The organism is Mucilaginibacter flavidus (assembly GCF_024055575.1).
Taxonomy (GTDB): Bacteria; Bacteroidota; Bacteroidia; order Sphingobacteriales; family Sphingobacteriaceae; genus Mucilaginibacter; species Mucilaginibacter flavidus.
In genome coordinates this window covers 57,672-115,342 of record NZ_JAMXOE010000018.1, presented here as the reverse complement: position 1 = coordinate 115,342, position 57,671 = coordinate 57,672, and the positions used below count along the sequence as shown (strand labels likewise).

At 42.9% G+C, this 57,671-nt stretch carries 49 protein-coding genes (2 of these 49 cut by a window edge); 18 read left to right on the top strand and 31 right to left on the bottom strand.

The genetic code is table 11. The features are described 5' to 3' along the window. Window positions 1–682, top strand: partial view of a sensor histidine kinase gene (locus NAF19_RS22290; protein WP_252792556.1) — the 3' portion only. Its footprint begins 521 nt before the window's first position; 682 of the gene's 1,203 nt are visible here — the last part of the coding sequence; its start codon lies off the left edge, out of view; the stop codon is at window positions 680–682. A 15-nt stretch (window positions 683–697) separates the two neighbouring features. On the opposite strand, the gene NAF19_RS22285 is transcribed toward NAF19_RS22290, so the two are convergent. The 6 genes from NAF19_RS22285 to NAF19_RS30850 all read right to left on the bottom strand — a co-directional run bounded on the left by NAF19_RS22285 (window position 698) and on the right by NAF19_RS30850 (window position 6,016). Next, window positions 698–1,147, bottom strand: a complete 450-nt coding sequence (locus NAF19_RS22285; protein ID WP_252792555.1) for a cold-shock protein — start codon at window positions 1,145–1,147, stop codon at window positions 698–700. A gap of 5 nt (window positions 1,148–1,152) precedes the next feature. Next, complete coding sequence (locus NAF19_RS22280) at window positions 1,153–1,344, bottom strand: cold-shock protein (protein ID WP_252792554.1); 192 nt, start codon at window positions 1,342–1,344, stop codon at window positions 1,153–1,155. Between the two features lie 198 nt (window positions 1,345–1,542). After that, window positions 1,543–1,863 (bottom strand): peptidylprolyl isomerase, encoded by a 321-nt coding sequence (locus tag NAF19_RS22275; protein WP_252792553.1) that lies wholly within the window; start codon window positions 1,861–1,863, stop codon window positions 1,543–1,545. Window positions 1,864–1,917: 54 nt separating this feature from the next. Further along, complete coding sequence (locus NAF19_RS22270) at window positions 1,918–4,539, bottom strand: GH116 family glycosyl hydrolase (RefSeq protein WP_252792552.1); 2,622 nt, start codon at window positions 4,537–4,539, stop codon at window positions 1,918–1,920. A gap of 98 nt (window positions 4,540–4,637) precedes the next feature. Continuing rightward, window positions 4,638–5,093 (bottom strand): DsrE family protein, encoded by a 456-nt coding sequence (locus NAF19_RS22265; protein WP_252792551.1) that lies wholly within the window; start codon window positions 5,091–5,093, stop codon window positions 4,638–4,640. 2 nt (window positions 5,094–5,095) lie between these two features. After that, the gene (locus tag NAF19_RS30850; RefSeq protein WP_252792550.1) at window positions 5,096–6,016 is read right to left on the bottom strand and encodes a c-type cytochrome; all 921 of its coding nucleotides are present in this window, start codon (window positions 6,014–6,016) and stop codon (window positions 5,096–5,098) included. 417 nt (window positions 6,017–6,433) lie between these two features. Between NAF19_RS30850 and NAF19_RS22255 the strand changes: the two genes are divergently transcribed. From NAF19_RS22255 to NAF19_RS22240, 4 genes are all read left to right on the top strand, one after another. After that, complete coding sequence (locus tag NAF19_RS22255) at window positions 6,434–9,535, top strand: SusC/RagA family TonB-linked outer membrane protein (RefSeq protein ID WP_252792549.1); 3,102 nt, start codon at window positions 6,434–6,436, stop codon at window positions 9,533–9,535. A gap of 37 nt (window positions 9,536–9,572) precedes the next feature. Continuing rightward, on the top strand, window positions 9,573–11,150 hold the full coding sequence (locus NAF19_RS22250; protein WP_252792548.1) for a SusD/RagB family nutrient-binding outer membrane lipoprotein: 1,578 nt from the start codon (window positions 9,573–9,575) through the stop codon (window positions 11,148–11,150). A gap of 340 nt (window positions 11,151–11,490) precedes the next feature. Then, window positions 11,491–12,234, top strand: coding sequence for an outer membrane beta-barrel protein (locus tag NAF19_RS22245; protein ID WP_252792547.1), 744 nt, complete (start codon window positions 11,491–11,493; stop codon window positions 12,232–12,234). Window positions 12,235–12,473: 239 nt separating this feature from the next. Further along, complete coding sequence (locus tag NAF19_RS22240) at window positions 12,474–13,274, top strand: hypothetical protein (RefSeq protein WP_252792546.1); 801 nt, start codon at window positions 12,474–12,476, stop codon at window positions 13,272–13,274. A 94-nt stretch (window positions 13,275–13,368) separates the two neighbouring features. Here the strand turns inward: NAF19_RS22240 and NAF19_RS22235 are convergent, their stop codons facing one another. From NAF19_RS22235 to NAF19_RS22200, 8 genes are all read right to left on the bottom strand, one after another. Beyond that, window positions 13,369–13,962, bottom strand: coding sequence for a TMEM175 family protein (locus NAF19_RS22235; RefSeq protein ID WP_252792545.1), 594 nt, complete (start codon window positions 13,960–13,962; stop codon window positions 13,369–13,371). 85 nt (window positions 13,963–14,047) lie between these two features. Beyond that, window positions 14,048–16,216, bottom strand: coding sequence for an outer membrane protein assembly factor BamB family protein (locus NAF19_RS22230; protein ID WP_252792544.1), 2,169 nt, complete (start codon window positions 16,214–16,216; stop codon window positions 14,048–14,050). 220 nt (window positions 16,217–16,436) lie between these two features. Beyond that, window positions 16,437–17,393 (bottom strand): hypothetical protein, encoded by a 957-nt coding sequence (locus NAF19_RS22225; protein WP_252792543.1) that lies wholly within the window; start codon window positions 17,391–17,393, stop codon window positions 16,437–16,439. A 77-nt stretch (window positions 17,394–17,470) separates the two neighbouring features. Beyond that, a complete protein-coding gene (locus NAF19_RS22220; RefSeq protein WP_252792542.1) occupies window positions 17,471–18,736 on the bottom strand; it encodes an O-antigen ligase family protein in 1,266 nt (421 codons plus the stop codon). Continuing rightward, on the bottom strand, window positions 18,720–19,841 hold the full coding sequence (locus NAF19_RS22215; RefSeq protein ID WP_252792541.1) for a DUF1972 domain-containing protein: 1,122 nt from the start codon (window positions 19,839–19,841) through the stop codon (window positions 18,720–18,722). Before NAF19_RS22215 ends, NAF19_RS22220 begins: the two co-directional genes overlap by 17 nt. Then, a complete protein-coding gene (locus NAF19_RS22210; RefSeq protein ID WP_252792540.1) occupies window positions 19,838–20,914 on the bottom strand; it encodes a glycosyltransferase family 4 protein in 1,077 nt (358 codons plus the stop codon). Before NAF19_RS22210 ends, NAF19_RS22215 begins: the two co-directional genes overlap by 4 nt. 10 nt (window positions 20,915–20,924) lie before the next feature. Next, window positions 20,925–21,887, bottom strand: a complete 963-nt coding sequence (locus NAF19_RS22205) for a glycosyltransferase family 2 protein (protein WP_252792539.1) — start codon at window positions 21,885–21,887, stop codon at window positions 20,925–20,927. Beyond that, on the bottom strand, window positions 21,874–23,523 hold the full coding sequence (locus tag NAF19_RS22200) for a hypothetical protein (RefSeq protein ID WP_252792538.1): 1,650 nt from the start codon (window positions 23,521–23,523) through the stop codon (window positions 21,874–21,876). The genes NAF19_RS22205 and NAF19_RS22200 overlap by 14 nt, the downstream gene beginning before the upstream one ends. A gap of 511 nt (window positions 23,524–24,034) precedes the next feature. On the opposite strand from NAF19_RS22200, the gene NAF19_RS22195 reads away from it, so the two are divergent. Continuing rightward, window positions 24,035–25,459 (top strand): oligosaccharide flippase family protein, encoded by a 1,425-nt coding sequence (locus NAF19_RS22195; RefSeq protein ID WP_252792537.1) that lies wholly within the window; start codon window positions 24,035–24,037, stop codon window positions 25,457–25,459. Continuing rightward, window positions 25,456–26,670, top strand: coding sequence for a glycosyltransferase family 4 protein (locus NAF19_RS22190; RefSeq protein WP_252792536.1), 1,215 nt, complete (start codon window positions 25,456–25,458; stop codon window positions 26,668–26,670). Before NAF19_RS22195 ends, NAF19_RS22190 begins: the two co-directional genes overlap by 4 nt. An 8-nt stretch (window positions 26,671–26,678) precedes the next feature. On the opposite strand, the gene NAF19_RS22185 is transcribed toward NAF19_RS22190, so the two are convergent. After that, window positions 26,679–27,473, bottom strand: coding sequence for a glycosyltransferase family 2 protein (locus NAF19_RS22185; protein WP_252792535.1), 795 nt, complete (start codon window positions 27,471–27,473; stop codon window positions 26,679–26,681). A 304-nt stretch (window positions 27,474–27,777) separates the two neighbouring features. Between NAF19_RS22185 and NAF19_RS22180 the strand changes: the two genes are divergently transcribed. From NAF19_RS22180 to NAF19_RS22160, 5 genes are all read left to right on the top strand, one after another. Then, window positions 27,778–28,419, top strand: a complete 642-nt coding sequence (locus tag NAF19_RS22180; RefSeq protein WP_252792534.1) for an RNA polymerase sigma factor — start codon at window positions 27,778–27,780, stop codon at window positions 28,417–28,419. After that, window positions 28,416–29,792 carry a porin family protein gene (locus NAF19_RS22175; protein ID WP_252792533.1) on the top strand — a complete coding sequence of 459 codons (1,377 nt, stop codon included), beginning with the start codon at window positions 28,416–28,418 and terminating at the stop codon, window positions 29,790–29,792. The genes NAF19_RS22180 and NAF19_RS22175 overlap by 4 nt, the downstream gene beginning before the upstream one ends. Window positions 29,793–29,797: 5 nt before the next feature. Next, window positions 29,798–30,340: a YceI family protein gene (locus tag NAF19_RS22170; protein ID WP_252792532.1), complete on the top strand. Its 543-nt coding sequence runs from the start codon at window positions 29,798–29,800 to the stop codon at window positions 30,338–30,340. Window positions 30,341–30,365: 25 nt separating this feature from the next. Next, window positions 30,366–31,313, top strand: a complete 948-nt coding sequence (locus NAF19_RS22165) for a DUF5777 family beta-barrel protein (RefSeq protein WP_252792531.1) — start codon at window positions 30,366–30,368, stop codon at window positions 31,311–31,313. Window positions 31,314–31,395: 82 nt separating this feature from the next. Next, window positions 31,396–32,055 (top strand): hypothetical protein, encoded by a 660-nt coding sequence (locus tag NAF19_RS22160; RefSeq protein ID WP_252792530.1) that lies wholly within the window; start codon window positions 31,396–31,398, stop codon window positions 32,053–32,055. 32 nt (window positions 32,056–32,087) lie between these two features. Here the strand turns inward: NAF19_RS22160 and NAF19_RS22155 are convergent, their stop codons facing one another. Genes NAF19_RS22155 through NAF19_RS22135 form a run of 5 tightly spaced genes read right to left on the bottom strand, consistent with a single transcriptional unit; the run spans window position 32,088 to window position 37,690 of the window. Continuing rightward, entirely contained in the window at window positions 32,088–32,912 is an 825-nt protein-coding gene (locus NAF19_RS22155) for a class I SAM-dependent methyltransferase (protein ID WP_252792529.1), read from the bottom strand. Continuing rightward, window positions 32,909–34,369: a B12-binding domain-containing radical SAM protein gene (locus NAF19_RS22150; protein WP_252792528.1), complete on the bottom strand. Its 1,461-nt coding sequence runs from the start codon at window positions 34,367–34,369 to the stop codon at window positions 32,909–32,911. Before NAF19_RS22150 ends, NAF19_RS22155 begins: the two co-directional genes overlap by 4 nt. Window positions 34,370–34,379: 10 nt before the next feature. Beyond that, the gene (locus NAF19_RS22145; protein ID WP_252792527.1) at window positions 34,380–35,426 is read right to left on the bottom strand and encodes a radical SAM protein; all 1,047 of its coding nucleotides are present in this window, start codon (window positions 35,424–35,426) and stop codon (window positions 34,380–34,382) included. A 5-nt stretch (window positions 35,427–35,431) separates the two neighbouring features. Then, window positions 35,432–36,175 carry a class I SAM-dependent methyltransferase gene (locus NAF19_RS22140; RefSeq protein ID WP_252792526.1) on the bottom strand — a complete coding sequence of 248 codons (744 nt, stop codon included), beginning with the start codon at window positions 36,173–36,175 and terminating at the stop codon, window positions 35,432–35,434. 12 nt (window positions 36,176–36,187) lie between these two features. After that, entirely contained in the window at window positions 36,188–37,690 is a 1,503-nt protein-coding gene (locus NAF19_RS22135) for a B12-binding domain-containing radical SAM protein (protein WP_252792525.1), read from the bottom strand. A gap of 338 nt (window positions 37,691–38,028) precedes the next feature. On the opposite strand from NAF19_RS22135, the gene NAF19_RS22130 reads away from it, so the two are divergent. From NAF19_RS22130 to NAF19_RS22105, 6 genes are read left to right on the top strand one after another with little or no spacing between them, the layout of a single operon-like run. Continuing rightward, complete coding sequence (locus NAF19_RS22130) at window positions 38,029–38,769, top strand: class I SAM-dependent methyltransferase (RefSeq protein ID WP_252792524.1); 741 nt, start codon at window positions 38,029–38,031, stop codon at window positions 38,767–38,769. Further along, complete coding sequence (locus tag NAF19_RS22125) at window positions 38,769–39,938, top strand: amidohydrolase family protein (protein WP_252792523.1); 1,170 nt, start codon at window positions 38,769–38,771, stop codon at window positions 39,936–39,938. The genes NAF19_RS22130 and NAF19_RS22125 overlap by 1 nt, the downstream gene beginning before the upstream one ends. Continuing rightward, a complete protein-coding gene (locus NAF19_RS22120) occupies window positions 39,935–40,942 on the top strand; it encodes a polysaccharide deacetylase family protein (RefSeq protein ID WP_252792522.1) in 1,008 nt (335 codons plus the stop codon). The genes NAF19_RS22125 and NAF19_RS22120 overlap by 4 nt, the downstream gene beginning before the upstream one ends. Beyond that, on the top strand, window positions 40,935–41,885 hold the full coding sequence (locus tag NAF19_RS22115) for a GNAT family N-acetyltransferase (RefSeq protein ID WP_252792521.1): 951 nt from the start codon (window positions 40,935–40,937) through the stop codon (window positions 41,883–41,885). The genes NAF19_RS22120 and NAF19_RS22115 overlap by 8 nt, the downstream gene beginning before the upstream one ends. A gap of 2 nt (window positions 41,886–41,887) precedes the next feature. Then, the gene (locus NAF19_RS22110) at window positions 41,888–42,802 is read left to right on the top strand and encodes a hypothetical protein (RefSeq protein ID WP_252792520.1); all 915 of its coding nucleotides are present in this window, start codon (window positions 41,888–41,890) and stop codon (window positions 42,800–42,802) included. A gap of 11 nt (window positions 42,803–42,813) precedes the next feature. Further along, window positions 42,814–43,911 carry a glycosyltransferase family 4 protein gene (locus tag NAF19_RS22105; protein ID WP_252792519.1) on the top strand — a complete coding sequence of 366 codons (1,098 nt, stop codon included), beginning with the start codon at window positions 42,814–42,816 and terminating at the stop codon, window positions 43,909–43,911. A gap of 65 nt (window positions 43,912–43,976) precedes the next feature. Here the strand turns inward: NAF19_RS22105 and NAF19_RS22100 are convergent, their stop codons facing one another. From NAF19_RS22100 to NAF19_RS22050, 11 genes are all read right to left on the bottom strand, one after another. Continuing rightward, a complete protein-coding gene (locus NAF19_RS22100; protein ID WP_252792518.1) occupies window positions 43,977–45,035 on the bottom strand; it encodes a glycosyltransferase family 4 protein in 1,059 nt (352 codons plus the stop codon). Then, window positions 45,025–46,695 (bottom strand): ATP-binding cassette domain-containing protein, encoded by a 1,671-nt coding sequence (locus tag NAF19_RS22095; protein ID WP_252792517.1) that lies wholly within the window; start codon window positions 46,693–46,695, stop codon window positions 45,025–45,027. The genes NAF19_RS22100 and NAF19_RS22095 overlap by 11 nt, the downstream gene beginning before the upstream one ends. Window positions 46,696–46,900: 205 nt before the next feature. Further along, window positions 46,901–47,674, bottom strand: coding sequence for an aquaporin Z (gene aqpZ / locus NAF19_RS22090; RefSeq protein ID WP_252792516.1), 774 nt, complete (start codon window positions 47,672–47,674; stop codon window positions 46,901–46,903). Window positions 47,675–47,757: 83 nt separating this feature from the next. Further along, window positions 47,758–49,056: a sensor histidine kinase gene (locus NAF19_RS22085; RefSeq protein ID WP_252792515.1), complete on the bottom strand. Its 1,299-nt coding sequence runs from the start codon at window positions 49,054–49,056 to the stop codon at window positions 47,758–47,760. Beyond that, complete coding sequence (locus NAF19_RS22080; protein ID WP_252792514.1) at window positions 49,040–50,413, bottom strand: sigma-54-dependent transcriptional regulator; 1,374 nt, start codon at window positions 50,411–50,413, stop codon at window positions 49,040–49,042. Before NAF19_RS22080 ends, NAF19_RS22085 begins: the two co-directional genes overlap by 17 nt. A 122-nt stretch (window positions 50,414–50,535) precedes the next feature. After that, on the bottom strand, window positions 50,536–51,732 hold the full coding sequence (locus NAF19_RS22075) for an ABC transporter permease (protein ID WP_252792513.1): 1,197 nt from the start codon (window positions 51,730–51,732) through the stop codon (window positions 50,536–50,538). 30 nt (window positions 51,733–51,762) lie between these two features. Then, the gene (locus NAF19_RS22070) at window positions 51,763–52,992 is read right to left on the bottom strand and encodes an ABC transporter permease (protein ID WP_252792512.1); all 1,230 of its coding nucleotides are present in this window, start codon (window positions 52,990–52,992) and stop codon (window positions 51,763–51,765) included. Window positions 52,993–53,016: 24 nt separating this feature from the next. Continuing rightward, on the bottom strand, window positions 53,017–53,685 hold the full coding sequence (locus NAF19_RS22065; RefSeq protein ID WP_252792511.1) for an ABC transporter ATP-binding protein: 669 nt from the start codon (window positions 53,683–53,685) through the stop codon (window positions 53,017–53,019). A 135-nt stretch (window positions 53,686–53,820) separates the two neighbouring features. After that, complete coding sequence (locus tag NAF19_RS22060; protein WP_252792510.1) at window positions 53,821–55,278, bottom strand: TolC family protein; 1,458 nt, start codon at window positions 55,276–55,278, stop codon at window positions 53,821–53,823. Between the two features lie 91 nt (window positions 55,279–55,369). Continuing rightward, a complete protein-coding gene (locus NAF19_RS22055; RefSeq protein WP_252792509.1) occupies window positions 55,370–56,614 on the bottom strand; it encodes an efflux RND transporter periplasmic adaptor subunit in 1,245 nt (414 codons plus the stop codon). Between the two features lie 310 nt (window positions 56,615–56,924). Then, window positions 56,925–57,671 carry the 3' portion of a phytoene desaturase family protein gene (locus tag NAF19_RS22050; RefSeq protein WP_370362910.1) on the bottom strand. It continues 681 nt past the right edge of the window, so only the last 747 of its 1,428 coding nucleotides appear in the window; the start codon falls outside the window, past its right edge; its stop codon occupies window positions 56,925–56,927.

Sequence of the window (57,671 nt, the reverse complement as noted above, 5' to 3'; positions counted from 1 at the left end):
TCTACTGAACTCGAACGTGCTGATACAAAAGTTTGCGTCAATGGCCGCGCACGACATCAAAAACCCGTTGAGCAGTATTTTACTAACATCGCAGGCGCTTAAAATAAGGCAGGAAAAACTGGGCGACGAAGGCTGCCAGCGTTTAGTTGATCTGAATATAACATCAACAAAAAATTTGCTTGAGTTAGTTGAAGAGATGCTTGCCTATTCAAAAAGCCCATCGTTATTGCTGGCCAAAAAGCAAAATTTCGAGCTCAACAGTTTAATAAATAAGGTAATCAGCTTACTGGCTGTACCCGAAAACGTGGGCATAATTTTACCAAGCCAAAGTCATAAGCTATATTTTTCGATAATTGCGCTGGAGCAGATATTAATAAATCTGCTGAGCAACGCCATACGTTACACCAATAAGGAGAAAAGTTATATAAAAATACGCTTCGAGCAGGATGATGATTTTTACCGGCTTGAAGTAGAGGACAACGGGGTAGGCATCGCTGAACAATACCACGAAAAGATATTTAGCAATAATTTCACCCTTAAAATTACCGATAGGTATAATAAAAAAGGCTCGGGTATAGGCCTTTCAACCGTTAAGGACTTACTGAATGTGCTGAATGGCAATATTTATGTAAAATCCGTTCCGGGTGAAGGGGCTACTTTTTTTATAGCGATAAAGAAATAAGCAGGCTAACCTTGCTTATTTCTTTTTTACGTTGATAGCAGATAACCCCTTCTGTCCTTGTTCGGTCTCAAAAGTAACCAGGTTATTTTCCTTTAAAGGCTCTGTTAAAGCGTTGATATGCACAAAGATGCTTTCCTCTGTTTGCAAGTCGCGAATAAAACCATAGCCTTTTGCTTCGTTAAAAAAGCTGACCACCCCGTTTCGCACTGTATCATGTGGAATATCCTCCCGCCTAGCGGTACCGATTTGAATATCTTCCGAATTGATCTTTATTTTCCTGGAGGGATCAGGCGGAGTTGACGTAATATTCCCATTCTCGTCAATATAGGCCATCATATCTTCAAGGGTTTGGCCTTTTCCGGAATTCGCTTTCCTTTCTTCGGCTTTTTCCTTTTTTTCTTTGGCTTTCTTCAGACGGGCTTTTTCTTTTTCCTTTTTACTGAATGTTTCTGTCGATCTTCCCAATACGCTTAAGCTATTTTAACATTAACTGCACCCGGTCCTTTTTTGCCTTCTTCTATCTCGAAAGTAACCTCATCACCCTCACGGATCTGGCCACTTAAAGCTGTTACGTGTACAAATAAGTCTTTGCCACCGTTGCTTGGTGTAATAAAGCCGAATCCTTTTGATTCATTAAAAAATTTCACTGTTCCTGTTGCCATGATTTGTTTGATAAGTGCGCAAGGTACGTTTAATTATCCAATGACGCCCAGGTTTCTATAAAGATAGGCCACATAAATAGGTTTAGCTATCGAATCTGGCACTGAGCTTATCAGCAAATCCGACTAAATAGCCGCCAAGTGCGGTATAAACGAAATAGCAATGATGTAACGGTCGTTACAAATTAATAGCTAATTAATTTAGCAGCAGCAATTCGGTCCGCATATTTCTGCTTTTTTTTCGGGTCTTCCCCCCTTTATTTCTTCGGCAGTTGCCGGGCGTATAGCATCAACAACCAAATCAATCTGAAACTCATCGTCCGAACCGTTGTTTTTGAAAGCAAAGCGCTTTGCATCCCCTGCCTGCAGTCCTTCCACGCCTGCCTCCAGCGACGGCAATATATTCCCGGAACCGTGCAAATATTCAACCGGTGGCTGGTTCATAATATCTTCAATTACATCGCCCGCAGCATTTTTCATTACGAAACGAAGCGATACAACCTTCCCTGCTTCAACTTTCATGGGTTAATTTATAAAAATGGCCAAATGACTTTTAATTATTCTTGTTTCTTTTTATTAAACCTGTTTACCCAATACCAAAGTTTTCCCAATATCAATTTTGCCATAAACAACCTTTACGACTGGTTTACCCTGGTGCAGGCTCACCGTTCCAAAACCTGTTTCGGTTGAAAGGAAACTTGTAAAATCGCCAATCTTCGAATCAATATGCAGCGTTTTGTCAACTGCATCGTACCTCACACCTGTTAATGCCTGCAAGTATCCATAGCTCGACAAGGCGCGTGCATACCAGCTGCCACATTCATACTCGTTAAATGGATTGCGGATTTTGCCATCGTAGCGATCCCGCGCAGCGCGTACTACTTCCAATCCTTCTTTTACATTACCCATCAACATTAAGTGCGATGCTACCTGGTGCTCAATACCGGTCCATACCTCGTCGCTGTAAACAAATGGAAGCGAGAGTTTACCGCCTTTGGGCCAGGTGCAAAGCAGCAGGCCGCCTTCGTCACCTAATGCATATGTAGGGCGTTGTGGATTGGCATGTTCGCTCAGATTTTCCTTTAAATTGTATTTGTGTACGGCCAGCAGGTGGCTTTTAATTTTCTTAGGGTCAATGGTTTCAGGCACACCGCACATGCGCCCTATCCAGGCGCCAAGTATGCCATCGGACAAACAACCTTTGCCGTATTGGTATTTTGGCCCCTCCTTTTCCATCAACGCCTGTGCCTCCTTTGAATATTCGCCTCCAAAGGATTTTGCCGTTGCCGGATTTTTGGCATTCAAATCTTTATATTTTATTTCCTGTATAAAGTATTCGCCGTCATATAGCTCTGTTTCCAGCAGGTTCTTTGCTTTTTTGGCAAGGTCCTCGTACCTGGTAACATCCAGATTCAGGTGTTTGCCCATAGCGGTTATGGCATTTAGCGCCCCGCAATAAAAGCTGGTGTGCATCCCATCGCCGCCCCAAAACTCAATATCGTAGGTATTGTGGTGCGGTTCTTCAATGGCCCCGCGATGCCGCGGATCCCATGTAGCAATGCAATAGTCCATGCTGGTTTTTACCATCGGATACATCTTTTTCAGCCATACATTGTCACCGTAAATGCGCCACTCGCGGTAGACTTTCATAATACCTCCCAATTGTCCGTCCGCAGCAGCATGAAAATCGTGCTTCGTAGGCTGTATCGGCAAATTAGCCCTGAAGGTTTGGTGCCCGCTGACATCCTGGCTTTCGCAAAATTCGGTATGCCTTAAACTACGTTCAAGTGCAGGAAACAAATGCGGTATAGCCTGTGCATAATTCCATACGTGCGTACACGAGCCATGGCAGCAGCCATTATCATCGGCACAGCCTTCATAACTCCAAAGCCTTCCATCATACTGCCGCATAACGGTGGGTGACTTCAGTATCGAAAGGTTGGCTGCTACTGCTTCCAGCACTTCGGCCGGCAGTGTTGATGAAAAGAAAGCATCTTTAAATAATGTAGATTTCTTCCTTAGGTCGATATAGTTTTTACCCCAATAATCGGCCACTTCTTCAATTGTTGCAAAGCGGCTGCTGTACCAGGGTTTATAAAATTTACCGTTAAAATCTTTGTCATATTTATCTAAACCGATATCACCCGGCGAATTACAGCATCCGCTGGCCGGGTCGCAGTTTTCTTTGCGGGTACCCATTTCGCCGAACGTAAGCTCCGAATCGGGAGTGTACCAGGCCATCATAACCTTTATGACCTTTTCTTTCCCCGGCATCAGTTTAAAAGGAACATACAGCGTTGCGCCGGGTGCGTCGCTTTCAACTGGCGGGTTTGCTTTTACGTTACCGCTTTTCACTTCGTTCCAGGCCATGGTAACCGGGTCCCACCAGCCACCGCGGAACCAGCAATGGTCAATAACAGCATTATCTTCGTCGGTAAATATGGCAAAGTCCGAACGCATTGATTTTTCCTTTGTGCCAAGCTGGGTCATGACGAACCCGTTTTTTATGGCCGTTATCTTGTCCCGGCCATTATAGAAACCTAAAAAGTTTTTGGTATTGAACGAAAAAACTGCATCGGCCTCGCTTTTACCCGTATTGGTAAATTTATATTCCATAGCACCAACCGGCAGGCTTGAGTTATCATCATCGGTGGGAATAAATGGGCTCCAGCCGGTAACCTGCACTTTTAATGGCAGGTCGTTGTCGGCAATATCAAGGTATGCAAACGGAAACCTTGCTTTCAAGCTTGCATCATGAAAATGCGGCAGGCCTGTTGTTGAGCCACCGAGACCATTTGCGGCGTCACGTAACCCGAATTTTTTCCAGTCGGGTACAGGGCCTTCAAGCAGTTTAGCCCCATTTTTAACACCCTTAATGCAAATTGCCGCAAACATGCCCGGTTCGTTAAAAATCTCGGGTTTGTTTTTTACCGACATATGCGAAATTGCACCGCTGCCTTCCATGCAAAACATACCAGCGCCAAGTCCGCCAATAGGGAAAGCCACTCGGTTAAGGTGCTGCCCGGTATACTCGCTGTTATATTTTCGTTTGCCCGGCGATGGTGCCGGCGACACCGTTTTATCGGCGTCAACTGATTTAGCCTCAGCAAAACTTAACGAGCCAACCGGCAACAATGCTGCCGCGCTGCCTACGCCAATATTTTTCAGAAAAACCCTGCGATCGGATTTGCTTTTCATAAGCGGTAATCAAAAAGGTGTTAAACAGGACAATTGGTTGTATAGTCAAATCTAATAAAATTTGAAGCAGATAAAATAGCATAGTCCCTAAAAAGAGACTATGGATGCACCTCTGCCCAACCCTCATATTGCCTTAAAATAATCTCACCATTGGCGCTGGGTACGTATGATATAAAATCAAACAAATCATTTTTATCAATCTTTCGCTCGCGTACAGTATTGCTGCATTCGGCCAGTACTACGCCCTTGGCCTGCAAATCTTTTAATGCCTGTTCATAACTACCCGATTTCATGTAAACGGCCACGCCATCGCCAAAAACAATCAGTTCAATGTGTAGCTTGCCCTTCAGACGCGGGTCTTCAAGTGCATTGTTCATATTGCGGATAATGCCATGTATTTTTTTGTCGTCGCCTGAGTTTAAAACATACAATGCGTCGTAATGATCCAATTTAGGTTGCGCACCGGTAAAGCTGGCCGGGTCGGTTTGTGCCGTAGCTTGTTTTGAGCAGATTAATAATACAAATGCAGTTGCCAATAAAAGGTAGTTCTTCATAATTATGATTTTTTTGATGGGTGTGTTTTTTGCCACGCGGCAATTGGTTTAAACGGCCCGAACTTATGCTGTTTTTCACTAAAACTATCGGCATATGGGCCAAAGGGAAGATCGATAGGTTTTTTATCAATGGCCGGCCAGTCTTTGCTATTATCAAAATGCGGGCGTGGCTGCGAGTTAATAAAGGCCGCAACGTTCCATGCATCTTCATTGCTTAATTGAGGTTTTTTGTACGTTGCCCCAAATGGCATGTTATTTTTTACAAAACCGGCAAGGTTGCCGATCCTGTACATTCCTGCGCCATCGTTATAACTATGTGCTCCCCACAGCGGCGGATAGGTGTACGATTTCTTATCGACGGCAAACAGCCCCTCACCATTACTGCCGTGGCAGCTTTTACATTTGGCAACAAAAACAAGGCGCCCTTTAGCTGTATCGGCAGCAGTGGATAAATATGGAAGTTTTTCAGTAGCGTTGCCCAATAGCTTTGCCCCCCGTTTCACTTTATTGCCAATCCATTTCATATAGGCCATCATTGCCTGTATTTCTTTCTTGGTAGTGTCGGGGCTTTTACCGCCAAGGCTGCGTTTAAAACATTCAACAAACCTGTCGTCGGCAATATCAACTTTGCCCGATCGTGGGTTCATTTTAGGGTAAGTGGCTATAAAACTGGCAAAATTATTCCCAAACAAGTGGCTGCCGCCATCTAAATGACAGTTTTGGCAATTCATGCCGTTTGTTAATTGCGCGACGCTGCCTTTTGGGCCGAGGTAATTTGCGGTATGTGCAATAAGTTCCCGGCCGTACCTGATCATTTCACCGGCTTTGCCCGCTGGAATAGTAACTGTATCCGGGGCCTTCCAGGCATGGGTAGGAACAGTAACAGCAGTATTTTTTGATGGTGGCTGCTTTTCATTTTTCACATCCCCGGTACAGCCCGTAATAAAAATAACAATAAGTAAAGCATACAAAGACATTATCCGGCGGGATACACAATTGCCCATGGGCACCAATGTTGTTATTGTCTTATTTTTTTTTCGGGATAACATATCAGGTAACTGGCAGGGTTACTGGTATTAAATAAACGTTTATGAAGATAGCTATAAAAGCACATACCACCTTGCATTTTTTATCCTTATTTTATTTGCGCACAGCTAAAAACCAGGTAACAAATATGGTACAAAAAATATCTGTGCGCTCGTTTTTTGATATCATTTTAACATTATCTTTACTAACCCTATCAATTATGCGGTATACTCCCAGTTGCTACGCATTAAATTACAGGAAATTGTTCTTATTTAAGTGCACAAAATTTACCTTTTACCTTCAAAATTCAGTCTATGAGAAAAAACATTTACTTTCAAAAAACAGCTTCTATCTCCAGAATTATTGTTTTACTAACAATTATTAACCTGGTATTTAACGGCGTCGCATTAGGCCAAAACACGGTAACCGTTACAGGCAAAGTTACCGATGCGCAAACAAACGAAACCCTGCCCGGCGTTACTGTAAATATTAAAAGCGGCAATAAGGCCGCGTTCACCGACGCTAACGGTGTGTACACTATTACAGTTGACCCGGCAGCCACACTGGTATTTGTTTATATTGGTTACAAAACAGTGGAATTGCCCGTTGCAGGCAAAACAGTGCTAAATGTTAAGCTGGATGCCACAAGCGAACAACTAAAAGATGTAGTTGTTACCGCTTTAAACATTAAAAAGCAGACCAGGGCACTGGGCTACTCTGTTACCGAAATTAAAGGATCATCGTTTACCGAAGCCCGCGAAACAAACTTTGTGAACAGCCTTGAGGGCCGTGTTGCGGGCGTAAACGTTAGCAACGTGGCAACCGGGCCCGGAGGTTCGGCAAATGTGGTTATACGCGGTATATCTGATATTACTGGCTCAAACCAGCCATTATATGTAATAGATGGTATCCCGATGCAAAACAGCAATTACCGGCAAACCGATGTTGGCGGCGGCTACGGCGGCGCAGATGGTGGCGACGGCACTATCAATATTAACCCAGATGACATCGAAACTGTAACTGTTTTAAAAGGGGCAGCAGCATCAGCTATGTATGGTTACCGCGGCAGCCGTGGTGTTATATTAATCACCACCAAATCCGGCAAAAATGCCAAGGGTATCGGCGTCGAAATCAATTCGAATTACGTTATTCAGAGTGTAATTGATAATACCGACTGGCAGAAAGTTTACGGTCAGGGCTCGGCAGGCAATAAACCAACAAGCGGCAATGATGCATTTGAACTCGGATTGTCAAGCTGGGGGGCAAAGCTCGATGGCTCACAAGTTTTTCAGTTTGATGGCGTTGAGAGGCCATATTCGGCAGTTAGCGGCAACATGAAACGCTTTTACAAAAATGGCGGCGCGGCTACCAACACGGTAGCGCTAAGTAAAGCCTTAGGCGACGACGGGAGCCTTCGTTTTTCGGCAAGCGACCTGCACAACAACAGTATTATACCTAATGCAGGCTATCAGCAGCAATCATTTTCGCTATCGACCAATTACAAGTTCGACAAGCACCTCTCGTTGCAGTTAAAAGCGCAATATATTAATGCGTTTACGCATAACAGGCCCAGCGTGTCTGACGCAGCCGGCAGCCTGAACTTTGCCCCTATGTTTTTACCGGCCAACGTAAACATTACCTCGCTGGCCCCCGGCTATAAAGCAGATGGATCAGAAAACCAGTTTTTGGATGATGCTTATACAACTAACCCTTATTTTGTGGCTAATAAATTCATAAACAATACGCGGCGAAACCGTTTTATAGGGTCGGCAGATGCTAAATATACTTTTGACAACGGCTTTTACCTGCAGTTCCGTGCTGGCGAAGACTATTTTGCCGACCGCAACACCATAGTTACGCCTAATGGCACGGCCTATCAAAGCGATGGCGCGATGACTGAAGAAAACATCAAATCGACAGAGTTGAACATCGATGCAATTATGGGCAAGGAATTTAAAGTAACAAAGGATTTTAACGTCAGCGTATTATTGGGTGCCAACTCGCGCAAACAGGTTGTTGACCAGTTGGATGCTACAGGTAACACCTTTGAAACCCCTTACCTTTACACCGTAGGCAACCTGGCCAGCCCAACCGAATATCAGGCTAACCCGGTAGTTGTAAATAAATCTATTTACGGAACCGCCGATCTTTCGTACAAAAACTACCTGTACCTAACCGTTACCGGTCGTAACGACTGGTATTCCACCCTGGCGCCAGGTAAAACAAATTACCTGTATCCATCGGTAAGTGGTTCGTTCGTGTTTTCCGAACTGTTGCATTTGGATTGGATGGATCTTGGAAAACTAAGGTTAGGCTACGCCAATGTAGGCGGCGAGGCTGATCAGCCTTATCAAACCTTACTCGGCTATAATAATATTGGTAACCTGAGCGGACACGCCATAGGCAATATTGCTAATGGCGGCACTGTGCCTAATGCCGCACTAAGGCCATCATCAGCCCGGGAGCTTGAAGTTGGTACCGAGATAACCATGTTTAAGAACCGTTTACATTTTGACCTAGCCGTTTATGATAAGAAAGTAAGCGATGAAGTTATACCGGCCGTTACATCTAAAACATCGGGGTACGATGCTGTTTTGTTGAACTCAGGTACTATACAAAACAAGGGTATAGAGTTTCTGGTATCGGGCTCGCCTGTAAAAACACAAAATTTTACGTGGACGGAAACGCTCAACATCACCTACAATCAAAACAAGGTATTGTCGCTTTCAACCGGCTCAACAAATTACCCGCTCGGTTACTCACGTGCAGGCGAGGATGAAGGCAATGGTATTGCTTACATGTCGCAGGTGTTGGGTAAATCGGCGTACCAGATTTTTGCTTTAGACCCTGCACGCGATGCCAGCGGCAAACCAATTATCGACCCAACAACCGGTGCACCCAACCCAGCCTTTGCTACCTATAAAGTTTTAGGTTCGGGTATAAGCCCGCTTACAACCGGTATTACCAGCGATTTCAAGTACAAGCGTATTAACCTTTCGGTATTGATCGACGGTAAATTTGGTGGTAAAATATTTTCGGGAACCAATTATTATGCCTACACCTATGGTTTAACCAAAGAAACCCTGGTTGGCCGCGATTTGCGTTATGGCACCGAGCAATTATACCCTCAGGATTATTATGCGGCCATGAGCAACAATGGCTCGATGTTTTTATATAACGATAGTTTTATCAAATTGAGGCAGATCGTACTGGGTTACACTTTCCCTGCAAGCATGTTTAATAATAAAATACAGGGAATTTCACTCAGCGTTGTGGCGCGCAACGTGCTTACTATTATGAAGCACACGCCTAATATCGACCCTGAATCGAATTATTCAAACGGCCCGCAAGGTATTGAACAGGCCGAAGTGCCTTATACCCGCACGCTCGGTTTCAACCTAAACGTGAAATTTTAAGATGATGACTATTGAAAAACATAATAAACCGCTTAACATGAAAATTCAATATAAATCCATACTTGCAGTCGCCGTTATATTGATGGCCTTTGCATCGTGCAAAAAGGACTTGATAAAAACCAATACCGACCCAAATTCGGTGTCGGTTAATGTGTTCGACCCTAACAATATTTTAACTGCTACCCAGCTTTACTATACCGGCAGTACCGATAACGCTATCGAGGTTGAAGAAACCGAAATACAAGGTGCAGGATGTATGATTCAACATTGGGCGTCAACATCTGCCTACTTTTTCGGCGATAAATATACCGGCGCGCCAACAAGCGGCGGCTGGGGTTCTTTTTTCGATCATACTTACACATCTACCATAAAAAATGCTGTCGACTTGTATACCAATACCAAAGGCAAGCCCCAGTACAAAAACCTGCACCAGATTGCCCGGATAATGAAGGCAATGGCGTTTGAGCGTATAACCGATGTTTATGGTGATGTGCCTTACTTCCAGGCAGGGCAAGCCTATACCAAAGGCATTTATTTTCCGAAATATGACAAGCAAAAGGATATCTATACAGATTTATTGAAAGAAGTAGAACAGGCAACTGATAGCCTCGACGCTACCGCGGACAAACCTACCGGCGACTTATTCTATTCACAAGCAGGCGACCAAATTGGCGCGTGGAAAAAATTCGGCAGCACATTATTATTGAGGATAGCTATGCGGCTAACCAAGGTTGATCCAAATACAGCAAAAGCCTATGTAACTAAACTGGCCGGCAAAACTATGCAAAGCAACGATGATATCGCAATAGTTGCACACGGCACTAACGACCCGCTTACCATTAACCGCATTTACCGTGGTATCGGCGAAGATGGCGCCATCCAGCTGTCAGGGCAAATAAGCAATACATTTATTAGCTTTTTAAAGGATAATAACGATCCAAGGCTGCCTGTACTCGCTTACACCTACCCGCCTGACTTTGCCCCGGGCGGCGACCCTTCAGGCGGTTCAGCTGATCCTGCGGACCAGCACGGATTGTACAATGGTTATGATAATGGCGCCACTGCCCATGGCATCGCTAATTCTCCGGATTGGCTGGGCGCCGTGAATTTGTACTCGCGCCCCAGCCCCATTATATTCAACGCAACCGCACCAACGTTGATTTTAACTTATGCTGAATCAGAGTTTTTGCTGGCTGATGCAGCCTCGCGCTGGGGAATCGGCGATGCACAAGAACACTACAACAATGGCGTACTTGCGGCCATGACACAATATGCTGTTTTTGGCGCTGCCGGCGTTGTTGCCGACGCTGACGCACAGCAGTATTTAGCAGACAATCCATATGATCCTACCGATGGCCTTAATATGATAAATACGCAATATTGGGCCTGCACATTTTTTGACGAGTACGAGGCCTGGGCAAATTACCGCCGAACCGGTTTCCCGGCTTTAATTCCGGTATCCTTTACCGGCAGCCAGTCGCCGGGGGCTATTCCGCGCAGGATGTACTATTCGTCGGTTGATAAGCAGGTAAATACCACAAACTATAATGCAGCAGTAGCGGGCATGCCCGGCGGGGATAAAGTAACCAGCCGGATGTGGTGGGACGTGCAATAAATTAAATTTAAGCTGCCTAAACTACCATATAAACAGCCGTCTTTTTAACGCAAAAGACGGCTGTTTTTACATTTCGGGGTAATTTTTGAAGGCTAAATATTGAAGTAATTAAACAAATTGTGCCGCAAATGATTTATTAGCCTTATTTTAGCGCCTTAATTGAGCCGGCGTGTTGGCGCATATTGTTAATGCCATAAGCAGCTTTATTACAGCTAAAATTTAACATTTTTTAAGATTTAATATGGATACTATTGCATTCCTTTACACGTTTGCATAACCGATGGAATTGCACTGGTAAAAATATTGACAAAACACAGGTAAAACGCCCTTACACCATAAAATGAAAAAAACGCTTACATTAATTTCAATTATTACTCTTATTTCTTTTTACGCTAAAGCACAAGACTCAGAACCTAAAGAATACGTTAAAAGCTATCTGGCCCTCATTGGCGGTGTTTCAACTCCTATGGGCGACTTTAAAAATACAACTTACGAAAATTTCAAGTCTGGGTTTGCCAAAAGAGGCATTGTTATGGGCTTCGAAGGCGGAGTTTACGTTTATAAAAACTTTGGTATAGGCGCACAATTAACTTTCCAGGATCAGGGCGAACTAACAATACCCGATGTACAAGTACTTGCCAACGGTTACAATAAAATATTAAAGGTAAACTCTACCCTGGTACAGTCGGTTGGTCGTTACCATAGCATTAACTTTATGGGCGGGCCGCAATATTCCTTCACTTACGGTAAATTCATCCTTGATTTGCGTGCAGATGCGGGCTTAATTAAAGTGACCTCAACACCCGTGTACACCATTTTCGTATCAAACAAAAACAACACTTCCACTACTATCACTCAAAACGATTCAAAAGGAAGTGCATTTGCCTATGGCGGTAACGCAGGCCTGCGTTGGGAGTTTGCTGAAGGATGGGATATTGGTGTGCGTTTTAATTACGTAAAATCCGACGGGATAAAAATCAGTACTACAGGCGATATTTCAGCATTGAACGGAACCGGAAGATTAGTAACAAAACAGCCAATTACTGAATTGCAAAGCACTTTTGGTATTGGTCTGCATTTCTAAGCGACATTAGTCAACTACTTAAAATACTAAAGCAGCTATGAAGATAGTTGCTTTTTTTATGCCGCTAAACCATTCTATTACGCCGTTACTATCAAATTTTTGTAGCATTTAACAAAAATGGATAACAAAATTTTTGTTTCTGTTTTTTTTCCGATAGATTTAACCTGCCCTGAATTAGATTAAATGATTGAAAAAATTGGCAGCGATAGCATTGCCCGGGCTGCAACCCTGATTATTATATGCTGAATTTAAACCTTCAACAAAAACTTTATTATACGCTTCGTTTTGCATCTGCCATGTGTTTTATTGGTCATGGGGCATTCGGCATTATTACTAAACCTATTTGGTGTAATTATTTCGCAGTAGCTGGTATAGGAAAAGTAGCGGCCTATCATTTAATGCCTTGGGTAGGCTCTTTTGATATTTTCTGCGGTATACTTATGTTGGTTTACCCACTAAGAATTGTCCCAATCTGGCTTGTTATTTGGGGCACTGCTACTGCGCTAATGCGCCCAATGTCGGGTGAGCCGTTTGCTGAGTTTATCGAACGTGCAGGCAACTTTGGGGCGCCACTTGCATTATTAATACTATCGGGTGGCGTGCGTTTAAATATCAAAAGCTGGTTCACTGTAGTTAATCCCGTTGAGCAACCGGATGCCAAAATGCTGACAAATGTTGTAACCTGCTTAAAACTGGTAGTGTTCCTGTTGCTTGCCGGCCACGGCTGGCTTAACCTTATCGAAAAGAAGGGTTTAATGGGGCAATATATTTCACTTGGCTTTAACAATCCGGCAACCACCGCACATATTATTGGTGCCTTAGAGCTGGCTGCGGCAATAACCGTTCTTATCAAGCCAGTACGTTCAGTCATCCTCGTTTTTTTTGTGTGGAAAGTCATCAGCGAACTATTTTATCCGCATTACGAAATATTTGAATGGATTGAACGCGGCGGCAGCTACGGATGCATACTGGCATTGTGGCTTACATTGGATAAAGCTGAAGTAAGGCAAATTGCAAATGGCAATTTGCAAATGGGATGATTATTGGGTCATTAAGTCTTTGGCAGATCAGGTAAAAGATTTGGGGTTAAGCATATGCATTTACCCCCTATCGTTTCAATTACTCAATGATTTCTTAATCACAAGACGGCTCTTCCCCTACTATCTTCTTTTCAATTCTTTTGTCGGGAATAAACCAAATACAGGCCACAACTATATATAGGGCGAAACTTATTTTAGGGTTAGTAAAAGAAATGGCAATTGCCGCTGCGTAAATGGCTGTTGACACCTTGCCTTTATAGTCTCTGCCCATTGCCCGGGCCAGTAAGGAATCTTTTCCAAGGTGCCGTACCAGCGTAAACATAAGAATAGTATACGCTATAGCATTCATTATCAAAACAATACCATAACAGGTAACAGGCCACCGTGCAAAATAGTTCTCGCCCATCCAGGCGGTAACAAAAGGGATTAGCGAGAGCCAGAAAAGTAAATGCATATTGGCCCAGAGTATTGCACCATTTACCGATTGCACGGCCTGCAGCATGTGGTGATGGTTATTCCAGTAGATGCCAACGTATATGAAGCTCAGTACATAGCTAAAAAATACCGGCACCAATTCACGGAGTTCATGGATGTCGGCCCCTTTTGGTATTTTAAGCTCCAACACCATTATGGTGATAATGATGGCAATCACCCCGTCACTAAATGCCTCTAAACGTCCTTTTTCCATTTGGCTAAATCAAAATAGTGCAACAAAATAGGAATTTAAGCGCAAAGCAGGAAGACCAAAGCTAAAAAAGCATATTGAGGATATATCAGTCCGGTAAGGCAAAACAAACGTAGCTATCGCCCGATTTGCTGCCGATTTTGCCACCGCCACATGCAATAACCACATATTGCTTACCATCAATTGCATAGGTCGCCGGTGTAGCATAACCCGCAGCCGGCAATTTTGCCTCCCACAGCTGTTTGCCTGTTTTTTTATCGAACGCCCGTATCTTTTCGTCCTTTGTTGCAGCAACAAATACAAGGCCGCCTTTGGTTACCAGCGGGCCGCCGTATAACTCTGTCCCTGTAATCGGAATGCCTTTTTTAGTCAGCTCAGGGTACTCGCCCAATGGTACCTTCCATAATAATTTGCCGGACGTAAGATCTACCGCATCCAAAGTCCCCCACGGCGGCTTAATACCAGGGTAGCCATCTTTATCCAGGAAACGGTTGTAGCCATTCATTACGTAAGGGATGGCGCTTGCGGCGCTTTTAGTAACCGGCTCTTTGGGCGGTTGCCTGTTAGCCGGCTCTTTTTCGGGCAGCTTTAACACAAACGCCAACAGCGCCTTTTTTGCGTCAGCGGGGATTTGTTTAAATGACGGCATCATATTGCGGCCATTAGCTATAAGCTTGCTTACCTGGTCTTCGGTGTACTTCTTGCCGATATTTACCAACGATGGGTACGATGTGCCGTTACCCTTTAGTTGGGGGCCATGGCACGATATGCAATAGTTGTTATAAACAGTATGACCAATTCCATTTAACGAATGGTCGTAAGTATTTTTAGGTACGTCAATCATTACCTGCGCCCAGGGCATTTCGCTATTGCTGATATACATTATTTTGGATTCAGGATCAACTGCCGCACCACCCCATTCGCCGCCGCCGTCAAAGCCCGGGAAAATCCAGTCACCGTCCTTACTAGGCGGAGTAAACATGGTATTATATTTTACTTTTTTATATTGGGCCAGCATAGCCGCATGTGTTTCGGGGCTGATATCAGAAACGTCTTCGGGGCCAAAATGCTGCCTGGCAAATGGATGTGGCAATGTTGGGATAGGTTGAGTTGGCCAAACATGCTCGCCCGGCGGGGCATTTTGCGGCACAGGCTTTTCCTCAATCGGGAAAATTGGTTTCCCGTTTGTCCTGTCGAACATGAAAATATAGCCATGCTTGCTTATTTGCGCAACAGCCTCAATTGTTTTGCCATCGTGCTTAATGGTAACAAGGTTGGGGTTTGCTGCAAAGTCGCGGTCCCATAAATCATGATGCACAGCCTGGAAATGCCAAATGTATTTCCCGGTCGCTGCGTCCAAAGCTAAAAGAGAATTGGCATAAAGGTTTGATCCTTTGCGGTTACCTCCATAGAAATCGCCACCAATTGAACCAGTTGGAATGTATACAATACCTCGCTTTTCGTCGAGCGACATACCGGCCCAATTATTTGCGCCACCCAATCGCTGCCAGGCATTTTTATCGGGCCATGTTTCATAGCCTTTTTCGCCCGGCTGCGGGATGGTATGGAAAATCCAGCGCAGCTTGCCCGTCATTACGTCATAAGCGCGTACGTGGCCGGGAGCGGCATCTTCCGACTCAGCAACCCTGGTACCTACAATTAGAATATCTTTATAAATAACACCCGGCGTGGTGCCCGATACAAACGATTTGGTCTCTTTACCCAAATCCTTTGTTAAATCTATGTATCCGCCTTTGCCAAAACCCTTTACAGGCTGGCCGCGTTCGGCATCTATTGCATAAGTTTTTGAACCTACACTGTAAAATATCCGTTTGTTATCGCCTTTGTCATCGCTCCAGTAAATTACACCGCGGCAAACTTTATAATAAGCCAGCGGATCATCTTTTTTTGAGGTGTCCTGGCTTGCCGGGTCGAATATCCATTTTTTCACCCCGGTGGCCGCGTCCAAAGCAAACAGTTTTAGTTTGGGGCTGGTAGCATACAATATACCGTCAACCATTATGGGGTTGCATTGATTTTGGCTGCGGTTGGCACTATCCATATCGCCCGAACTAAATTGCCAGGCAATTTTTAACCTGGCTACGTTGTCAACCGTAATTTGCTCGTTGGCCGAATACCTGTTGCCCTCCTTTGAACCGGCATAGGTGCGCCACTCTGTATTGTCTGATGAATGTTTTTTACAGGATGTAACGATGCCTAACGCAAGCAGAAAAAAAAATAGTACGGGAATTTTCATGTCGTAAAGTAGGCTTTATTTGGAGTTAATAAAGCTAATGAGATTCTGTTAAAAACAAAATAAGGTTTCTCTTCAGAAAATCATTAAAGGGTATAACGACGCGGTGCTTCTCATTTAATCGAGAATTGGTCTTCAGGTAAAGATTCATATATCAAAAGATTGACCGAATTCGGGCTACTCATCTGGTCGGAGACTTGAAGCGTCCCGGCGACTGCCGAAATCAATTCACCAAACTTTCCTCGTAGCTCCGCAATACCCTCGATACTCTTGCATAGTGCCTCAACAGCAATTTGCTCTGAAAATTCTTAGGGTCGGGTTTGGCGAAGTGCTTGCCTGTTTCCATGCCCATTATTATGCCGTGGTTGTTTACCTTTTTTTGCTCGGTCTTCTTTAACCACCTGTTACCGGTAATCCGCATCAGCATATCGTCAATTTTATTACCGGCTGGGTTGTCAAATAACAGTTCGACCAAATTTTTAAAAAAGCCTGTTCTAACCGGCTTGGCGCAAGCGATACGCATATTTTTGTTTGGAAGGTAATTTCTTGTCCACGCATTTGATGCAAAAAAGCTATCAAATATAGTGTCGCCCTGCAGCGGGATGAGTGTGGCTATTTCAATTGCGGTATAAATATTCTTTTCGGCAATTTCCAGTTGCTGCTCATCTATGTAATAATTCATACAAAACAGGTGCTCTTTATTAACCAAAAAGGTGAGCTTCTTAAAGCAATGCATTATAGTACGGGCTATCCACAACTTATTTTTGGCGGTGATGATAAACAGATCGATATCGGAATTGTCATCAGCGAAATTTTTGGACAGTGAACCGGATATAGCTATGCCGCGCACATAAGGGAAGCGGATGAGCAGGTTTCCCACTTTCCCGGCAACTTTTATTAGCTCCGCAGCCTTTTGGTTACCCTCATTACGGCGTACTACCAGGTACTGGTCGTTTTTTAATGTGTAGAATTTATCAAACCGGTGGATTATCCCGGCTTCGAGCAGCGAACGCAGGGCATCATCAAATACATCAAAATCGTGCTTATTCTTTAAGAACAAGTAAATCTCGGCCCTTGATAACGGATAATCAAACAGGTCGAAATAAGCCAGGGTTTCTAATATATTCTCTTTAATCACCGACAAGCTTTTACTAATTAAGGGATATGAAGGGTTTTGCATTTACTAGTTATATTAAAAATAGCTTACATAATAATGACGGTATAATTGTTTGTTAGGTTGCCCATGTTATTAACTATTTATGTTGTTTTTTCCGGTTTGATGGCCGTTGATACATCCGCGGTCGAAAAAATGAAAAACGAGTAGAAAAAAGCGTAATAAAATATACCCTTATCCACATCCAGCAAATTTTCCGAAAAAGATACGCAGGTGATTATCAGCATAAAAACAAATAAAAGCAGATCCTTTTGATGAAAGGAAACATTGAACCCAAACGCCAGTGCACCGAGATAAACTAACAACCCGATAACACCCGACTTTAGCAGGAAACTGAGGTATTGGTTATGGGCATTAAGGTTGTGTAAAAAAGAATTGTACAGCCGATTGGTGAAAAAGTTATCATGTAATAAACCCAGCTCGGTACCTGTGCCGTAACCGGCCACAGGCTTTTTCTCTATGAGCTTAACAATTACGTTCCAGCGCGCCAGCCGTGAATCCAATGACTCGCCCGGTTTTGCCGGCGATAGGTCTGTAGCCAACTCGGTTACATAACGCGCACGGAATGCGACCGATGATAAAATGCCGGCAGCCAGTAATACTGATAATGATGCAGCCATCATTATGTACCTGCGCCGTTTAACACCCTGTAATAAAAAATAAGGCACTGCAAAATTTACGGCTAAAAACAAGGCAATAAATACCGATTTTGAACTTAACTGAACCATTCCGCACGTAAGTATAACTGCGCAGGTCAAATACAACAGTCTTTTGTAAAAAACCTTTTCTTGTAGTAGTAGCAACAATAGGAAAACCAGCGCCAACCCTATCTGCATTGAAAAGAAAGTGGCATGCATACCGATTGGCTCCGAAAAATTATGATTGGCAAAATAGCCCGAAAACAACATGGAGTAAGGCAGTTTAAAATGCCTGATGGTAACCAATGCATCAATATAAAGGTAAAGCAAAGTCGCAGTGCAAACCAGCGCAAAAAACAGCAGCAGCTTTTCGCGGTACTTTTTCAGGTCGAAAGGATTAAGGCTAAATAATATGGGGATAACGAAGATTACCGCCCGTCGGCCAATCTCATCAAGCGCACCTTTCATATTGGCGCTGTATACGGCCGCTAACAGGGTAATTATAAAAACCGATTGTAGCGCCAGCATCCTTAAGTTAAAAACAGGCTTAATATTTTTTTTGCTGAGATGGATAAGGGTGTGGATGCAGTAGCTTATTAAAATTAGGTGACTGTAAAACTTGTCGAACGGCAGTGAGGCCATCAACAAAATGAGGTGGTAGTAGCTTATTTTGTTGGTAAGGGTGTCGTTTACCTTAAACAATCCGCTCATGTTTTTTACTTTGATAACATTCTATAATGTACTGCTCATATTGGTCAATTATCTTTTCCCAGTTAAACTGGTATTTAATTTTGTGCAGGTTATTACTAACCATCGTTTGTTCAATTTCCTTGCGTTGCACGGTTTCTACCAGGTTACGAACTTCTTTGGAATTAGAAAAGTAAAATGCATCGGTATGCAGCACTGATTTGTTAAAGGGGTTGTTGTGCGCAGCAATCAAAGCCTCGCTGGCCATGGCCTCTAGCAGCGAAGGGTTGGTGCCGCCAACACTGTGCCCGTGAAAATACAGGTAGGAGTTATTTTGCAGTGCACGCACCTTTGCTGTATCAAATATGGAACCTTTAAACTCAATGCGCTCGTCGTTTTTAAACTTATGGGTGATGAATTTGCCAAACTTGTTGCCCGTATCACCAAGCACTTTAAACTTGCGGTGCGAGCTGCTGTTGTTAAAGCCTTCCAGTATGGTCTCAATATTATTTTCGGGCTCCATGCGCGCCATCAGCAAAAAATAATCTTCTTTTAAGGCGTCGGTGCTGTCCACCTGCTCACGTTCCTCTTCCGAGAATAAATCTGCACCGTACGGGATATATTTGCTATTGACGTTGTATTTGTCGCCGAGGTATTGTTTGATAACCAGCGAGTCGGATATGTAAAACTCGCTGTACTTAACCGCCAGTTTTTCGGCATACTTTAAAAATTTCTGAACTTTTGGTGAGTATTTCGAACGCTTCCATTCCAGCCCGTCCATATTGGTGATGATGGTGCTGTTTGGCGGATAAAGCTTGCCCCAAACCGAACTGCTGGTGTAGCCCATTATCAGTATGGCATCAAACTGTCCTTTACGGGCATCGAGCATACAGTTTAAATCGTAAATAAATTGCCCGGCGGTGCCAACGAGGTATTCCGGGTCGTAGCAATGTTTTATATTCACACCATTCCAGTTATCTTTTTGATAAGGATGATTGTGCGAATTATACACCGTAACTTCATGTCCGCGTTTTACCAGCCCTTCAGAAACATATTCGGATATATGTTCAAAGCCGCCGTAGTAATTCGGAACGCCCCTTGTACCTAATATTGCTATTCGTAATTTCATGCTATAGCTACTAATTGATAAGCTTTAAGTGTTTGTTGTGCCGCCTGTTGCCAGGTATAGTTGTTCAGTATCCTGTTTAATAAATCTTCATTAAACGGCATAACGCTAGCCTCTTCCACCGCCTCAAGTATACTCTCCGGACTGGCCGGGTCGCAGTAGACCGCATCGACGCCAAAATAGTCGCGTGTGTCGCCTTTATTAGTTATTACTATATTACAATGCATTACGGTTCCCTCGATAGAACTTAAACCTGTAGTTTCGAACCAGCTGGGTAAAATGTGCACCTTAGCCCGCTGAAAATATTCCAGCAGTTCATGCTGCGGCAAGCGGTCGGCAAAGCTGATGTTGTCAGCCGCAATGTCCCGGCACTGTTGGTAATATTCCTGCTGGTTAGGTGCGGGCGCGCCAATAATTACCAGCTTAAAACGCGTATTGTTTAATGCTTTTATCAGGTTAAGCTGGTTCTTACGCCCCTCAATCCTCGCTACACAAATCACCAGGGTCCCGTCCTTTTCCATCGCGGTGTTAAAGGGAAACTTCTCAGGATTAATACCATTGGTAATTATCATATGCTTTACCTTGCAGGGATAGGTTTCCTGTACCCGCCTAAACTCCGATTCGGAATTGGGCAAAATGATATTGGCTTTATTCAATATCTCGATAATACTTTTGCGCTGGCCTTTCCACAGGTAATCGATACTCGAAAGGTAGTCCTTCCCCAAAATCCAACGGGCAACGGTTTTTAAATATTCCACCCCATCGGCAGGCAGGCGGGTGAATATGGCTCCTAAGCCACTACGGTTGTATTTATAATAATCGCCGTAGGTGCATAATATCGTCGATATTACAAATGGTTTTTTAGCCATTTTGCTGTGATACAAGATGTCAGCCGGGCGTATCAGGTTAAAAAAATGCAACAAATCATATTGTTCGTAGAATATCATTTCGTTCGAGAGCAAAATATCAACCCCAACCCCCAATGCGGTAAGTTGCCGGGCTGTTTGCACAACCTGGACAGTGTCCCCGCCGGGAACGGTGTATAGCGTCGATCTTGCTATGAATGCTACTCTCATCTTGTCATTGTTAAAACTTGCCTTGGCTAATGTTATGCAGCCAGGTAATAAACCGCTCCGGGAAATAGCTAATTGTATAAATCAGGTAGTTATCCAGGCGCAGCGGGTGTAGGCTAATGGCCCTCACCATGTTCATACGTGCTTTTTCAGGCTGGTAATTATTCAGCAGGAATTTTTTACCGCATAAGGCATAGTAAGCCCCCTGCTTTATTTTTGGCGAATATTGTTTGCCGCCAATCTGGTAGAGCTCGTTCCCTTCAGCTTCTGTAATATTTTTGCTTTTTAAAGTGGAGTACTTAATAGCACGGAATTTACGTGTGCGCCACTTTTCGTCGATAGTTATTGATTCGGGATTCAGTCGTACCTTTATCAATGGCTGCGACAGGTTGCAGGCCTTCTCGTTTCTAAGGATATTCACCCATAAAAAATGATCCTCGTAGGTATAAGCATGCTCGTTATAGCCACCATTGTTAACCACAGCTTCCTTTTTGTAAAATACACTTGAGTGGATAAACGGGCAGATGGTATACTTCAACTGCTGGATTTCTTCGTTTAAATGTCCTTCGGGATGATGGGTGAAAATAAAATGGCCATCGGCATCAATATAATCAACCGCCGAGCCGATAATAGTATATTCAGGGTAGGCAGTGATAAACTCATACTGAACCTTCAATCGAGTTGGCAGGCAGACGTCGTCCGCATCAAACCGGGCTATGTAAGGTGCACGTGCATTTTCCAAACCCCAATTGAGTGCTGCAGAAACTCCTTTGTTTTCCTGGCTAATGAGCACTATGCGAGGGTCGCTAAATGAACGGATGATTTTTTCTGTGTCATCTGTAGAGCCATCGTTAATTATTAACAGTTCAAAATCAGTAAACGACTGTTCCAGCACCGATGAAATTGACTCACCAATGTACTTGCCGGCGTTGTAGGCCGGCATTAAAACAGTAACCTTTGGATTATTGATGTCCATAACTTGTCAGCGTTTTGTTATCGGCTTCCTTGATATTTAAAAACAGGAGCAACTCGAAAAACACAATTACCGACAGTTGCTCGAACCAGTAATCAGTAAAAAAAATCAGCAGTAAAAGCAGCAGTGCGGGCAGGCCATAAGTAAATGCTTTGGCATGCCGGGCGAAAAACCACACATAAAATATCGCGAAAGCCAATAACCCAAGTAAACCGTATTCGGATAATAGCTGGTCATAAACAGAATTTGGGCTGTTGGTTAACGAATGTAAACTGGCACGGCGACCAAAAAAGTTGAGATAAACGTCAAGATGGTTAGTCAAAAAATCAGTATTGATATAAGCATGATTTTGCGGATAGCCACCCGCAAAGCCAAAACCGGTGGCCCTGAAAGCCAGCTTCGATGAAAAATTACCCATCCCGGCACCGGCTACTATTTTCGCTGGATGTTGTTGAAAGAAAGCTGCTGTTTGGAAAAAAGTGATAACCTTACCGGGGCGACCCGGTTTAAAAGTTTTTTGTGCCGATAACGGCAAGCTGGCCGCATGCGCGTCGATAAAATTTAACAGCACGTGTTGTACAGGGGTTGTATCGACGATGGATTGATAAGGCAGCGAATTAATATCTGCCGTATCAATAAATATCCTGCCCTGCTCTGTTTTTGGCAGTGCAGTAATGGTAGTTGGTTTTACCAGCGCCTGTTTTTTCCGGTGCGACCGCCAGATACTGTCAAGGTAATTTTGGGCGATTCTTTTCCTGGTTTCTTCCAGCGTTGGGACGTTGGTGCAGGTTACCGCTGCAACTGTTTTACTATCGCCGCCAACAGGGATTTTTATCGCCTCGTCAATTGTTTTAACTACGTATTTATCGTTTTGTGGTGAAATGCGACCAATAAAAACCACCATCAGCACCAGGCAAACCACGATAATGCTTTTTTGGTCGCGTGTGGTCCGGAAAATAAATAACAGCGAAAACAGCAGTATCAGCGACATATTCAGGAAATTGCTGCAGGTAAACAGCAGCACAACCATGCAAACGAGCACCATTGGATTATTTCTTCTTATCAAAAAGTAAAGAACCCCGAGCGCATTTAAGGCTGCATTGGTTGTGGATGTGTCAAAAGTGATTCCCTTTATGTAGTCACCCGTTCCGATAAAATATTTCTGGTATTCGCCCTGATAACGGTATGGGTTAAGTGCGCCAGTTTCCCAAACAATGGCGGCAAAATTAAAAAAGCAAACAATGGCGTTAAGAACGAAGAAAACCAGTATAGTTCGGTGTATGGTTTCGGTTTCACTATTTTCAACCGCCAGTTTAACCTGGTGTATGGCTAGCAGGCAAAGTAGCCAAAAGCCCATGCCTGTGATGAAAACGAGCAGGTAATCAGGATTTGTGTACCCTTTGTTTATCACCAGGCTGATAAGTGGGATGAGCATTATCAGTGGGTAAAACAGCGGGAGTCTTGAATTTTTAAAGCTAAAGCCGAACTTGAAATCGAAGCGAAGCAGGTAAATGATAACTATTGCTGCAATTTTAATCCCCGTTTTTACATCCAAAAAAAGCAGCAAAAACAACAGCAACTTCCAGTCGATACGGTTTATGGACTTTTTTAAATTAAACACAGCAATAGGGTTTAACATCAATACTTAATTAATCGCGTTTAAAAGGAGTTAATAGTTTCAATAGAAATTACGTATCGAATCCAAAAAGGGTTGCCTGTGTAGCCCACAAAAAAGGCACTCTCACCGGTCTTGTTTCCGCGGGCTCTTTTGCAGATACCCCTCGCTGGATAAACCTATCCATCCCAGTATTGCAGTATGGTTTTATGTTCACTGTTCACAGTGGAACATATGGAACAGGGTGGAACGGCGAAACAACGGCCCGGGACACCAAAAAGCCTGTTTCTGCCTTAATAACGCACTTTTAACCTTGTCTGTTACGTCGAAAAACACGAAAAGTACTGACAAATTAGTGTCAGTACTTTTCGTAAAAACTGCTTATCTCCTGCGTAACTCATGCGAGAACTTAACTCTATTTTTTGGCTAAATTTGCATAGGCAGGCAGCCAAAAGTGCGAATCCCCCGTAGTGCACTATGTACAACAAACTGAAAGATTATATTAATTTTGATGCTGCGCCATAAATAATCAATATTGACAAAACACAGGTTACTAACTAAAATATTCTCATCGGGCTTGCAGGCAATTTCTGTACAGGTGCTGGGGGCATTTTTCTTTTATTTTATCTCAGTTTACCTGTCGAAATATGATTTTGGCGTTATCAGCTGGACTAACGCCGTCTCTATATTGATAACTACGGTTCTTGGCTTTGGGCTGGAGCAGGTAGTAGTGCGGCGAGTCGCGGCTTCCCGGCAATCAGATTGGGCAGCAACCGCTTTTTTTATCCATTCCATAACCGGGTTTTTAATAACGTTTTTATTCCTGTTACTGCTTAACAACATAATGGGCACAAAAGCAGGCTTGTATAAACAATTACCCTGGTTCTTTTTAGCGCAAGGGCTTATTTTTATTGGTGTGCCCTTAAAGCAATTTTTAAATGCCAAAGAAAAATTTACGCCTTACGGAGTTATCAGCATAATCAGTAATATTGGTAAAATAGCCGCTGCCTGGCTGCTGTTAAAGCAGGGTATTCTTTATATAAACACCGTTTTGGCGATTTTAATTTGCGCAGGGGTGTTTGAACTTGTCGGCTTACTTGTTTACCTGCTTGCGAAAACAAGCTTTGATCTAAAATTCCGATTCAAGGCGTATATAAAACTTATTAGGGAATCGTCGGCACAATACATATCAGTTATATTTGATATCAGCCTGTCGCGAATGGATTGGATTCTGCTTGGGATCATGACAAGCACCAGCATTTTAGCCGACTATAGCTTTGCTTACCGGGCTTATGAGCTTTCCCGGTTACCGATGTTGATCATTGCCCCGATAATTTTACCGCGCTTTGCGAGGTTATTAAGCGGAAACGGCAATATTAATATTGAATACCAAAAGTATATTACAGCATTCAATGTTGTGGAGTTGTTTTTCGCAGCTTTAATCCCGTTAATACTAAATATTTTATGGGTGCCTGTTATTTCTTTAATAACTCATGGCAAATATGGTAGTTCAAACTCGCTGCAGTTTTTAATATTGTCGGGTTGTATCCCCTTGCAATTTTTCATCAACCTGCTGTGGTCGATAAGCTTTGCCGCGAAAAAGTACAAATCTGTATCAATCGTAACGATAGTGTGCGCAGTCACAAATGTTTGCCTGAACCTGATTTTGATACCAAGGTTTGGTGGTTTAGGGGCGGCCACCGCATTCTTAGGTACCACGTTACTGCAGGCATTGCTGTATTACAGGCTGGTGAACCGCCAAATCACACTGATATCTATCTGGCCGATTTTGATTTTTACCGCTGAAGCTGTCGGAGTTTACTTCGCAAGTATCCAGCTAAAAATCAATTTCTTACTCCAGGGATTATTTGCTGTTTTTTTGTACATGTTAATCACAATACTGACCAGGCAAATAACACGCGTGCACATCAATAACTTTAAAAATTTACTCAATAAATGAATATCCTATACCTGTGCGATGAATACCCCCCCGGCAGGCATGGCGGTATCGGTACATCTGTAAGGTTGCTGGCCCAGCAAATGGCAAAACACGGGAATAAAGTGGTAGTTGCCGGTTTATATGGCCCGGGTTATGGCGGCGCCGATGAATTCGATGACGAGGGTGTTAAAGTTTTTCGTTTTCGCAGGGGGTATAATTTTGATTTTTTAGGCGACGAAACGTCGTTGCTATCACGGATTGGTATGCGCTTGCTAAACGAATCTGGTCTGATGGAACGGGATATCAAAAAAAGCCTGGCTATCTATCAAATTAGGCTGGAAGAAATCATTGCAGAATACAATATCGATATTGTTGAGATGCCCGACTACAACGATTACGTACGGTTTTGTAAAAGCGTAGTTCCGTTCCCAAAATTGTCGGTTCCGGTGATGGTAAAAATGCACGGTACTATCACCTACTTTAAAAACGAAGCGAAGCAAGCCGTTCCCGCCAACGTCCTCCAAATGGAGCAGGTTATTTTAAACCGGGCGACAGGTATATCGTCGGCAAGTAAATACACGGCTGATAAAAGCGCACTATACCTATCTTATAATAAACATATTACTGTGCTATACAATGGAATAGATACAAACATCCCGGCGAAAAACATCATCAAAAAGGCGAAGCAGGTAATATTTACCGGAACTTTGTTAGAGAAAAAAGGAATATACCAACTGGCTAAAGCGTGGAATATTGTAAATAAATCCTGTCCTGATGCGCAGTTGTTCATACTGGGCAAAGGCCCGCTGCAAAAGGTCAGGGCTTACTTAAATGCTGCGGCTGAATCTTCGGTGATTTTTAAAGGCCATGTTGCGACCAATGAATTATATTCGTTTTTACAGGAATCTGCAATAAGTGTATTTCCATCGTATGCCGAGGCATTTGCGCTGGCGCCGCTAGAGGCGATGGCCTGTGGCACTGCTGTAATAAATTCAAACCGCACATCGGGCCCGGAATTGCTGGGGGATGAAACCACCGGGCTGCTTATCGATCCTGATAATGTAGAGCAAATAGCATCGTCAATAATTTACCTTTTAAATAACCCCGATGTTTGCACAAGCTTGGCAAAAAATGGATACGAAAGGGTTAAGGAACGATTCGAAATAAGTAAGATTGCACAGGAAAATCTGGCTTTCTACCAGAAAGTGTTAGACGGTATCGCCCCAATATAAGCAGGGTATTAATACTCAACCACCAACCTGTCCTTCGCAGGTTGCCGTTCGCCATTGGTTTCCATCTGGCTTAAAAAATGATATTTGCGGCGAGTATTTTTAACAGTGATTTTGGCTATTTCCCAGCCTTCACGGCCATCCAAAAAGCCCAGGCAAAAAATATAATTTTTGATAAAACCAAAAATTGGGGATATATACAATTTAATTACGCTGGCCTTTTTACCAGCCCGGAAATATTTTTTTGCACTTAGCTTTGCGTAGTAACTGCCTTTATTATCAAACTCCTGCACGTTTTGCACCGAATAATGGTGAATAGCACCTTCTATTTTTTTCTTTTGGAAATGCGATGGTATCACCAGCGTTTCATGAACCATCGTTTCCGACCATTTTACCCAATTGCGGTTAAACAGGCGAATATGATGGTCGCGCCCCCAGCTGCCAAAACGGATAGGTTTGCCCCCAAAGTACGAGCGGAATTTAATATCGTAAATAACCCGGGTGTCGCTTAAATCGATGTTATGAATGGCTTTAATCAGTTCATAGTCAGGTATCTCATCAGCATCTACGCTTAGTATCCATCCATATTTAGCTTCTTCAATGCCTTTGTTTTTGTTGGCACCGTAACCATCCCAGTTCTTTTTGTGAGCCTTGCAGTTGTGCCCCTCAACAATACTTGAAGCGCCGTCATCATCTCCGTTGTATACAACTATAACATCATCGGTTAGTTTCCTGGCCTGTTCTATACAGCCATTAATAATGTCAGCAGCATTTTTTGTAATCATAACAACAGAAACCGGAACCATTTATTTAAATTTAGATGCCTTTAACGGCGGTGTTTGTTAATTATATCGGTAATCCGGGCTAAATGGTTGCCTTTGATATAAATTTTAAGCAAATAAATTTCGCCTGGAAATTTAAAACTTCTGGCAGGGATTATTAAATAAATATAGAAACGGTATTATAATATACGTTTTTAATTATTTGATTATCAATTAATTATACACGTTCCGCAATTTTTTAAAAGCCGGAAGGCAACCTTTTTTTAACAATCAACGTGATAACGTTTAGAACAATGGGAACTACATTAGCTAACAGGATTTAACCCATATGGGAGAAGAAGAGTTACATCAACTGATCGCGGGCTGCATAAAACAGGACAGGAAATGCCAGAAAATGCTTTATAAAGCCTTCTACGGTTTTTCGATGGGGATTTGCCTGCGCTATGCCGGGAACCGCGATGAAGCGGCGGAGGTGATGAACCAGGGTTTTTTTAAGGTGTTTACCCATATCCAAAGCTTTGACACCAGCAGGCCGTTCAAGGCGTGGCTGGGTAAGATAATGATGAATGTCTCCATTGATTACTACAGGGCCAATTTAAAAATGGCCTACACAGAAGATTTGGAAAAGGCCGAACACGTAAGCGATGGCGACATTGCCGATAAAAACCTGAATTATAATGATCTTTTAGCGATGGTGCAAAAGCTCCCCCAGGCTTATCGCACGGTGTTTAACCTTTTTGCAATTGAAGGTTATTCGCACGAAGAAATCGCAACAATGCTTAACATAAATGCCGGCACTTCAAAGTCGAATTTGCATAAGGCCAGGCAAAAGCTAAAAAACATGATATTAAAGGCAGATTCGTCTGCCGGTGGTGCTAATTATAATAATGGCATGGATTGCACCCCGATAGTAGCTATCAAAGCGATAAACATGAACGGGGTGTTTTTAAACAAAGGTATTAGAGAATGAACACAGAGAACGAAAAAAGATTAGACGATCTTTTTAAAAAGAAGCTGGAGGACCCGGTCGATGAGATCCGGTACGAGGAGGGAGATTGGGATGCGCTCGAGCAGCTGCTGGATAAACCCAAACGCAAAGGGATTATTTATTTGTGGCCTATTTTAAGTGGTGTTGCTGCACTAATGTTAGTTTTTTTAGGTTGGTGGGCTTTACGCCCTAAAAATGGCGGACAGCAAAGTGGCAATCCTACGCAAATAGCTGCTCACCCTAAAAAAGATACGATAATCGACAATAAATCAATTGCAGGCACGAAAAGGCCCGACACCATTATTGATAAACCGGCTATCGCCCAACAAGCTGTAAAAGACACTGCTATTGATAAGTCCCAAACTATTGCCGGCAAAAAAACAAATAGTATTGCAAAGGATAAAGTACAGAGCATTGCCGGCAAAAAAGTATTAAAAAATAACCTGCAAAAGCAACCAGCAACCCTTGCAGTTAAAAATGATAAACAACAATTTGCCACAACACCAGTAAGCCCGAAAAAGGATACTATTATTGACAAAGCGGTTAAAAACAACAATGTAAGTAACGATGCTTACGCTATAAACCAGGCGCCGGTTACCAAATCTGCAACAACAGATAACAAGCCAGCGGTAATACAACCCGCTGTAACGCAACCAGCGGTTGATACAAAGAATGGCTTGGCCACCAATACACCGGTTAAGCCAAAGGTAAAACCGCAAATGGCGTACCGCCCACAATATACTTTAAGTGTGATTGCAGCACCTGATTTAAATGGAGTAAATTCATTTGCGCAAAGCAAAGTAGGCACAAATATAGGTTTGACTTTTGCGGTAGGGCTATCGCGTAAACTTACGGTAACAACCGGCGCATTGTATTCGGTTAAACCTTATGCAACCAATTTTAACAACTACCGCAATGGCGTTAAATGGCCTGTGTCGCCGCAGGAAGTTACTGCGGATTGCCGGATGCTTGATATCCCTTTAAATGTTAGCTACCAGGTTTACCACCGTAATCAAAATAAATTGTCGTTCGGCACCGGGTTGTCATCATACATTATGCTGCACGAGAGTTATAAATTTGAATATAATGCGAGTAGTATCACCAGTAGCTATAGCGGCGGCAGTAATGCTACAGGGCCTTCAACAATAAACGTTGCTAACCCCGGCAAATACTTTTTTGGCGTGGTAAACTTAAATGCTACTTATGAACATCAAATTAACTCAAAGGTTGGTATCAGCATACAACCATATATGAAAATTCCTTTATCAAACATTGGCTACAGCCAGGTTAAACTACAGTCTACCGGCGTTGCGGTAGGGCTAAGCTGGAACTTAAATTCGTTAACAAAACCCTAGAAAGAATGAAATATCTAAGTATTATGTTACTTGCCTGGATGATAACCTTCCAGGCGGGACAGGACCTCTACGTTTGCAAAAATGCCAGTATAACACTGTTTTCAACTGCACCAATAGAGGATATTAAGGCCGAAACATCAACGGGTGCCTCCGTATTCAATGCTGCTACCGGCGAGCTAAACTTCACAGTGCTTATCAGTTCGTTCAAGTTCCCTAAATCATTAATGCAGGAGCATTTTAACTCTGATTATATGGAGAGCGACAAATACCCGCGCGCTACTTTTAAAGGCAAAATAGCTGAAAAAATTGATGTGACTAAGGATGGAAGCTACCCGGTAAATGTAACCGGCGATTTAACCGTGCACAATGTAACCATGAAACGCACCATATCCGGTACTATGACGGTGAAAGGCGGGGCGATAAGTATGAAATCGGAATTTATGGTAAAATGCGCCGACCATCATATTGACATTCCAAAAATTGTATTTCACAACATAGCCGAGAGCATCAAAATGACGGTTTCGGCAAATTATGTACTTTATAAATAACCATCACACACTAAACACTCCCGATATGAAAAGATGTATAATCCTGTTAAGTTTCATGTTAGCAAGCGTGACCTTAATGGCCCAGAAGGGCGATTCCGACAAAAAAACAACTGCAGCCGACTCGCTGTTGAACTCAATGAGCAATGATGACGCAAAAGGGCCTATGGAAATTTATAAATCATCCAGGCTTGTTTTATCGCAAAGCACAAAAACGATCAAGAAAAATAATTTCAACTTTTTGGTAATACACCGTTTTGGCGATTTTGCAGGTAAAAACGGTGGCGGCAAGTTATACTACGGTCTCGATGATGTGGCAGATGTTTACATTGGGTTTGAATATGGCCTGACCGACAATCTTAATATCGACATGGGGCGCAGCACAATTGGCGGTCTTGCCGATTTGGAACTGAAATATGCTGTGCTGCACCAGGCTAATGGCGGCTCACCATTTGCCATAACTTTATTGGGCGAAACCGCCTTAAGGCCCTACGGTAAGGATTTTACCAAAGCGTCTGACAGGTTCTCTTATTTTGGGCAGGTTTTGATAGCACACAGCTTTTCGCCGGGTAATGTATTGCAAATAGCGCCATCTGTAGTTCGCAACAACACACCAATACCATTTGTGCCCGGTAACGATCTTGACTTTATTGCGCTGAACGCTACTTTACGTTTAAAACTTTCAAAAGCCGCGGGCTTTATAATTGACTATGCTCATTCTTTCTCGTCATTCCAGCATACCCAGGGCAACGGCTTTTCCGACCCACTGGGCTTTGGTTTCGAAATGGAAACAGGCGGACACGTATTTACACTTAACGTAACCAACGCCCGCGCTGTTAACGAAATAAACTACCTAAGCGGCACCCAGTCGAGTTATGGCCGCGGACAATACAGGATAGGTTTTACCATATCGAGGATGTTTGATTTTAACGGGCATAAAAAAGACAAGAAGGAAAAGAAGGAAGGCAATAATTAACCATAAAAAGTTAAAATTGCACCATAACCAGGGCCGGTATTTTTATAGCTTTATTAGCTGTAAACTTATACCGGCCTTTGTTATGCAATGCAAATCCTTTATCGCAAGCACAGCTTGTTTTATTGTTTTTTTCCTGTCTGTTAATCGCGTCATTGCCCAGGCAGATGCCGTTGGTATGTTTGACAAGCATGAAGATATTGGTCACCCTAAAAATGCCGGCGCAGCAACTTACGATAAAGTTACCCACGTCTATTTTTTAAAGGGATCCGGCTATAACATCTGGTTTAACCGCGACGAATTTCAATTCGTTTACAAAAAAATAAAGGGTGACTTTACCGCCACCGCAAATTTTGAATTTATAGGCGCAAAAGGCAACAATCATCGTAAAATTGGTTGGATGATAAGAGAATCTAATGACGAAAAATCCATCGAACTAAATACAGTTGAGCATGGCGATGGACTTACTGTAATGCAGTGGCGTTCGCTCACCGGCGAAAACATGAAAGACCCGGAGGGCGAAATATTTTACCCTGAAAAAAAGTTCGAAGTAATTCAGTTACAGCGTATAGGGAAGCGACTGATCATGCGTATAGGCCACGTTGGCGAACCTTTGAAAACCGTAGGTGCACATATAATGAAAAACATGCCGGATGAAGCACTGGTAGGTTTATTCATTTGCTCACACGACCCTGAAGTAATTGAAGAAGCAAGGGTTTGGGATGTGCATATTGATATCCCCTGATAAAATAGAATATCCACAAATGATATGAGCGACTATTTCTTTGTTAAAGAAATAATATAATAGTCCCCAATATATTTCCAGGGCCAGGTAGTTTTTAACTTATCTTCTTTATTTTTCAAAAATTGATACGCTTTGGGGTGCTTTTCAGCGAAACCTTCTATGTATGATGGCGGTACGATGGTGCATAAGCCTTCTAAGCCATTTACACTAAATTTATCCCCGAGATTTTTTATGATAAAAGATGGATTATAATACCAACACTTAAAGTATACCCCTTCAATGTGCGCCGTCGCCCCTTTGTTGCTAAAAAACCTGCGGAATGCCGTACGAAATTTCCCCTTAAAAATCATTAAGGTTTCCCAAAGGCAAAATTTCGGTAAAATCACAAGAGTAACTGTCCCCCCGGGTTTTAGCAGATTATTAAATGATGCCAGTACTTTATCCAAATCACCTGTGCAATTAAGACCTGCGAAGTTGGAAAATATATGGTCGTACGGACCAGCTTTCTCTATTTTATAAAGCTGAGTATAGGAACATATTTCGGTGCTAATATGGTGCTCCAAACCATTCAGCACAACCTTCCGTTGTAGCTCCTGTTGCATCCCTTCAGATATATCAGTTGCATGAACTATGTGGCCCCGGTTTGCAAAAAATAATGCATCCTCGCCTGTGCCGCTGTTCAGCTCCAGGATTGAGCTGCCGGGCGCCAGCAATCTTAAAACATGATCGCGCACCCGTTCCCTTTTATAGTTAATAATGGTATTGCCAGAGTACAACTCATCAAAAATAACCGACTGTGTGCTAAACGCCGATTCCGCCTGTTGCTCGTTGATATTTGCCCCTGCTGCTGCCATCATGCTTCCTCCAGCTTCCGTAGTTTCAGGCCTTCGATAAGTGTTGCAGGCGCATGATAAATCACCGAAACGGCTTTCCTGATACTTTTAAAATTAGCACTTAACGGGTTATGAATTAGTTTAACCAGGCTGTTTTTAGCGAGGTGTTTATGATAGTTTTGGTGCACGTACTTGTGCAGCTGTTTGTAATACGATGGAGGGAAAGTATTGCTGAACATCAGCGCCATCTCGTCTGAATCTGTCCAGTTGGTTTTTTTCTTTAAATCAGCTTTAACCCTATCGTAAAACACGGTACCGGGTAGCGGGTATGATACCGATATACCTATTTCAAAAGGCAATAATTCGTTTATCATATCAATGGTTAATTTAATATCATCCTTCAATTCGCCTGGATACCCGAATTGGATAAAAAACGATGGTTTGATATTATTTTCCTTCATCAGCCGGGTAGCGTCGCGTATTTGCGCAATGGTGATGCCTTTATCCATGGCATCCAATATCTGCTGCGAGCCGCTCTCAGCTCCTATCCAAACGTTTTCACAGCCGGCTAGCGCGAGGGCTTTAACGGTTTCCTCATCGGCCAACAAATCAGCCCGGGATTGTATTTTAAACCTTATTTTAATATTTTCGATATACAGCAGCTTTGCAAATTCTTTAACCCATCCGGGTTTCAAGCCGAAAATATCGTCGCAAAACCATATATGATCCATTTGATAGCGATCCTTAAGCATTTTAATCTCGGCAACCACGTTTTCAGGGCTGCGTGAGTTGTAGCGATTACCGTAAATTGGCTTGGCGCACCAGTTACATTTAAACGGGCAGCCCCTTGTGGTGCTCATGTTCAATGAAAAATACCCCGCGTTTTTGAGCCACGTTTGGCGATAAATATCTATGTCGATTAAATCCCAGGCCGGCAAGGGCAGGCTGTCTAAATCTTTTAAAACCGGGCGACCGGTTGTTTTGGTAACAGCGCCGTTTTTTATATAAGCAAGGCCGTTTATAGAATCAAAATTACTTAGGCCGTCTTTTATGTGGGTGGTTAGCTCCAGCAGGGTATGCTCGGCCTCTCCTATTATCACAAAATCGGCCCCTTCTGCTAAATATTCTGCGTAACGGTCTGTCGAGTCCGAACTTGAAACGATAACAGTGCAGCCATTGGCTTTAGCTATTTTACACATTTCAAAGGCCGCCTCGCGCATGTTTGTGAGGCACATTTTTGTGAGGTAATTAAAGCCATCGTCGTACACCACAAAATAGCCGGGTTTATTTTTTTCCAGCGATGACTTAATTTCCTGCGGATCACTCACAAACATGGTATCAAAAAGCGAAACTGTATAGTTATTTTGGCGCATAAAAGCGGCGGCGTAAATGGTGCCCAGCGGTGGGTAAGGCTGCCCCAACTGCCATTGCTTTGGGTCAAAACGCAAAAAGTAGGAATGTGAAAACAAGATACTCTTCATACTTTATAAATTAAGCCAGCTTTGCAAACGGCGACAGATTTAGTGAACATACGCATTTTATGCAGGCATCATTCTTACTCATCTCCAACGTTTTCCTGAAATTAACTGCGTTATCGCTATTTAAGATGACATCCAATGATGAATCCCTGATGTTGCCTATCACATCGTGAAAAAAGCAGGGCCTTACATTCCCATCCGCCTCAATAACTGTAGATACCCATGGCGCATTACATTTTTTGAAAGGAAAAGGATTTAACCCATAAAATGCGGCATAATAATTGTAAATGTCCTGTATCTTCTCCCGCGATTCGGCAATAAACCTGTTGGTGAAATTTGATGAATTACTGATTATGCGCGTTATTACTTCCTGCAGCTCTGGCAACTCGCGTTCGGAAATTAATATTTCGTGCTGCTTGGGTTCTTCCCAGGCCATTTGTCGGTTAAATGCATGACTGCTTACGTCGGCAGGTAAAAAGCTGACCTGATCTATCCCCATCAACCGCGCCGCATTGATTATGGCTTCCCAGTTCCTGAAGTTTAAACGGTGTATAACAGTACGGGCAGTTATCCGATAATACGGATTTATTGACTTAATACACTCAACGCCATCCCTCAACTTACTAAAAGCATTCGGAATGTTCCGGATGGCATCATGCAGCGGCTCATCTCCATCAATTGATACGATAACATTGCTAACAAACTCCAGTATTTGAAGGGCGTGCTTTTTAATAGTGAGCCCGGTTGTAAGCAAGGTTACCTTGATGTTGTTTTGCTTAAGGATCTGGCACAGCTTAAAAAAATTGGCATTCAGCAAAGCTTCCCCACCAGACATTAGGACTTCCTGCGTACCAAATTTTTTCATGGCACCAAGCAAGCCAAAAACGTCATCTTCTGTTAGCTGCTTCAGGTTTTTGTTATCTTTCCAGATATCGCACATCACGCAGCGGCAATTACATGCGCTGTGGGGCATCAAAATAACTATAGGCAATGCCGATACAATACTTGTTTTTAAAGTACGATGCCTTTTATAGGTATGTAATAGCGATTGCCCCGGCATAATATTTAATGTTTTATGGTCACCCAGTAAAATGGGTCTCTTTTACTCATTTTATTGACCAGCCTGTGCGGGTTAAATAATACCCGGTAATTAAATGGCTTCAAATCGTTTACAGTGTGATGGAAATAATAGGCCGCCATTTCGGGGTACCCCATGTCGTTGTAGTATTGTTCGGTCCGGCGAGCAGCACCTTCAACCTGGTTAGCACTGTAAAAATTTGTATCGATAATATGAATTTCGCCATTCCCTTTCAAACATGAAAGCGCACTTTGCAAAATATTTTTTAGCGATGGGAAATATTGTATGGATGCTGCAAATAAAATAACATCAAACTTTGAGCCCGAAAACATGGTGGGGTCGAAACCCGCACAAATAAAATCTAGCCTTTCGTTTTTAAAAAGACGTTTCGCCTGCATAATTTCAGGTTCGTTTACATCTATGCCGGTAACTTTTGAGCCTTTGATGGTTAACAGCATCGACGATAACCAACCATTGCCGCAGCCCACTTCTAAAATATTAAGCGGTTTGCTTTTTTCCTTCAGATAATCAATCAATCTTTTTGCCGATCTTTTCCTTACCTGCCATTCTTTATAATGGATATGTGTCGGTTCAATATCTGGCAAAAACATTACCTGGCAATCTGTTAAAACGCGTTTTTCCTGGTTTCGTACATCAATGTACAAATCTCCGAAAGCCGTATCTACGGTTTCATCACGTTTATTCTCAACACTTAAATTAACCAGGTGCACTTTAATATTGGATTAAAAACCTTGTATTTCGGGCTGGCGGTAACGCCAAACTTTTTGCAACAGCTTTATTTCGTACGGATATTTGTACATATTAACTTTGTAACGCAGGCCGGCCACCAATTGTATAGCCTTCCGTTTTATTAAATTAAGCCGGATGTCTGTAACTGTAGGATACACTCCGTTAAGCACCGTTTCAAAGTTCCGTATCTTATCAATCATATCAGGTGTGAGCCACGGGGTTAGCGGATTTTTCCGCAAGTCAAAACTTTCCCATGCAGGGCTTATCCAATCTTCTAAAGTTTGCGGAAAACGGAAACCGCTGGCCAATACCTGCTTATACATTTCCGAGCCTTCCGTAGGTACAGGGCTGTAGGTATAAATTATTATCTCTGTCTTTGGGTTTACGGCCTTAACTTTTTTAATAAAGTCAATCTCAAAATCAATCTGGGCCTGTACCTTTTCCGGTGTTGGCGCCGGTGTACCCAACACAAAGGAATATTCGGGGATGATATCGAACTTTTTTAACCGTTCGGCAAACTCAATAATCTGGTTACCGGTTTGGGTACCACCCTTATCCATCTGCGCCAAAACCTCGTTGTTACCACTCTCCGCCCCAAAGAAAATTATTTTGCAGCCAGCTTCCCGTATAGCCGCTAAAGATGAATCCTTAAACTTGCTCATGGTGTCAATACGCGCCATGCCCCACCATGTCATGTTCTCATCCTTCACCAGGTTCGCAAACTCAACCGCACGTTTTTCTGAAACAAAAAAGTTGTTGTCATGAAATTCGATAGCATCCGCCCCCCATTTATCCTTTATGTATTTTACATCTTTATAAATTGCCTGCGCAGATTTTCCTTTCCACCGTGCCTCGTATATCGGCACCACGGCACAAAATGAGCAGGTAAACGGACAACCTATACTGGAGTGATAGGCCAGTGTTTTATTCCCCAGGTAGGTTTTGCCTAAAAACTTGGTAATGGGATAAAACGTGCCCAACTTATCGTAAGGCAGCGGCGGGAGCGAATCCTGATCTATTAAATCTTCCTTCGCGGTCTTGGTTATTTTCCCATCAGGAGCCTTATAGATAAGGTTTTTAATAAATTCAAATGGCTGGCCGCTCTCTAAGGCATCAATTAAGTTAGGAAAAGCATGATCGCCGGGGCCGTTGATGATAAAATCGACATAACCCGAATACAACACCGCATTTGGTTGATTGGATGGAAAGTAACCGCCCCAAATCATGGTGGTATCAGGGAACTTTTGTTTTATCGCCTTAGCGGCGAGAATGGCCTGCCTCAATTGCGGCCCGGGCATAACTGTAAAGCCAAGATACTTGAACTCACCGCTGTTGAGGTACGATTCTATCTTTTTTATAGGGTCCGATTCACAATTACCGTCAACAATAACCCAATCATATTTATCATTAACCGATGCGGCAATGTTTAAAATTGAATTAGGGATGCGGTATTTATTAATTGAACTTTTGGGATTAAACAATAGTATCTTACTCATCTTTTGCTAACACGTTATGCGGTACCAGGGTAAAATCTCCGTAATACCGGCGGTTTTACACCACCGGTATTTCCCATACGGAGACATCAATTCACACAAAACCCAATTAACCCCAATTAAACAATTACTCAACAGTAATTACGCCCTGTAAAAAGCTATGGTTGCCTGCCGCATTAAATAATTTGCGTGGGCAACCGGCACAGCTATTTAAGCGTAATGACGAATAGAGAATTAGAGAATCAAGAGGCAAGAATCAGGAACCAATACAATAAGATATAGGATTTGGTGCTTAATTTTTATATCTTGACTCTTGGCTCTTGATTCCTGACTCTTTTACAATGATAGAAACGCTGAAAAAAATTTTCCGTAAAAACGTCCAACCAGCCGCCTTCAAAGAACGGGGAGTTGTAGAGGCATACGATATCTGGGCTGATGACTACGATGCGCAACCGGGTAACCTCATGCTCGATTTGGATGAACTGGTTTTTACCGAACTGTTGAATACTATCGATATAAAAAATAAAAACGTGGCCGATATTGGCTGTGGAACAGGCAGGCATTGGCCTAAAATTTTCAATGAAGACATTGCGAGTCTCACGGGTTTCGATGTTTCGCATGGCATGCTGGGAAAATTGCGCGAAAAATTCCCTTCTAATGAGACCTATGTGATTACTGATAACCATTTTTCAAAAATCCCTGATAACACGTACGATGTAATCCTGTCAACCCTTACAGTCGCCCATATTAAGAACCTTGAGGAGGCCTTAACCTCGTGGAGCCGCTTAGTAAAAGATAAAGGCGAAATTATCATTACTGATTTCCACCCCAATGCGCTGGCATCGGGCGGGCAGCGTACCTTTAAGCATAATAACACGCATATTGCGGTACAAAATTTTGTACACCCCACCGATAAAATTAAGGCGATACTTTCGAAAAATAATTTCAGGGTGATCAATGAGATCGAAAAACGCGTTGATGAAACCGTTCGGCACTACTACCAGGTACAAAACGCCATGCACGTTTACGAAAAATTTAAAGGCTTCCCAATAATATATGGGATACATTTCGGGAGGGAATAATGGTCCTGCAAAATGTTGATATATTGGGAACTGAGACACCGGTAAACATCCGGGTTTGCAACGGAAAGATAGCGGACATTAATCCGGCATCTGCCAACGGCAAAATTGTGCACCTCAGTATATCGTTTAACAACGCCATCGCTTTCCCCGGCCTCATCAACTCGCACGACCACCTGGATTTCAACCTGTTCCCCGCCCTTGGTGGCAAGGTTTTTAGTAATTACACCGAATGGGGTAAACATATACACGAGGCATATAAAGACGAAATTGCTGCCATAACAAAAATACCGGCAGCATTACGATTCCAATGGGGTGTTTACAAAAACCTGCTTTGCGGTGTTACCACCGTGGTTAATCACGGCGAAAAAAGTGGTTTAACAAATATGCCGATAACGGTTTTTGAAGAAACCCATTGCCTGCACTCAGTGCAGTTTGAAAAACAGTGGAAAGTAAAGCTGAATAACCCGGCAAAAAAGAGTCTGCCTGTAAACATACATGTTGGCGAGGGAACCGACGCGCAATCGTCGAAAGAAATTGACAAACTGATAAAATTTAACATTTTAAAACGAAAATTAATAGGCGTACATGGAGTTGCCATGTTGGGCGAGCAGGCCCAACATTTTGAAGCGATAGTATGGTGCCCCGAAACGAATTTCTTCCTGCTAAATAAAACCGCCCCGGTTAATGTATTGAGTAATCATACCGAAATTCTATTCGGGACCGACTCTACCTTAACCGGCAACTGGAACATTTGGGAACAACTACGACTCGCGAGGGACACCGGTATGCTTAGCGATGAAGGTCTTTTCGCGACCTTAAACCATAACCCGACCACTGTTTGGAAGCTGAATTGCGGCGATATTGCTACCGGCAAGGATGCAGATCTGGTAGTGGCAAAAAAACCTACAGGAAAAAATAGCTACAATGCCTTTTTTGCGCTTAATCCAGTGGAAATCTTGCTGGTAACCCACAAAGGGGAAATCAGCCTTTTTGATGAAGAATTGCTGCCGCAATTGCACGACATGGATTTAACCGGTTTTAGCCGCGTTTTTTTCACCGATTGTTGTAAATATGTAAAGGGTGATGTACCTGCATTGATAAAACAAATACGGATACACCAGCCAAACACTAAATTCCCTGTGACAATTAACGAAACAATCGAGGTATGAACCTGCTGCAAAAAATATCAGCCAGGGCTGTCAGGCGCGCCGTTTACCTCTCCAGGGATTTACAGCATACGCTTGGATTGGGCAATGGCATTTATAAATATTCAAAAGGCAACAGGATAATACTTTATCACGGTGTTTGTAGTAGCGAACCGTTAAAATTCAACACGCTTTTCATCACCAAAAAAACTTTTGAGGCACATCTTAAATTCTATAAAAAGCACTTTAATGTGGTGTCGCTGGATGATTACTACGCACAAAAATTCAGCAACGATAAGTTCAATATTTGCCTGACGTTTGATGACGGATTTGCGAATAACCTTAAATATGTTTTACCGCTTTTGCAGCAATACCAGGTGCCGGCAACATTTTTTATAACTGCTATAACAAGTGAAGGCCACAATGTTTTATGGAACGATTTTATCAGCATTTTTGGCAAGTACGGCCCGGATAAAATCGTTGTGAGTGATGAGACATACATAAAAAACGGGCATAACAAATATATTTCGACAACAACAGGTACGGGTTTAATTGAAAAGCTGTGGGGCTGTGGTTTTATCGAAAAGGCAGCGATGATGAAGGAATTGTACCCATTATCGCCCTTTAAAACAAACCCATCCGATTATGACTATTGGCAACAAATGTCTGTAAGCCAAATAGCGGAGTTATCGGCTTCGCCTTTTGTCACCATTGGCGCACATAGTCTCTATCATAACGATTTAGCAAGAATTAATATTAATGATGCTATGGCTGAGTTAGTTAAAAGCAAGATTTTTCTTGAAAACATTACCCAAAAAAGTATTTGCAGCTTTGCATTCCCCTACGGCTCCTACAGTCCCGAAGTTATTGCATCAGCAAAAAGAGCCGGTTATACCCAACTGCTTGCCACCGACTTTTTAAATCGGGCTGATAAAAGTGACGCCGCCATGCGCGAACGTTTTACCATAAATCCATTTATTTCAGTTAACAACCAAATGCGTGCAACCATAAAGGGTAGCTATGAGTAGTAAACCGGCCACCGATAAATATACCGTTGAAAGGTTAACCGCAGGCAACCTGGCTGATGTAGGGCTACTGCATAGTACCGTTTATGGAAAAGAGGTCTCCCGGGATTTTTTTGCAAAAAAATATAATACTACGTTCAGCGGTGTTGAATTTACAGGCTTTATTGCCTACACCACGTGGCGGCAGCCAATTGCATTTTATGCGGTTATACCGTGTTTTATAAAAGCTGACAACGGTGTTATTTTGGCTGCACAATCGGCCGATACGATGACACACCCTGCGCACCGTAACAGGGGGCTATTTGTGGAACTGGCTCTCACTACGTTTCAGCTATGCAGCGAACTGTGTATCAGGCTGCTTTTTGGCTTTCCAAATCAAAACTCCCTGCCCGGCTTTGTAAACAAGCTGGGCTGGCAGACGACGCATTATTTAGATTGTTTTATCATCCACACCCCGAATTTTTCGTGGAACCGTTTTTTTGGAAAATTACCGGCAATAAAAACGCTGCATGGCCGCTACCAGGAACGCGTTCTGAAGAAGCACCTGCTGCAGCAAAGAGGGATAGAAAATTCGGTATTTAATGACGGATGCAGTGGAGTTTACCGGGATGACAGTTATTTAAAATACAAGTCATACAACGATACAAAAGTTATTAAAGTAGGCCGTTCAACTTTATGGATTAAAATAAACGGCATACTTTTAATTGGGGATATTAATTTGCAGGCCGATGATTTTGACGATATGATGTACGAGCTAAAAAAACTTGCCGGTAAACTTGGGCTTAAACAAATACATTTTCATGCAAGCCCCGGAACTACCTTACACGGACTGTTTGCTATGCGGTTTAAATCTATTCAATCCTTTCCGGCAATATTTAAGGTATTAGGTGAGGATTTGCCGCTGGATAAAGTTAAATTCACATCAGCAGATATTGATACTTTTTAAAAATGGGATTAATAAACAAGCTTTTTTTCGACAATAAAAAAATACGGACGTTTTATATTACAAGGCTGCACCCGGCAGATGTTGAGGAAAAAGTTTACCTGAAAAATGGAACTTACCAGGCTGATATCACGGCTACCAACAGCATGATTTGCCTCGATCCGTTTTGTATGGCAGCCTGGTTACCTGCCGATGAGGCCACGTTAACCAGCAACCAGGAAGCACAAATTCACTTTGTTACCGGATGGAAGCTCAACGCCATCGTCTATGTTTCGCTTATTGAAAAAATACCTACCCCCAGCGGTGTGCTATTTTTATTTAAGGTTGAAAGTGTAAAAAACAACCAATTAACTACTTTGCACCGGCTGGTACTGTTTGCCTACTTTTTACGATCGAAAGCCAATACCTATCAAAGTCGCAGGGTTATCAGTGCAATGTATTCGTACCCGCGCAGTATCATTATCGTATCCTATAAAGACGACGGGTATTGCAATATTTTCCCGATGGATATACATGGCTACATACAACAGGAAGACATGTACATATTAGGCCTCCGAACCACCAATGTTACCCTCGACAAGATACTTGCCGCCAAAAAAGTAGTTGTTTGCGATACCAATGATGTTGATATTGAAACAATCTATAGCCTGGGCAAGCATTCCAGCAAATCGCCAACATCGCCGGCCCAATTACCTTTTAAAACGATACCGAGCGAACTGTTCAAATTCCCAGTGCCCGACTTTGTGGGTGCGTATAAGGAGATAGAAATCATCTCGAACAAAAAAATGGGCTACCACATGCTGATGGTCGGGCGTGTTCTAAGCAAAACGCAATTAAAAAGCAAACCATCATCGCTTTACCACGTTGGTTTTTTACAGTTTCAAAACAGTAAATACAAAAGTATTGACGGGCTATTTTAAAACACGGTTGTATGCTGTACGTATCCATAAGTTATAGTTATTCCCCCGGTTTTGACACGCCCGAAAGCTGGTTTAAGCGCACTGCCGGCTATGAGGGTATTTTTGAGCAACTGGCAAAAAACAACCAGGTAATCAGCCTTAAGCAAATTGACTATGAAGGAGATGCCATGCACAATGGCGTGGAGTATAAGTTTGTAAACTTAAACCGTAAAAAAACACATTTTCCCTTTAAACTAAACCGGTTTATAAAAAACCTAAAGCCGGACGTTGTAATAGTGCAGGGATTGCATAACCCGGTGCAATTGATATTATTACACCTCATCCTACCTAAGAAAACAAAGATAATAGCTCATCACCACGCTGAAAAACCAATGACCGGCTTAAAAAAATACGCGCAAAAGCTGGCAGACCGATTTACAGATGCCTACCTGTTTGCCGCGATGGATATGGGGTTGGATTGGGTAAGAAAAGGAAATATTTCTGCCTATTGGAAAATACAGGAAGTGATGGAGGTATCATCCAATTTTTATCCCATTGGTAGAGCTTTAGCCAGGAAGAAAACCGGGGCTACAGGCAGCCCGGTGTTTTTATGGGTGGGAAGGCTTAACGATAATAAAGACCCGCTGAACGTGGTAAAGGCCTTTTTAAAACATGCCAAAACCAACACAACCGTGCACCTATATATGATTTATCATACTGCGGAACTATTGCCCGCAATAAAGGAACTAATAGCTAAAAATGCGGGAGAACATAATATCACATTGGTTGGGCAGGTGCCCCACGATGACCTGCAGTACTGGTTTAACAGCGCAGACTTTTTGATATCGGGCTCACACTATGAAGGCAGCGGAACGGCGGTATGCGAGGCCATGTCATGCGGATGCGTACCTGTTGTTACGGATATACTTTCGTTCAGGATGATTGTTGACAATGGTAAATGCGGTGTACTGTACGAGGCCGGAAACGAAGCCGCGCTCTTAGCTGCTTTGAATAGCCTTGATAAATTAGATCTTAAAGAAAAACGGGAATTGTGTTTGAGTTATTTCAAAGAGAAGCTATCGTTTGGCGCAATAGCAAAGCGGATAGAAGAAATAGTAAAAGAGTTATAAGCGAATGAGGCTAATCTATGGTAGTTCGCTAACCGTTGAATCATCAGAATTTTGATCAGGAAATCTTAATCCACAAACAAACTAATCATATTTTTGGCGATTTGCTCAATCGAACACATCAACACCGGGTCGTGATCGAGTTTTTTATTCTTTAAAAGAGATAGCAAACGGGCGTTCATTTCTCCTTGTGATTTTACCACAAAATGATGACGATACTCCTTATCCATGGGTTTGCAGGATGATACGACTTGCGCACCACCGTACAACGCTTCGGATATAACTGCGCCAAAACCTTCGTACCCGGATGGGTGCAAAAAGATTTTCGATCGTTGCATCAACTTCAATACCTCTTTATGCGGCACTTCGCCCTTAAAGGTTATATTACCCTCTACCCCTTTTGCCCGGGCCATTGATATTAACGATTGCATTTCGGGCCCCTTGCCGCAAATTACCGCGTTGATGTTGGGAAAGTCCTCTTTCAGGTAAGCAATTGCTTCAATAAAAAGGTCATACTGTTTTAAAGGGATTAATGCCCCGGCTCCTAAAATATCTACGTCCCGTTTAGCAGGAGTTGTTTTAAATAACGAAGTGTCAATACCTACCGGGATAACATGAAGCGGTTTTACCCCATAATTTTTCTTCACTTCCCGCGCGACAAAATCAGATAAGGCTATCAGTTCATCGCCCTTCGGTTTTATCCATTTAAAATATTTATTCCGTTTCCTTGCGTCCTGCCCAAGCAGCCAACTATAATGCGCCAGGTGGTGTTTCTTCGCAAAACGACTACCCACAAATGCACACTCGCCAAACCAAAAGCTCAGCTGGCCTATCAGCCGATGTTCTTTGTGGAGTTTTTTCAGTATCAGCCAGGCTTTTATCCAGGTAACCAGGCGATAAATCCTGCCACGGTCTTTGCCTCCAATTGAAATTACTTTTACACCATGCCATTCATACTCAGCAGCAAAAAATGGGTATTGAAAAGTCAAAACTATAATATTAAGACCGGGGCAAATTTCCTTTAATGCTTTTACAAAGATTTGCTGCGGGGGCAAACATGCCGTATCCGACCTATCTTTCGGAAAGCCGGGACTTAAAATTACCAATGTTTGCCTTTTACTTTTCATCAATCGTTATTACTTTTTTACAATATTTAAGGCTGCTTTTATTATGAGTAATAAACAATATCATTTTACCCTGCGTGGTAAGCTGTTTCATTTGGGTAAGGATATCATTTTCCGACGCACTATCCATTTCGCTGAATGGTTCGTCCAGTATCAGTAAATCAAAATCGTGATACAGTGCCCTTGCCAGCATAACCCGTTGCCGCTGGCCACCGCTTATGTTTTTGCCATTTTCGGTAATTATCTTTTCCATCCCTTCCGGGTAATGTTCTACAAGCTTTTCAACACCGCTTAAAACGGCAGTTTCCTGTAACTTGCCGGGGTTATAACCGTTGTCAGAAAGGGTAATGTTTTTTATAATCGAATCGTTAATAAAAAATGGCTGCTGCTTTACATACGAAATGTGGCTGCGATAGGCAACCCGGTCAACGTCGCTGGTTTTGGTGTTATTAATGCAGATATTGCCGCCACCAGGAGTTAGAAAACCAAGCAAGAGATTAATAATTGTTGTTTTTCCTTTACCTGAATTGCCGGATACACCTACAAAATCGCCCGGTTTAATATCGAAGCTGAGATTATTTAAAACGGGATGATTTTTATAAGTAAAACTGATGCTTTCAAAAGCAATAGCGTTAACCGGTTCTACAGCGATGGTTTTCCGTGCCGATGACACGCCAGCTTCTGCCGGCAATAAATCTGCTAAGGTAAACTTGTAAGTTTTTATCTGCCCGCTACTGTTTAGTATTTTTACAATACCCGGTATAATTTTATATGCAGCGGCCATAAACACTCCGATGGTTACCATATTAACACCTGGTGCGCCGGGCGATAACTTGTTAATGATAACCAATATTAAAAAGCCCAGCACGGCAAAAACTTCCACCAGGCGCGATGGCAGGCTTTGCAAGGTTTGCTGGGTGGCAATGTTTTCATTCAGTTGATTTTGATAGCTGGAATAACGTTCCGAAAAAAACTCATTCTTGTCGTATACATTACTTTCTACGTAACCGGCCAGCGATTCGTGCAGGTGTTGCAGTGCTTTTTCGTTGGTTATTTTTATGCTGTCGCGAACATCTTTCAATCTTTTCCTGATGTACCATCCCAACAAAACGACAGGTGGTAACAGCAATAAAAAAAGCAGCAGGAATAATGTAGGGTGGTAAAACAAGATAGCTAGCACGGTAAAAGATATCAATATTAGCTGCGATACAATTTGCTGAACGTTGGTGAGTATGTAATGGCTAAATTCGATAGGTTGCTGACTTATTTGCCGGACCTGGACGGACGAATCTATACCTACAAACCGACCGTAATCGTCCGAAAGATAGTTAAGTAAATTCCGTTTGGAAAGCCTTGATGCCACATTGTAAAAAAAATGGTGTTGCGATTTTAAACCGATGTAGCCAAACAGGTTTTTTAAGCTAAAAAGGATAAAAAACACACCGATGAGCAGCAGTGAATCCGGATTTAGTAACAATTGTGGCAAGAACGAAAGCCTGATCTGCGTTGAATTTTTGGTATACAGGTTCAAAACAAAAAGCAGGGCTCCTAAAAACGCAATATCCAGCACACCAATAACAAGGTCGAAAACAATGAGCTTATACAGCTTCATCTTTTCCCTGCCATTTAAGATAGCCGAAATACCTGCTAATACTTGCTTCAATTGTTTTAGGGGTGATTGGGTTAAAACCTACAATCACATTACGCGGGGATACGGGGATTGGTTGCCTGCGAACCGGGATTAAGCGGATTTGAGGGATTTGTTAATGTCTGAACCATGATTTACCTGATTTTAGGATTACCTGATGCTTAGCATCACGTTAATCTTTTAATTCTTTATCATGGTTCAGACAAAATAAACGGGGATACTATACCCTGTTTATCGATATATCTTCGTGAACTTCAACAGTTTTGCTCACAATGCTTTCTTTTTGTTCCATAACACCTTTCCAGAAACCGGCAGCTACGAGGCCGCCAAGTATCGGGGCAACCACAAACAACCATAACTGGTTGAGCGCTTTTCCACCTGCAAATATTGCGGGGCCAAGGCTGCGGGCAGGATTTACTGACGTGCCTGTGATTGGGATTACCACTAAATGGATTAACACCAGCGATAAACCTATAGCCAGGCCAGCCATTGCCGGGTTTGCGCGTTTGGCAGTAGTTCCATAAATAACCACCAGGAACAGGAATGTAAATACAGCCTCTGCAATAAATGCTGATTGGGTTGAATATTTACCCAAGTAGCCTTCACCCCAACCGTTGGCGCCGAGGGCATACTCGCCCATCGAAAAGCCGGGTTTGCCGGACAGCAACAAATACAATACGCCCGAAGCAAAAACGGCACCGATACATTGCGAAATCACATATCCCACACAATCTTTAACACTTAGTTTGCCGGCAGCCAGCATGCTAATGGAAATGGCGGGATTAATGTGGCAACCGGAAATTGGACCGATTGTATACGCCATAACCACAACACTTACACCAAAAGCAAGTGAAATACCTAACAGACCGATACCCGAAGGTGGAATTCCCGGGTCAGAAGCGCCTGCAATAACCGCGGCGCCGCACCCGAACAGTACAAGGCAAAATGTGCCGATGAGTTCGGCTACGTACTTGGTTGAAGATTTAGTTTCCATAATTTATCAAAAGATTAGGTTTTAAATTAATTAAATATAACCAACTAATTTTCAATTATGAAAGCCCTGCATTAAATAAAATATTAAGTAAATAATATGGTAAAGTCGGTTTTCTTAGCAGTTACGGTTTTTAACGAGAACTCAAAACCATGATTAACCAGTATTTCGCGCACCAGCGTAAGCCCTATCCCCTGCCCATCTTTCTTGGTACTAAAAAACGGTGAAAATAAATTGGCCGTTTGTTCAGCATTAATACCAGGGCCTGTATCTGAAATAGTGACACTATTTTTGTAGGCTGTTGTAATTAGAGTTATAGTCCCGTTTTTGTCAATTGCCTCAATGGCGTTTTTTACAATATTTATTAACACCTGCTCCATTTGCTGCTCATCGGCCATAATTTTCAATGGGCCATCCGCCAGCTTTAATTTAAATTCGATATCGTTGTCTTTTGCTTTAACCCCCATAAGCATCACAACAGAATTTAATAATTGATGCATGTCAATAGGTTGTTTGTTGGGTGGCGGCAGCTTCACCAAATCAGCAAAGTTGCGCATAAAAAAATTGAGGTTTTGGTTCCTGTCCATGGCTACCTGCAACGCATCCTTCAGCACATTAAACTGGTGACCTTCCCAAAGTTTATCCGTTTTTAATGCTGACTGCATTATCGAATTAACCGGGCCAACCGTATTATTTACCTCATGCGCCATCATCCGTATCACTTTACCGTATACATTTTTCTCAGCGGCTACAATCTCGGCGGTCAAATCTTCAATCATAATAAAATGCCGCGAAAATCCGCGGTCCACAAAGTGCGATTTTTGCAGTTTATAAGTATTGATACCATCTGCCTTAACCAGTACAGTTTCACCCGATGCTAGCAATTTTATCTGCTGAAGCAACGGATGCTCTTGTCTATCGACTGGGTAGTTAAGCACCTGTTTGGCTTCGATACCGAAAATCTGTAAGGCTTTGGGATTTATTTGCTGCACGTTATCGTCAAAATCTAAAATGACAATACCTGTGGGCGAGGTAAAAATTAGCTTCTCTAAAAAAAAGTGCTGCTGCTCTTGTCGGGTACGCTCGGTGCGCAACTCGTCCATCATTTGGTTATAAACGTCAATCAGCTGGTCGATTTCGTGCTTACCCGTGGAGAGGAATTTCACATTAAAATCGCGGTCTTTTATAGCTTCTACGCCCTGCATGAGGGTTTTGAGCGGCTGTATCAATTGCCTGTAAAGCTGTATAGCAATAACAATTGAGATGATTACAAATACTTCGGATGCGATAAACCAGACCTTATCCTTAAAAATAAACCAGGTAAGCGTAAGGGCAACCAGGTGGATAATTACCACGAACAGGATATATTTAGTCCTCAGCTTCATCGTAAGGGATTTGGTATTTATCCAGCCGCCGGTACAGCGCACTGCGGGTAAGGCCCAATGATGCCGCTGCTTTTGCCACCCTGTTTTTGTGGTGTTCCATTGCCCGCTTTATCATTTCAACCTCTACTTCCTCCAATGTTAAAGTACCGATGCCCGGCAGTTGGATATTCCCCTTTTTTACCGGCGAAAGTTCCAGTTGGGTGCGAAAATCGTCGATATCCAACTCATCATTTTTACTTACCAAAATAGTTCGCTCCACGATATTTTTTAGCTGGCGGATATTACCGGGCAAAGGCAATTGCTGCAGCCATTTCATAGCGTTGGCGGCTACAGATAGCGACGGACGGTTATAAATTTCCTTTAGGTTATCGATAAAATAGTTTACCAACAGGGGGATATCTTTCGGCCTGTCGCGCAGGGCAGGCAAGTAAATAGTAATTAGGTTAATACGGTACAGTAAGTCCTCTCTGAAAGTAGCCTTATTAACCATTTCCTCCAAACTTTTGTTGGTAGCGCAAACCACGCGCACATCTACAGATTTAGTGCGGCTGCTGCCCAGTACTTCGTAAGTCCTGTCCTGTAATACACGTAAAAGTTTTACCTGGCTGCCGGCATCAAGGTCACCTATTTCATCTAAAAAAATGGTGCCTTTATTAGCCATTTCAAAGCGGCCCACCCTGTCGAACCGCGCATCAGTAAACGCCCCCCGCACATGGCCAAACATCTCACTTTCAAACAACGAGGTGGATATACCACCCAAATTTACTTTTATGAAAGGCTTATTGCGGCGCAAGCTGTTTTGGTGGATAGCTTCGGCAATTAGTTCTTTACCCGTACCGCTTTCACCCATTATCAGTATTGATGCATCTGTGCCTGCCACCCGACCTATCGTTTCCAAAATATTCAGCATTTTGGGGTCCTCGCCAATTATATGCTGAAAGTTGTAGGTTTTATCAAGCTGTTTGCGGGTATGGTGTTCGGCCTTTTTCTCATTCAGATCAATCAGTGTTTTTACCGATTGCAGCAAATGGTCGTTGTTCCAGGGCTTATTGATAAAATCATTGGCCCCGGCTTTCATGCCCTGTACGGCAAGTTCGATACTCGCCCAGCCTGTTATCAATATAATGGGAATAGCAGCATTTATTTGCTTGATCTGCCCCAAAAGCCGCATCCCTTCTTTACCAGATGTATCGTTGGAAAAATTAAGATCGAGGATAATCAGCTCTGGCTCGTTTTTTTTTATCAGCTTGATTGCTTCAACAGGGCCGGCACAATCCGCAGCAGTATAACCCTCGCCGGTTAGTAACAGGAGCAGTGAGGTGCGTACGGCAATATCATCATCAATTACTAATATCATAATTTAGTACAAGTATAATTAATCTGAACCGGGATTAAACAGATTTTGGGATTTATCAGATTTCGGCGAATGGCGGCCGCAATCCAGGGAATCCTTTCATCCGCTTAATCCTGATTCAGGTTCTACTCTTCGTGCAGTGCCACCGCCGGATAAATCGCAGCAGCCTGCTTACCAGGATAAAGCGAACATAAAAACACCAGCAGGTATATAAATATAATAGCAACAGCCATCGCCACCAGGTAGATGCCTGCCGCTAAGTCAAATACATTAAGCAATGGCATCTGCACTGCAAAAAATGTTCCCAGGATTAGGGACAGTGTCGCCAATATCATCGACTCTGCTATCAATTGCCATGACACCGAACTTCCTGTTGCACCCACAGCCCTGCGTAAACCAATTTCACCGCGGCGTTTGTTAATATTATACCATAGCACCCCGAATAAACCCAGCGCTACGTTGATGATTAAAAACCCGCCTACAATAATCAACACTATCATTGGCACAAGGGTAAAATAATTGGCATCTACCCGCTTGTTTGTAAGGTGCTCTATCTCCACATTAGAGTTTTTCATATAATTGGCCATTGTTTTGTATAGCCGGGCCTCAAAAGCAGCGGTGGCACCCTCATTAACCCGCACCACAATTTTGCCAAGCGAACGATAAGAGCCTGTATCTGTACGGTGATAAACGGCATAACCTGCCGGTGCGTAGTCACCTTTTGCCTTGATACCTTGTATTACGCCTATAACTTTCATTAGCTTTTTGTCGTGACCGGGCTGGTCGCCGTCGCCAATTAGTTTGCCCACTGCCTGGCCGGTTCCAAAAAATTTCTCTTTTAAATCTGAACTGATAATAATAGGCTGGTTTTTTGCAACTATATCGGCCTTATTAAACCAACGGCCTTCCAGCAATTGCGTTGTCATGGTACGGTCGTAGGTATCGTCAACAGTATACTGGTTTACTCCCCCTACCTGCATGCCTTTGTAGTTTGCTCCCCCTTGCCAGGTGTTTTGTAAAAAAGGAACATTATCGCTGCAATAGCTTATTTCCTTAACACCTGGCAATGCCCTTAAATTCTGGCTCAGCGTTTCATAATAGGTATCAAGCGAATCGGTATTAGTTGTTTTAAAGGAGTTATTATAGCTTATTACCCAAACGTTTTGATATTCAAAACCCATTGGCTTTTTATAATTATTGTAATAGTACACCAGCAGGGTAAACACCGCGAAGAGTACCAGGAATGAGAATAATATCTCGGACATCAATAAAAAGTTTTGTTTCTTTTTATTCCATATCAGTTTAAATAAATGCTTGAACATAATATCTTAATTTAAATGATTTGACAATTTTTATTGCGCTTTTAACGCGGTTACTACATTCAATTTCGACATGCGCCAGGCCGGGTAAACACCCGACAGCAGGCCAAAAAAGAAACATATCAGCAAGCCAATACCAAGCACCGTAAAGTTTAGCGTTAATACCAGGTTAGGTATAAGGTTGGCGCCGTTTAACACCTGCAACGCTATTACAGACAATACCACGCCTATAAGGCCGCCTAACAACGTGAGTATAATATTCTCCACAATAAACTGGTAAACCAATGTGCGTGATGATGCACCGAATGCTTTGCGTACCCCTATTTCCGATGACCGTTCCATAATGCGCGTTATGTTGATGTTCACCAGGTTAAGCGTTGGCAGCAGCATTACCAGCAGGGTAAATATGCTAATGGCTGTTAGCGCTATGGTCACTCCGGAATTTGTTTCATCGCCGGTATCAACATAGGAGCGTATGTATGTATCTGCATGGCAGTATATTTTGAGAACGTCCTTGCTGGGCAGCGGCAACCTTTTTACCATATCTTCAAATTCGTCGTGCATTTTAGGTAAATCCGCGCTTGAATTTGCCAGCAGGACGCCGAAAAAACCGCCCTGGTAACCTTTGTCTTTCCTAAAATCGGTCTTGGCCACGGTGTAAGGCAGGTAAATATCGCTGTACAGCATGTAGGTTGTTATCGGCACATTTTTCACCACACCGGTAACGCGATATTTCACGTTGTCGGCTTCAATCAGCTTACCTACTACTGATGATACATCCCCAAAATATTCACGTTTCATATCTTCCGATATCACGGCAACCTTGTCGGCATTATCAGTTTGTTGCCTGGTAAAAGCTTTGCCTTCGGTAAACTCGTACTCCATAACATCCCAATATTCGGCATTGGTGTATTTGTAGTTAACAGCAATCTTCTTGTTGTTCACATACGTATTAGTACCGCTAAAGCCTGATGAGATCGCCATTTTTACAGGCGTTTTTAGTGTCCGTACGTAGTGGTCTAAAAAATAATACGACGACGGCCCAGAGCTTCGTCCGTCCTTGTAGGATAATTGAATCCGCGAAACGTACAATGAGCGATCGCGCTTTTTGTCGGGGTAGCTGTCACCAACAACTTTGTCAATAAATGCGGTGAGCACCAGCAATATGGTAAGCGTAAAGCTGATGCCAAACAGACTGATAAACGTGAAGAATTTTCTGCGGCGCAATACCGCTATGGCTATTTTAAAATAATTTTTAAGCATGATCTTAATTTTTAGGCTGATGAATTACTGTACCTGCGAACCATCAAATAAGCGGACCAACCGGTGGGTTTTATGCGCCATGTTTTCATCATGCGTAACCATTACTATGGTGGTGCCGTCGTTTTGGTTAAGCTTCATCAGTATGTCCATAATCTCATTACCCATAGCACTGTCAAGGTTACCAGTCGGCTCATCGGCCAATATAATTTCCGGGCGACCAACAATTGCTCGTGCTATAGCTACCCGCTGTTTTTGTCCACCAGACAACTGATTTGGGAAGTGTTTAACGCGATTAGCCAGCCCCACTTTTTCCAGGGCTTCAGTAGCTAGTTGTCTGCGTTCTTTGGCTGATACCGACGAGCGATAAAGCAAAGGCAACTCAACGTTGTCCAATACCGCCAAATCATTTATCAGGTGGTAACTCTGGAAAATGAAGCCCAGCTTTTGGTTGCGAAAATTCGCCAATTGCTTGTCGTTCAGCTTATCAGTAGTTTGGTCGGCTATTTTGATATTGCCTTTTGAAGGCGCGTCAAGCAACCCCATAATATTTAGCAATGTACTTTTACCGCAACCCGAGGGGCCCATTATCGACAGGAATTCGCCTTTGGCTATATTTAGGCTGATGCTGTTGAGCGCCAGTGTTTCAACTGTATTGGTGCGGTATACTTTTTCGATGTTTTGTAACGATATCATATTTGTTTAATTAGTGAATTAGTGAGAGGTGAGTTGTTAATGGTGAATTGTTATTGTGTTACTGTTATATTGTTTTATATATTGTTTTATTGTTAATTGCTTTTACCTTTCAGCTTTCGCCTTTTACCCTTCCCCTCATTTATAGGTTATTTTCTCATTTTTTTCAAAATCATAAAGCGACAGATAGCGCAATTGGTAATAGGCGCTCCAAAAGTCGCGGAGTGATTGTACGTAGTCGCGTTTGGCCTGGTCGTTTTCCTGGAAGGCAATGCTGAGATCGGTGATGCTGAGGTCGCCTAAAACATAGCGTTCGCGGGCTATTTTATATTTTTCAGATGCAATGCTGTCTGCTTCGGCGGTTAGTGCCAGTTGGTCCTTCATCACATTAAACAGCGACACTTGGGTAACTATCTGCTGTTTAAATGTCTGCTTATCCTGCTCAACCGAGTATTCGGTAAATTTCTGATTGGCCTCTGCGGTTTTTATTTTTGCTTTCGAGCGGCCCCAGTCCAATACGGGTATTGAAAACTGCAGTTCTACCAGTTGTTGAGTTTGCGCATTCCGGTAAATGCCCGGTATATTTTTAGCAGAGTTAGATGTACCGATGTTCGCGGTCAGGGTGGCGGTTAAACCTGTTTGGCCATGCGCCAGGGCAACATCACGTTTGGCTTCGGCAATGCGGCGCATAAACGCAATGGCATCCGACCGGTTGGCAAAGGCCTCAGCTAAAACTCTATCGGCAGTTACACTCATCTGGCTGATGGTTTCGGGCACCTGCAGCACAATTTTTTCGTCGCCCTCCTGCCCTATGTAGCTGCGCAGGTTGAGGGTAGCTATTTCCATATCGCGTTTGGCTGTACCTACTGCCTTGCGGGCATTTAGTTGTTCTAGCTGTAGTTGCAGTATTTCGTTTTTTGAGACTTTGCCCAAATCAAATTTCAGGTTGGCAATCTTCAATATTTTTGCGGTGTTGGTTAAATTAGCTTCAGCGGTTTGCAGGTTTACCTGTGCCAGCAGCAAATCGAAAAAGTAGCCGGTAACCGTTATAGATATGTGTTCCTGTTCCTCTATATAAGCCTGTTTGCTTACAGTGAAGAGTAACGGCTGAATTTTTTTGTCCCATTTTAACGCGTTAAACTGTCCCAACGGCTGACTAAAACCTATTGCATACGGCACGCCGTTGTACAAAACGCTGTTACGATCAAAATCGTCGAAGCGCTGCAAATTGGTTTGCCCGTAAATAGTGGCGCCTGTGCCTGTAATGCTCTGGCTAAAATTTAGTGTTAACGAAGAGTTGTCGTAGTGTATGGGCTGAAACACAATGGTACCATCCGGCTGAACCACAGGTGTGCTTGTTTTGCTATAGCCCGGCAAGTTTCCGCTCAGCGAAAGCTGCGGCTGATAGTTTGATTTAAACGTGCGCCATTGCCAGTACTTGGTTTCGCGTGTTGTGATGGCCTGCTTGGCCGCGATGGAGTTATCCTTCGCCATTGCAACCACCTCTTTTAAAGTGAGCCGCGTTGAGTCAGGCCCTCCGCTACCGAAAGCATTATTGCTCAAGATCAGAAGTATTATTGAATATAGAATTTTCATTTTTTCTTAACTAAGATTTTAAAATCGGGTGGCCAGAGGCTTTTTTGCGCCTAATTAATCTCTAATCAACTAACCTCTAATCAACTAACCCTCAATTCACACTTATCTCCTTTGAATTTTTATACTCGCTCATATCCGAGTTGATGACTACATCGCCGGGTTTAACGCCATCTTTTATCTCCACATAATCAAAATTTGTAAGGCCGATGTGGACGGTACGCCGCTCGGCTTTGCCATTGCTCAATACGAATATGTCCTGCAACTCGGGCCCTTTAAATGCAGGTCCGTTTGCAACACGCATAATATGGTTGCGGGTGGCTGTAACCAGGTAAACTTCCACCTTCATATTGGGACGCAGCTGCTTGTTGTTACGCTCATCCAGTTGGATATCGAATGAGATGATGCTATTTTGAATAGAAGGCGATACATTTACTACATGCCCGCGCAATTGCACCTCGTTTATTAGCACTATAACGGGCAGGCCTGTGTGCAGTTGGTCCATTGAGTTATCAGATATGCTGCCCTGCACTTTAAAGCTGCCCAAATCGGCTATTCTCGCCAGCGACTCTCCTTCCCGTACATTAGCACCTATGTTTTTGTTTACATAAGTAACCACACCCGAGCGGGTTGCTACAATATTTGCCAGGCTTAGCTTGCGCTGCAGGGCGTTTAAATCGCTGCTTAAAATATCGGCTGCAATTTCGGCCTCCTTTATTTCAATCTGCATGGTTTGTTGCTTGTTTTTTACCTCATTTTCCAATTGCTTCTTTTCAAGTTGTGCAACTTTCAGGTTCAATTCGGCCTGTTCAATACCTTCGCGGGTACCGCCACCTGCTTTAAACAGGCGTTTGGCATTTTCAACTGCATCGGCCAGGTTATCGATACGCAGTTTTTTGATATCGTTGTTCGACTGGATGTCGTAAAAACTTTTATTCAGGTCGAGTTTCAATTTCTTAATCTCGTTCTGTTTCGACTCCAGTTGAAATTTAAGCTTGTCATAATCTGTCTCGGTGGCCGATTTGTCAAGGGTGAGTATAGATTGCCCGGCGTTAACTTTATTACCGGCATCCATAATCACTTTCTTTATCGATGCATTAATGGGGCTGGTTAATATTTCTTCAAATTCAGGCAATACCTCGCCGGTGGCATTCAGTGTATTTTCGATGTTGCCGGTTTCCACAACAGCGGTGGTTATCTCCGATTTTTTTATGGACGATTTTAACGTCGCCCGTAATATCCATATCAAACCAAAAACAACTGCTGCAATTATTAATACGATTACAATTGTTTTTCTTTTTCTTTGTGATGTAACCTCTTGTGTGATTTCTGTATCCATTATAGTACTATGTATAGCATAGTTATATACAATCACCATACCAAAGCTAAAACACTAGTAAATAACAGTTTAAGATTTTTTAAAATTAATTTTTTGTCCGATATCGGACAAAAAGTTCGGAATCGGAACCGTTGATTGGGAATGATTGCGTTGATTTCGGCAATTCCCTTTTGGCGTAACTTAAATCGGTTTCATAGATATAGCTTGTTACGCCGAATATTGCTGCAATAAACTAATCACAGCCAATTATATAAATTAACTTAAAAATAAAAAGGCTATAAAATCAGCGAAATTAACGTGATCACAAAAATCAAAGGTCTAAATCAGCGACAATCTTTTTCGCCGCGTTATATCCGCACATTCCATGCACACCACCGCCGGGAGGAGTTGATGAGGAGCACATATAAATACCTTTCGCAGAGGTTTTGTAAGGTGACCAACGCAGTGCCGGGCGGGTAAATAACTGGCCAAGGTCTATAACGCCGCCGTTTATGTCGCCGCCGATGTAGTTGGGGTTATATTCCTGCATTTGAGCAGAATTCATGGTGTGGCGGGCCAGTATAACATCTTTAAAACCGGGCGCATAGCGCTCAACCTGGTTTTCGATGATCCCGGTCATGTCTTCTGTCGATCCGTTTGGTACATGACAATAGGCCCAAACAGAATGTTTGCCATGCGGGGCCCGGGTTGGGTCGGAGATGCTTGGCTGCGCCATTAACACAAAAGGCTTTTCAGGATGTTTGCCGTTCCATATTTGTTGTTCGCCATCGGCTATTTCTTCAAAGGTGTTACCCAGGTGCACGGTCCCCCCTTTACGGCATTCTTCGGCTTTAAACGGAATCGGACCATCCAGTGCCCAATCAATTTTAAAAACACCGGGGCCGTAACGGTATCGTTCCAGTTGCCATTTGTATATCGATGAAAATTTATGCCCGGCAATTTGCAGCAATTGCTTTGGCGTTACATCAAACAAAAACGCGTGTGCCGATGGTAATTGCTGTAATGATGTGATGTAAGTATTGGTTTCAATCTTGCCCCCCAACGAAACAAAGTAGGA

Coding starts and splice junctions, on each gene's coding strand:
- NAF19_RS22120 (WP_252792522.1), top strand. CDS start 39,935: ATGAACCTGCTGCAAAAAATATCAGCCAGGGCTGTCAGGCGCGCCGTT.
- NAF19_RS22075 (WP_252792513.1), bottom strand. CDS start 51,732: ATGTTCAAGCATTTATTTAAACTGATATGGAATAAAAAGAAACAAAAC.
- NAF19_RS22240 (WP_252792546.1), top strand. CDS start 12,474: ATGCTGAATTTAAACCTTCAACAAAAACTTTATTATACGCTTCGTTTT.
- NAF19_RS22250 (WP_252792548.1), top strand. CDS start 9,573: ATGAAAATTCAATATAAATCCATACTTGCAGTCGCCGTTATATTGATG.
- NAF19_RS22255 (WP_252792549.1), top strand. CDS start 6,434: ATGAGAAAAAACATTTACTTTCAAAAAACAGCTTCTATCTCCAGAATT.
- NAF19_RS22055 (WP_252792509.1), bottom strand. CDS start 56,614: ATGGATACAGAAATCACACAAGAGGTTACATCACAAAGAAAAAGAAAA.
- NAF19_RS22235 (WP_252792545.1), bottom strand. CDS start 13,962: ATGGAAAAAGGACGTTTAGAGGCATTTAGTGACGGGGTGATTGCCATC.
- NAF19_RS22145 (WP_252792527.1), bottom strand. CDS start 35,426: ATGCCGGGGCAATCGCTATTACATACCTATAAAAGGCATCGTACTTTA.
- NAF19_RS22130 (WP_252792524.1), top strand. CDS start 38,029: ATGATAGAAACGCTGAAAAAAATTTTCCGTAAAAACGTCCAACCAGCC.
- aqpZ (WP_252792516.1), bottom strand. CDS start 47,674: ATGGAAACTAAATCTTCAACCAAGTACGTAGCCGAACTCATCGGCACA.
- NAF19_RS22205 (WP_252792539.1), bottom strand. CDS start 21,887: ATGGACATCAATAATCCAAAGGTTACTGTTTTAATGCCGGCCTACAAC.
- NAF19_RS22110 (WP_252792520.1), top strand. CDS start 41,888: ATGGGATTAATAAACAAGCTTTTTTTCGACAATAAAAAAATACGGACG.
- NAF19_RS22060 (WP_252792510.1), bottom strand. CDS start 55,278: ATGAAAATTCTATATTCAATAATACTTCTGATCTTGAGCAATAATGCT.
- NAF19_RS22280 (WP_252792554.1), bottom strand. CDS start 1,344: ATGGCAACAGGAACAGTGAAATTTTTTAATGAATCAAAAGGATTCGGC.
- NAF19_RS22115 (WP_252792521.1), top strand. CDS start 40,935: ATGAGTAGTAAACCGGCCACCGATAAATATACCGTTGAAAGGTTAACC.
- NAF19_RS22180 (WP_252792534.1), top strand. CDS start 27,778: ATGGGAGAAGAAGAGTTACATCAACTGATCGCGGGCTGCATAAAACAG.
- NAF19_RS22275 (WP_252792553.1), bottom strand. CDS start 1,863: ATGAAAGTTGAAGCAGGGAAGGTTGTATCGCTTCGTTTCGTAATGAAA.
- NAF19_RS22080 (WP_252792514.1), bottom strand. CDS start 50,413: ATGATATTAGTAATTGATGATGATATTGCCGTACGCACCTCACTGCTC.
- NAF19_RS22175 (WP_252792533.1), top strand. CDS start 28,416: ATGAACACAGAGAACGAAAAAAGATTAGACGATCTTTTTAAAAAGAAG.
- NAF19_RS22065 (WP_252792511.1), bottom strand. CDS start 53,685: ATGATATCGTTACAAAACATCGAAAAAGTATACCGCACCAATACAGTT.
- NAF19_RS22230 (WP_252792544.1), bottom strand. CDS start 16,216: ATGAAAATTCCCGTACTATTTTTTTTTCTGCTTGCGTTAGGCATCGTT.
- NAF19_RS22200 (WP_252792538.1), bottom strand. CDS start 23,523: ATGTTAAACCCTATTGCTGTGTTTAATTTAAAAAAGTCCATAAACCGT.
- NAF19_RS22225 (WP_252792543.1), bottom strand. CDS start 17,393: ATGCAAAACCCTTCATATCCCTTAATTAGTAAAAGCTTGTCGGTGATT.
- NAF19_RS22270 (WP_252792552.1), bottom strand. CDS start 4,539: ATGAAAAGCAAATCCGATCGCAGGGTTTTTCTGAAAAATATTGGCGTA.
- NAF19_RS22170 (WP_252792532.1), top strand. CDS start 29,798: ATGAAATATCTAAGTATTATGTTACTTGCCTGGATGATAACCTTCCAG.
- NAF19_RS22135 (WP_252792525.1), bottom strand. CDS start 37,690: ATGAGTAAGATACTATTGTTTAATCCCAAAAGTTCAATTAATAAATAC.
- NAF19_RS22210 (WP_252792540.1), bottom strand. CDS start 20,914: ATGAGAGTAGCATTCATAGCAAGATCGACGCTATACACCGTTCCCGGC.
- NAF19_RS22215 (WP_252792541.1), bottom strand. CDS start 19,841: ATGAAATTACGAATAGCAATATTAGGTACAAGGGGCGTTCCGAATTAC.
- NAF19_RS22160 (WP_252792530.1), top strand. CDS start 31,396: ATGCAATGCAAATCCTTTATCGCAAGCACAGCTTGTTTTATTGTTTTT.
- NAF19_RS22070 (WP_252792512.1), bottom strand. CDS start 52,992: ATGCTTAAAAATTATTTTAAAATAGCCATAGCGGTATTGCGCCGCAGA.
- NAF19_RS22085 (WP_252792515.1), bottom strand. CDS start 49,056: ATGAAGCTGAGGACTAAATATATCCTGTTCGTGGTAATTATCCACCTG.
- NAF19_RS22265 (WP_252792551.1), bottom strand. CDS start 5,093: ATGAAGAACTACCTTTTATTGGCAACTGCATTTGTATTATTAATCTGC.
- NAF19_RS22105 (WP_252792519.1), top strand. CDS start 42,814: ATGCTGTACGTATCCATAAGTTATAGTTATTCCCCCGGTTTTGACACG.
- NAF19_RS22100 (WP_252792518.1), bottom strand. CDS start 45,035: ATGAAAAGTAAAAGGCAAACATTGGTAATTTTAAGTCCCGGCTTTCCG.
- NAF19_RS22220 (WP_252792542.1), bottom strand. CDS start 18,736: ATGAGCGGATTGTTTAAGGTAAACGACACCCTTACCAACAAAATAAGC.
- NAF19_RS22125 (WP_252792523.1), top strand. CDS start 38,769: ATGGTCCTGCAAAATGTTGATATATTGGGAACTGAGACACCGGTAAAC.
- NAF19_RS22185 (WP_252792535.1), bottom strand. CDS start 27,473: ATGGTTCCGGTTTCTGTTGTTATGATTACAAAAAATGCTGCTGACATT.
- NAF19_RS22165 (WP_252792531.1), top strand. CDS start 30,366: ATGAAAAGATGTATAATCCTGTTAAGTTTCATGTTAGCAAGCGTGACC.
- NAF19_RS22150 (WP_252792528.1), bottom strand. CDS start 34,369: ATGAAGAGTATCTTGTTTTCACATTCCTACTTTTTGCGTTTTGACCCA.
- NAF19_RS22155 (WP_252792529.1), bottom strand. CDS start 32,912: ATGATGGCAGCAGCAGGGGCAAATATCAACGAGCAACAGGCGGAATCG.
- NAF19_RS22190 (WP_252792536.1), top strand. CDS start 25,456: ATGAATATCCTATACCTGTGCGATGAATACCCCCCCGGCAGGCATGGC.
- NAF19_RS22245 (WP_252792547.1), top strand. CDS start 11,491: ATGAAAAAAACGCTTACATTAATTTCAATTATTACTCTTATTTCTTTT.